The sequence below is a fragment of the Flavobacterium sp. 2755 genome, from assembly GCF_031455715.1.
Classification (GTDB): Bacteria; Bacteroidota; Bacteroidia; order Flavobacteriales; family Flavobacteriaceae; genus Flavobacterium.
The window spans coordinates 173,015-230,685 of record NZ_JAVDTG010000006.1 but is presented as its reverse complement, the minus strand read 5'-3'; the positions used below and the strand labels follow the sequence as shown (position 1 = coordinate 230,685).

At 32.5% G+C, this 57,671-nt stretch carries 54 protein-coding genes, 2 tRNA genes and 1 pseudogene (2 of these 57 running past the window's edge); 26 read left to right on the top strand and 31 right to left on the bottom strand.

The genetic code is table 11. The features are described 5' to 3' along the window. The 10 genes from J2Y38_RS15865 to J2Y38_RS15820 all read left to right on the top strand — a co-directional run. Positions 1-176: the final stretch of a hypothetical protein gene (locus J2Y38_RS15865; protein ID WP_309844346.1), read on the top strand. It extends 856 nt beyond the left edge of the window; the window shows 176 of its 1,032 coding nt (coding positions 857-1,032); the start codon falls outside the window, past its left edge; the stop codon is at positions 174-176. Between the two features lie 103 nt (positions 177-279). Beyond that, positions 280-999, top strand: coding sequence for a 16S rRNA (cytidine(1402)-2'-O)-methyltransferase (rsmI, locus tag J2Y38_RS15860; protein ID WP_309844343.1), 720 nt, complete (start codon positions 280-282; stop codon positions 997-999). A gap of 168 nt (positions 1,000-1,167) precedes the next feature. After that, positions 1,168-1,512, top strand: a complete 345-nt coding sequence (locus J2Y38_RS15855; RefSeq protein WP_256636226.1) for a HopJ type III effector protein — start codon at positions 1,168-1,170, stop codon at positions 1,510-1,512. Between the two features lie 19 nt (positions 1,513-1,531). Continuing rightward, positions 1,532-2,026 (top strand): hypothetical protein, encoded by a 495-nt coding sequence (locus tag J2Y38_RS15850; protein ID WP_309844340.1) that lies wholly within the window; start codon positions 1,532-1,534, stop codon positions 2,024-2,026. A gap of 16 nt (positions 2,027-2,042) precedes the next feature. Next, positions 2,043-3,743, top strand: coding sequence for a single-stranded-DNA-specific exonuclease RecJ (recJ, locus tag J2Y38_RS15845; protein ID WP_309844337.1), 1,701 nt, complete (start codon positions 2,043-2,045; stop codon positions 3,741-3,743). Next, entirely contained in the window at positions 3,733-5,013 is a 1,281-nt protein-coding gene (locus J2Y38_RS15840) for an MFS transporter (RefSeq protein WP_309844334.1), read from the top strand. The genes recJ and J2Y38_RS15840 overlap by 11 nt, the downstream gene beginning before the upstream one ends. After that, entirely contained in the window at positions 5,013-5,927 is a 915-nt protein-coding gene (locus J2Y38_RS15835) for an alpha/beta hydrolase (RefSeq protein WP_309844333.1), read from the top strand. Before J2Y38_RS15840 ends, J2Y38_RS15835 begins: the two co-directional genes overlap by 1 nt. A gap of 46 nt (positions 5,928-5,973) precedes the next feature. Beyond that, positions 5,974-6,834, top strand: coding sequence for a carboxypeptidase-like regulatory domain-containing protein (locus J2Y38_RS15830; protein WP_309844331.1), 861 nt, complete (start codon positions 5,974-5,976; stop codon positions 6,832-6,834). 79 nt (positions 6,835-6,913) lie between these two features. After that, the gene (locus J2Y38_RS15825; protein WP_053473280.1) at positions 6,914-7,270 is read left to right on the top strand and encodes a hypothetical protein; all 357 of its coding nucleotides are present in this window, start codon (positions 6,914-6,916) and stop codon (positions 7,268-7,270) included. An 82-nt stretch (positions 7,271-7,352) separates the two neighbouring features. Continuing rightward, a complete protein-coding gene (locus tag J2Y38_RS15820) occupies positions 7,353-8,564 on the top strand; it encodes a cytochrome c3 family protein (protein ID WP_309844326.1) in 1,212 nt (403 codons plus the stop codon). On the opposite strand, the gene J2Y38_RS15815 is transcribed toward J2Y38_RS15820, so the two are convergent. From J2Y38_RS15815 to J2Y38_RS15800, 4 genes are all read right to left on the bottom strand, one after another. Continuing rightward, positions 8,565-9,308, bottom strand: a complete 744-nt coding sequence (locus J2Y38_RS15815) for a UDP-2,3-diacylglucosamine diphosphatase (protein WP_309844324.1) — start codon at positions 9,306-9,308, stop codon at positions 8,565-8,567. A gap of 71 nt (positions 9,309-9,379) precedes the next feature. Next, the gene (locus J2Y38_RS15810; protein ID WP_053473283.1) at positions 9,380-9,832 is read right to left on the bottom strand and encodes a 6-carboxytetrahydropterin synthase; all 453 of its coding nucleotides are present in this window, start codon (positions 9,830-9,832) and stop codon (positions 9,380-9,382) included. A 32-nt stretch (positions 9,833-9,864) separates the two neighbouring features. Further along, the gene (locus tag J2Y38_RS15805; protein ID WP_309844321.1) at positions 9,865-10,041 is read right to left on the bottom strand and encodes a hypothetical protein; all 177 of its coding nucleotides are present in this window, start codon (positions 10,039-10,041) and stop codon (positions 9,865-9,867) included. An 89-nt stretch (positions 10,042-10,130) separates the two neighbouring features. Continuing rightward, positions 10,131-10,895, bottom strand: coding sequence for an enoyl-CoA hydratase/isomerase family protein (locus tag J2Y38_RS15800; RefSeq protein ID WP_309844318.1), 765 nt, complete (start codon positions 10,893-10,895; stop codon positions 10,131-10,133). A 104-nt stretch (positions 10,896-10,999) separates the two neighbouring features. On the opposite strand from J2Y38_RS15800, the gene J2Y38_RS15795 reads away from it, so the two are divergent. Further along, positions 11,000-11,073: transfer RNA gene (locus tag J2Y38_RS15795), tRNA-Ala, on the top strand. Between the two features lie 206 nt (positions 11,074-11,279). Here J2Y38_RS15795 and J2Y38_RS15790 read toward each other — a convergent pair. Then, positions 11,280-11,456 (bottom strand): hypothetical protein, encoded by a 177-nt coding sequence (locus tag J2Y38_RS15790; RefSeq protein ID WP_309844317.1) that lies wholly within the window; start codon positions 11,454-11,456, stop codon positions 11,280-11,282. A gap of 226 nt (positions 11,457-11,682) precedes the next feature. Here J2Y38_RS15790 and J2Y38_RS15785 point away from each other — a divergent pair, with 226 nt between their 5' ends. From J2Y38_RS15785 to J2Y38_RS15770, 4 genes are read left to right on the top strand one after another with little or no spacing between them, the layout of a single operon-like run. Continuing rightward, a complete protein-coding gene (locus tag J2Y38_RS15785) occupies positions 11,683-12,711 on the top strand; it encodes an oxidoreductase (protein ID WP_309844313.1) in 1,029 nt (342 codons plus the stop codon). 28 nt (positions 12,712-12,739) lie between these two features. Further along, positions 12,740-13,324, top strand: a complete 585-nt coding sequence (locus J2Y38_RS15780) for an SMI1/KNR4 family protein (RefSeq protein WP_309844311.1) — start codon at positions 12,740-12,742, stop codon at positions 13,322-13,324. Positions 13,325-13,375: 51 nt separating this feature from the next. Then, entirely contained in the window at positions 13,376-13,945 is a 570-nt protein-coding gene (locus tag J2Y38_RS15775; RefSeq protein WP_309844310.1) for a hypothetical protein, read from the top strand. 56 nt (positions 13,946-14,001) lie between these two features. Then, on the top strand, positions 14,002-14,772 hold the full coding sequence (locus tag J2Y38_RS15770) for a DUF2185 domain-containing protein (protein ID WP_309844308.1): 771 nt from the start codon (positions 14,002-14,004) through the stop codon (positions 14,770-14,772). Positions 14,773-15,306: 534 nt separating this feature from the next. Here J2Y38_RS15770 and J2Y38_RS15765 read toward each other — a convergent pair. From J2Y38_RS15765 to J2Y38_RS15745, 5 genes are read right to left on the bottom strand one after another with little or no spacing between them, the layout of a single operon-like run. After that, the gene (locus J2Y38_RS15765; protein ID WP_309844306.1) at positions 15,307-15,693 is read right to left on the bottom strand and encodes a superinfection immunity protein; all 387 of its coding nucleotides are present in this window, start codon (positions 15,691-15,693) and stop codon (positions 15,307-15,309) included. Between the two features lie 18 nt (positions 15,694-15,711). After that, entirely contained in the window at positions 15,712-16,668 is a 957-nt protein-coding gene (locus tag J2Y38_RS15760) for a lipid A deacylase LpxR family protein (protein ID WP_309844304.1), read from the bottom strand. Next, positions 16,658-17,443 carry a monofunctional biosynthetic peptidoglycan transglycosylase gene (gene mtgA / locus J2Y38_RS15755; protein ID WP_309844303.1) on the bottom strand — a complete coding sequence of 262 codons (786 nt, stop codon included), beginning with the start codon at positions 17,441-17,443 and terminating at the stop codon, positions 16,658-16,660. Before mtgA ends, J2Y38_RS15760 begins: the two co-directional genes overlap by 11 nt. A 58-nt stretch (positions 17,444-17,501) precedes the next feature. Beyond that, positions 17,502-22,382: a T9SS-dependent choice-of-anchor J family protein gene (locus tag J2Y38_RS15750; protein WP_309844302.1), complete on the bottom strand. Its 4,881-nt coding sequence runs from the start codon at positions 22,380-22,382 to the stop codon at positions 17,502-17,504. A gap of 41 nt (positions 22,383-22,423) precedes the next feature. Next, entirely contained in the window at positions 22,424-23,536 is a 1,113-nt protein-coding gene (locus J2Y38_RS15745; protein ID WP_309844300.1) for an FAD-dependent oxidoreductase, read from the bottom strand. Between the two features lie 290 nt (positions 23,537-23,826). On the opposite strand from J2Y38_RS15745, the gene J2Y38_RS15740 reads away from it, so the two are divergent. Together J2Y38_RS15740 and J2Y38_RS15735 are read left to right on the top strand one after the other, a co-directional pair. Next, complete coding sequence (locus J2Y38_RS15740) at positions 23,827-25,728, top strand: S9 family peptidase (protein WP_309844297.1); 1,902 nt, start codon at positions 23,827-23,829, stop codon at positions 25,726-25,728. A 179-nt stretch (positions 25,729-25,907) separates the two neighbouring features. Then, positions 25,908-28,349: an ATP-binding protein gene (locus J2Y38_RS15735; RefSeq protein ID WP_309844294.1), complete on the top strand. Its 2,442-nt coding sequence runs from the start codon at positions 25,908-25,910 to the stop codon at positions 28,347-28,349. On the opposite strand, the gene J2Y38_RS15730 is transcribed toward J2Y38_RS15735, so the two are convergent. The 12 genes from J2Y38_RS15730 to pdxA form a co-directional block, all read right to left on the bottom strand. Next, complete coding sequence (locus tag J2Y38_RS15730) at positions 28,346-29,698, bottom strand: sigma-54 dependent transcriptional regulator (protein ID WP_309844291.1); 1,353 nt, start codon at positions 29,696-29,698, stop codon at positions 28,346-28,348. The genes J2Y38_RS15735 and J2Y38_RS15730 overlap by 4 nt on opposite strands. Before the next feature lie 129 nt (positions 29,699-29,827). Next, the gene (locus J2Y38_RS15725) at positions 29,828-30,124 is read right to left on the bottom strand and encodes a hypothetical protein (protein WP_053473298.1); all 297 of its coding nucleotides are present in this window, start codon (positions 30,122-30,124) and stop codon (positions 29,828-29,830) included. 16 nt (positions 30,125-30,140) lie between these two features. After that, a complete protein-coding gene (locus J2Y38_RS15720) occupies positions 30,141-30,437 on the bottom strand; it encodes a hypothetical protein (RefSeq protein WP_309844288.1) in 297 nt (98 codons plus the stop codon). Between the two features lie 22 nt (positions 30,438-30,459). Further along, positions 30,460-30,750: a hypothetical protein gene (locus J2Y38_RS15715; protein ID WP_056208572.1), complete on the bottom strand. Its 291-nt coding sequence runs from the start codon at positions 30,748-30,750 to the stop codon at positions 30,460-30,462. Positions 30,751-30,776: 26 nt separating this feature from the next. Further along, complete coding sequence (locus tag J2Y38_RS15710; protein WP_309844285.1) at positions 30,777-31,073, bottom strand: hypothetical protein; 297 nt, start codon at positions 31,071-31,073, stop codon at positions 30,777-30,779. A 69-nt stretch (positions 31,074-31,142) separates the two neighbouring features. Continuing rightward, positions 31,143-31,439, bottom strand: a complete 297-nt coding sequence (locus tag J2Y38_RS15705; RefSeq protein WP_180856913.1) for a hypothetical protein — start codon at positions 31,437-31,439, stop codon at positions 31,143-31,145. A 434-nt stretch (positions 31,440-31,873) separates the two neighbouring features. Beyond that, positions 31,874-33,223, bottom strand: a complete 1,350-nt coding sequence (gene accC / locus J2Y38_RS15700; protein ID WP_073485519.1) for an acetyl-CoA carboxylase biotin carboxylase subunit — start codon at positions 33,221-33,223, stop codon at positions 31,874-31,876. 109 nt (positions 33,224-33,332) lie between these two features. Next, positions 33,333-33,821, bottom strand: a complete 489-nt coding sequence (gene accB / locus J2Y38_RS15695; RefSeq protein ID WP_309844281.1) for an acetyl-CoA carboxylase biotin carboxyl carrier protein — start codon at positions 33,819-33,821, stop codon at positions 33,333-33,335. Positions 33,822-33,844: 23 nt separating this feature from the next. After that, a complete protein-coding gene (locus J2Y38_RS15690) occupies positions 33,845-34,843 on the bottom strand; it encodes a beta-ketoacyl-ACP synthase III (protein WP_053473305.1) in 999 nt (332 codons plus the stop codon). A gap of 172 nt (positions 34,844-35,015) precedes the next feature. Beyond that, positions 35,016-35,210, bottom strand: coding sequence for a 50S ribosomal protein L32 (gene rpmF, locus J2Y38_RS15685; protein WP_008465217.1), 195 nt, complete (start codon positions 35,208-35,210; stop codon positions 35,016-35,018). A gap of 9 nt (positions 35,211-35,219) precedes the next feature. Then, complete coding sequence (locus J2Y38_RS15680; protein WP_309844256.1) at positions 35,220-35,762, bottom strand: DUF177 domain-containing protein; 543 nt, start codon at positions 35,760-35,762, stop codon at positions 35,220-35,222. Between the two features lie 105 nt (positions 35,763-35,867). After that, positions 35,868-36,917 carry a 4-hydroxythreonine-4-phosphate dehydrogenase PdxA gene (gene pdxA / locus J2Y38_RS15675; protein WP_309844255.1) on the bottom strand — a complete coding sequence of 350 codons (1,050 nt, stop codon included), beginning with the start codon at positions 36,915-36,917 and terminating at the stop codon, positions 35,868-35,870. A gap of 57 nt (positions 36,918-36,974) precedes the next feature. Here pdxA and J2Y38_RS15670 point away from each other — a divergent pair, with 57 nt between their 5' ends. Then, positions 36,975-37,565 (top strand): riboflavin synthase, encoded by a 591-nt coding sequence (locus J2Y38_RS15670; protein WP_309844251.1) that lies wholly within the window; start codon positions 36,975-36,977, stop codon positions 37,563-37,565. A 33-nt stretch (positions 37,566-37,598) separates the two neighbouring features. Here the strand turns inward: J2Y38_RS15670 and J2Y38_RS15665 are convergent, their stop codons facing one another. Further along, on the bottom strand, positions 37,599-37,799 hold the full coding sequence (locus J2Y38_RS15665; RefSeq protein ID WP_309844249.1) for a hypothetical protein: 201 nt from the start codon (positions 37,797-37,799) through the stop codon (positions 37,599-37,601). Positions 37,800-38,407: 608 nt separating this feature from the next. Between J2Y38_RS15665 and dcm the strand changes: the two genes are divergently transcribed. Next, complete coding sequence (dcm, locus tag J2Y38_RS15660; protein WP_309844247.1) at positions 38,408-39,397, top strand: DNA (cytosine-5-)-methyltransferase; 990 nt, start codon at positions 38,408-38,410, stop codon at positions 39,395-39,397. Positions 39,398-39,401: 4 nt separating this feature from the next. On the opposite strand, the gene J2Y38_RS15655 is transcribed toward dcm, so the two are convergent. After that, positions 39,402-39,842, bottom strand: a complete 441-nt coding sequence (locus J2Y38_RS15655; RefSeq protein ID WP_309844246.1) for a very short patch repair endonuclease — start codon at positions 39,840-39,842, stop codon at positions 39,402-39,404. Positions 39,843-40,749: 907 nt separating this feature from the next. Here J2Y38_RS15655 and J2Y38_RS15650 point away from each other — a divergent pair. Genes J2Y38_RS15650 through J2Y38_RS15630 form a run of 5 tightly spaced genes read left to right on the top strand, consistent with a single transcriptional unit; the run spans position 40,750 to position 44,470 of the window. After that, positions 40,750-41,979 carry a TRAFs-binding domain-containing protein gene (locus J2Y38_RS15650; RefSeq protein WP_309844244.1) on the top strand — a complete coding sequence of 410 codons (1,230 nt, stop codon included), beginning with the start codon at positions 40,750-40,752 and terminating at the stop codon, positions 41,977-41,979. Continuing rightward, entirely contained in the window at positions 41,980-42,384 is a 405-nt protein-coding gene (locus J2Y38_RS15645) for a TIR domain-containing protein (RefSeq protein ID WP_309844242.1), read from the top strand. A gap of 7 nt (positions 42,385-42,391) precedes the next feature. Continuing rightward, positions 42,392-42,976 carry a TIR domain-containing protein gene (locus J2Y38_RS15640; RefSeq protein WP_309844241.1) on the top strand — a complete coding sequence of 195 codons (585 nt, stop codon included), beginning with the start codon at positions 42,392-42,394 and terminating at the stop codon, positions 42,974-42,976. Further along, positions 42,976-43,860, top strand: a complete 885-nt coding sequence (locus J2Y38_RS15635) for a DUF4231 domain-containing protein (RefSeq protein ID WP_309844238.1) — start codon at positions 42,976-42,978, stop codon at positions 43,858-43,860. Before J2Y38_RS15640 ends, J2Y38_RS15635 begins: the two co-directional genes overlap by 1 nt. A 4-nt stretch (positions 43,861-43,864) precedes the next feature. Next, a complete protein-coding gene (locus tag J2Y38_RS15630; RefSeq protein ID WP_309844235.1) occupies positions 43,865-44,470 on the top strand; it encodes a toll/interleukin-1 receptor domain-containing protein in 606 nt (201 codons plus the stop codon). Positions 44,471-44,599: 129 nt separating this feature from the next. Here J2Y38_RS15630 and J2Y38_RS15625 read toward each other — a convergent pair whose 3' ends face one another. The 6 genes and pseudogenes from J2Y38_RS15625 to J2Y38_RS15600 form a co-directional block, all read right to left on the bottom strand. Then, positions 44,600-48,091 carry a TIR domain-containing protein gene (locus J2Y38_RS15625; protein WP_309844233.1) on the bottom strand — a complete coding sequence of 1,164 codons (3,492 nt, stop codon included), beginning with the start codon at positions 48,089-48,091 and terminating at the stop codon, positions 44,600-44,602. A gap of 79 nt (positions 48,092-48,170) precedes the next feature. Beyond that, a pseudogene (locus J2Y38_RS15620) lies at positions 48,171-48,872 on the bottom strand (DUF3871 family protein). A gap of 165 nt (positions 48,873-49,037) precedes the next feature. Further along, positions 49,038-49,111, bottom strand: a tRNA-Ile gene (locus tag J2Y38_RS15615). A gap of 146 nt (positions 49,112-49,257) precedes the next feature. Beyond that, on the bottom strand, positions 49,258-49,662 hold the full coding sequence (gene mce, locus J2Y38_RS15610) for a methylmalonyl-CoA epimerase (protein WP_291147119.1): 405 nt from the start codon (positions 49,660-49,662) through the stop codon (positions 49,258-49,260). Between the two features lie 9 nt (positions 49,663-49,671). Further along, positions 49,672-52,029 (bottom strand): hypothetical protein, encoded by a 2,358-nt coding sequence (locus tag J2Y38_RS15605; RefSeq protein ID WP_309844230.1) that lies wholly within the window; start codon positions 52,027-52,029, stop codon positions 49,672-49,674. After that, the gene (locus J2Y38_RS15600) at positions 51,989-52,993 is read right to left on the bottom strand and encodes a hypothetical protein (RefSeq protein ID WP_309844227.1); all 1,005 of its coding nucleotides are present in this window, start codon (positions 52,991-52,993) and stop codon (positions 51,989-51,991) included. The genes J2Y38_RS15605 and J2Y38_RS15600 overlap by 41 nt, the downstream gene beginning before the upstream one ends. Positions 52,994-53,164: 171 nt before the next feature. Between J2Y38_RS15600 and J2Y38_RS15595 the strand changes: the two genes are divergently transcribed. Next, entirely contained in the window at positions 53,165-54,853 is a 1,689-nt protein-coding gene (locus J2Y38_RS15595; protein WP_309844225.1) for an Ig-like domain-containing protein, read from the top strand. Here J2Y38_RS15595 and J2Y38_RS15590 read toward each other — a convergent pair. Then, positions 54,850-55,617, bottom strand: coding sequence for a nitrilase family protein (locus J2Y38_RS15590; protein WP_309844222.1), 768 nt, complete (start codon positions 55,615-55,617; stop codon positions 54,850-54,852). The two genes, J2Y38_RS15595 and J2Y38_RS15590, sit on opposite strands and share 4 nt — an antisense overlap. 238 nt (positions 55,618-55,855) lie before the next feature. On the opposite strand from J2Y38_RS15590, the gene J2Y38_RS15585 reads away from it, so the two are divergent. Continuing rightward, on the top strand, positions 55,856-57,671 hold the 5' portion of the coding sequence (locus J2Y38_RS15585) for a SusC/RagA family TonB-linked outer membrane protein (protein WP_309844220.1). Its footprint extends 1,340 nt past the window's final position; the window shows 1,816 of its 3,156 coding nt (coding positions 1-1,816); the start codon lies at positions 55,856-55,858; the stop codon falls past the right edge of the window.

Genomic DNA, 57,671 nt, shown 5'->3' with positions numbered 1-57,671 from the left:
TCGGAAACAGTACAGAAGATTACAGTCGCGTTTTAAACCAATTATTAACTTTTGATTCTTATGTAGAAGCAAAGGATTTTATCGAAAACATGGTAAAACCGGATTATAATAATTGGGAAGGAAAAGACGATTATGCAGAACGTTTCCTTGGAATTATTGAAAAAAAATTCGCTTAGAAATAAAACACAGATTACACGAATTAACACGAATTTTTTCTTTTTGAAATTTTATTAGCATTTATAATCTGCGCCAATTCGTGTTTAAATTATTAAACTTAATATGTCAAAATTATATATCGTTCCAACGCCAATTGGCAATCTTGAAGACATGACTTTTAGAGCCATTCGGGTTTTGAAAGAAGTCGATTTGATTTTGGCTGAGGACACCCGAACAAGCGGAAAACTGCTAAAGCATTTTGAAATTGGCACGCACATGCACAGCCATCATATGCACAACGAGCACAAAACAACCGAAAATTTAATTGCACGTTTAAAAGCCGGCGAAACCATCGCTTTAATTTCAGACGCAGGAACTCCGGCAATTTCAGATCCGGGATTTTTGTTAACCCGCGCTTGTGTCGAAAATAAAATTGAAGTTGAATGTTTACCTGGGGCAACGGCTTTTGTTCCGGCTCTTGTAAACAGCGGACTCCCAAATGATAAATTTATTTTTGAAGGTTTCCTGCCTGATAAAAAAGGACGTCAGACTCGATTTTTGGCTTTAGCCGAAGAAACCCGAACGATGATTTTATATGTTTCTCCGCATAAATTAGTCAAAACTTTAAGTGAATTTATTCAATATTTTGGAGAAGACCGACAAGTTTGTGTTTCGAGAGAATTATCAAAATTACACGAAGAAAATGTACGCGGAACTGCCAAAGAAGTTCTGGCACATTTTGAAAAAACAGCACCGCGAGGCGAAATTGTCGTGGTCGTTGCCGGAAAAACAATAACAAAAGAACCGAAGAAAAGTAAATTTTCTAAAGACGAAGAAGAATAAAAAACAATATTAGCCACAGATTTCACAGATTAACACAGATTATATTTATGCTTGCCACGAATTACACCAATTATCACGAATTAAATTAGTGGAAATTCGTGCAATTTGTGGCAAAAAAAATCTTTTTAATCCTTTTTATCTGTGGCAAAAAAATCAAACATAATCATCATGAGCATACAAGCCTTTTTAGAAAAAGTAAAACAAACTCCAACTCAAATAACATTTCCTGAAACTATTGCAGTAATCGAAGAAAATTACAACTTTACGCCAACTGCTTTTCAAAACGGAACACAGCATAATGCTGCCGGAGAAAATTCAGGTTCTTGTAAATTATTTTCTTTTGCAAAACTGCAAAACTTAAGCAAAGAAGAAACTTTAGCGTGTTTTGGAGCTTTCTATTTTGAAGAAGTTTTAGGAGATCCAAACGGAACAAATCACCAAAATATTAGAAATTTCATCAACTTAGGCTGGGACGGAATTAAGTTTGAAGGAAATGCCTTGGAACTGAAATAAACACTAATACCTTTTTAAAATGAAGGAAAGATTAAAAGAAATCCCAATTATAATATTTCTGCTTATAATTGGCATTCCTTTGTGTATATTATTCTTTCCTGTAATTCTGATTTATTTGATATTTGAATTTTTTCAAAAAAAAGGATTCAAAAAAAGATATAGCAATTATTTAATATCGATCGAAGGAAAAAAATTCTTTTGTTACAACAATCGAAAAAACAATCATCATTATATCGAAAAAAATATTCTTCCAAATCTCACTAATGACATTGAACCAGTTTTTCTTGAAGGTAAACGAATTAGAAATGAAGATAACGGAGAATATCTTTCACATATGTTACTAAACGTTTCTAAACGAAAAGGATTTCCATATATAATTAAAATTAGCAATGGAAAAGCGTTAGACATATCAATAAACAATGAATTTCACAATTTCAAAAGTCAAAATAAAAATCCTGAAGATTTAATAGTTTTAATAAACGCCAGTTTTGAGAACCTAAAATCTGAAGTCTAAAATCTACAATTAAAAAATGCGTTGGACCATAAAACCAAAACCTTCTGAAGATAAAATCAAACATTTGGCGCAAGCCCTAAATGTAGAAGATTTTGTAGCAACACTTTTGATTCAGCGTGGCATTGATACATTTGAAGATGCCAAGAATTTCTTTCGTCCGTCATTAGAACATCTTCACGATCCATACTTGATGAAAGATATGGACAAAGCTGTTGCCCGAATAGAAAAGGCAATTGAAAATCAGGAAAACATATTAGTTTTTGGCGATTATGATGTTGACGGAACAACAGCAGTTTCTTTAGTTTCCTCTTATTTAAAATCGCACTATTCTCATATTGCCACTTACATTCCGGATCGCTATGACGAAGGTTATGGTATTTCGTATAAAGGAATTGACTATGCAGACGATAACGGAATTTCATTGATTATCGCGCTCGACTGCGGAATAAAATCAATCGATCATATTGCTTACGCGAAAGCAAAAAACATAGATTTCATTATTTGCGATCACCACAGACCTGGAGAATTTCTTCCGGATGCGGTTGCGATTTTAGATCCAAAAAGAGAAGATTGTTCCTATCCGTATGATGAATTATGCGGCTGCGGAGTTGGTTTTAAATTGATTCAGGCTTTAGGTCAAAATCGAAATGAAACTATCGAAGATTTGGTTCCCTATCTGGATTTGGTGGCTACGGCAATTGCTGCAGACATTGTTCCGATAACAGGAGAAAATCGTGTTTTGGCATATTTCGGTTTAAAAGTAATTAATAGCGAACCAAGACCGGGAATTAAAGCTCTGGTTCATCAGGTAAAAAAGAAAGTTTTAGATATTACCGATGTTGTTTTTATTATTTCTCCCCGAATTAATGCTGCCGGAAGAATCAAACATGGAAATCATGCAGTTGAATTATTAACCGAATTTGATTTTGAGCAAGCACAACAATTCGCCTCAGAAATTGAACAATACAACGCAGACCGAAAGGATTTAGATAAAAAAATCACGAAAGAAGCGTTTCAGCAAATTCTGGAAAATAAAGAAGAAGAACGTTTTTCTACTGTTGTTTTTCAGGAAGACTGGCACAAAGGCGTGATTGGGATTGTGGCTTCGAGATTAATTGAAACCTATTATCGTCCGACTTTGGTTTTTACTAAAAGCGGAGATAAATATGCCGCCTCTGCCCGATCTGTAAAAGGGTTTGATGTTTATAATGCACTCGATGCGTGTTCCCAACATTTGGAACAATTTGGAGGTCATATGTATGCCGCCGGAATGACTTTAAAAGCCGAAAATTATCAGCTTTTTAAAGAAGCTTTTGAGAAATGTGTACAGGAAACTATTTTACCTGAAATGCGAACTCCGGAAATAGAAATTGATGCTGAAATAAATTTCTCCGATATTACACCAAAACTGATTCGGATTTTAAAACAATTTGAGCCATTTGGTCCGCAGAATATGACGCCGGTTTTTATGACTTCAGATATAAAAGATACAGGTTACGCTAAAACACTGGGCGCTGAAGAAGAACATTTAAGACTTTTCGTTAAACAATCTAATTCCGACGGAATTGCTGCCATTGGCTTCGGACTCGGAAAGAAACTCAATATAGCACAAAATCAAAATCTGTTTCAATTGGCTTATACAATTGCCGAAAACGAATGGAACGGAACTATTTCAACACAGCTTATGCTGAAAGACATTAGAACAAATGACAACTAAATCAAACAAGCCAGATCCGTATCAGGCACTTCGTTACAGAGAATTCAACGTATTTTTATTACTTCGTTTCTGCATGGTTTTTGCCTGGGCAATGCAGTTTATCGTGATAGAATGGGAAGTTTACAGTTTAACTAAAAATCCGCTTTCGCTGGGAATTATTGGTTTAATGGAGGTTATTCCAGCTGTTTCGATGGCATTATTTGCGGGACATATTGTAGATCAAAAAGAAAAGAAAGGATTGCTGGTAAAATGTATTCTCGGATTTTCGGTAATTAGTTTTGGATTGTTTTTACTGACTTGGCCAAAAGTTGTGGGCGATTGGTCTCCAACTGTTATTTTATATTCCATTTATACTTTAGTCTTTTTAGGCGGATTAGTTAGAGCTTTTCTTGGCCCAACTATTTTCTCTCTTTTATCATTAATTATTCCTAAAAAAGCATATCCAAATGCTGCAACGTGGAGTAGTTCGGTTTGGCAAATCGGGGCCGTGATGGGGCCAGCATTGGCTGGATTCTCAATCAACTGGATTGGTGTTCACTGGTCAATGTGTCTGGTTTTCGGATTTTCTCTTCTTTCATTAGTTGCTTTATCACAAATCAGTACAAAACCAATCATAAATCCGAAGATTGGAGAATCGATAAAAGACAGTCTTACAGAAGGTTTAACTTTTGTTTTTAAAAATCAAATTGTTTTAGGTGCTTTATCGCTTGATATGATTGCTGTACTTTTTGGAGGCGCAGTAGCATTATTACCCGTTTTTGCGCAGGATATTTTAAAAGTAGGTCCTGAAGGATTTGGAATATTAAGAGCCGCGCCTGCAGTTGGATCTTTTATTACAATGCTCGTTTCTGCTTATGTGCCTTTATACAAAAATGCAGGAAAGAAACTTTTAGTCGCCATATTTGTTTTCGGATTATCGATCATCTTATTTGGTCTTTCTACGTCGCTCTGGCTTTCGGTTTTTGCTTTATTTTTAAGCGGACTTGCTGACGGAATTTCTGTAGTTATTCGCCAAACCATTTTACAGCTTAAAACTCCCGATCATATGCGCGGACGTGTTGGTGCTGTAAATTCAATTTTTGTTGGATCTTCTAATGAATTAGGTGCTTTTGAAAGTGGTGCAACTGCAAAATTGATGGGAACTGTTACTTCGGTAGTTTTTGGCGGAAGTATTACACTTTTGACTGTTTTAGGTTTTGGTTTTATATCACCTACCTTTAGAAATCTAGATCTTAAAAAAGATATGGATGATCATCATAATCAGGAGTAATGAAACAATTACTATTGACCATCTTTTTGATTAAATCCATTTTAATGAATGGACAAAATCTTTATATCAAAACATATGGAAACGAAAAGAATAAACCGCTAATTTTTATTCATGGAGGCCCAAGCGGCAACGCAACTTTATTTGAAGGAACAACAGCTCAAAATCTGGCTGATAAAGGTTTTTATGTTATTGCATACGACCGAAGAGGCGAAGGAAGATCTGCAGATCCTGATGCGAGGTTTACTTATGAAGAAGCTTTTCAGGATTTAAATTCAATCTATAAAAAATACCATTTAAAAAAAGCGGTTTTACTTAGCCACAGTTTTGGCGGTTTAGTTGCGACGCTTTATACAAATAAATATCCTCAGAATGTCAGCGCTTTGGTTTTGGCTGGAGCATTATTTTCTCAGCAGGAAACTTACGATCATATTTTAAATTCTATAAAGAAAATTCATGACGGCGATTCTAAAACACTAAATAAAATAGCTTACATAGAAAAACTAGATAAAAATTCTGCCGGATATAGAAAGCATTGTTTTGATCTCGCAAGTGATGAAAACTATTTTAAAATGCCAAAACCCACCAAGGCATCAAAAAAATTATATGCCGATTATGAAGCCGGAGAATTTTTTAAAACCAACATTCGGAACAAAAATGCGCCTTTGCTTTTTTACCAAAATGAAAAACAAAACAACATCGACAGCAGGCCTTTTTTAAAGAAAATTAAAGCCAAAGGAGTTCCAATTTACGCTATTTACGGAAAAGATGATGGCATTTTCTCTTCGGCGCAAATTACTTCAATTAAAGGGATTGTTGGCAAAAATCATTTTGCTTTCTTAGATAATTGCTCTCATTATTTATTTGTAGATCAACAAAATGAATTTCTTTCAAATGTTAAAAATTGGATAAAGTAGAGTTCAGTTTTAAGCTTATTTCATTTCTTTATTTAAAAATAACCGAATGAAATATACCACTACTCTATTTTTTCTCTTTTTATCTTTAGTAATTTATGCACAGGAAAATATAGTTTCAGGCGAAATAAAAGACTCTCAAAACAATTCGAGTTTAGAATATGTAAACATCGGAATTGCTGACAAAAATGTCGGTACAGTTTCGGACAGAAAAGGAAATTTTGTTTTAAAACTTAATGAGAAAGTAAGTCCAAATGATACTATTGTTTTCTCTCACATTGGTTTTGAAACCAAAAAAATACTGGTCCATCAATTATCAAGTTATAAAATTGTAACAATGGCTCCTTCTGAGAATACTCTAAAAGAAGTTGTTATAAAGTTTAAGGAACCTAAACCCAAACAATTTGGTCGAAGTTCAAAAGGGCTTGGACTTATGCATTTTAATTTTTTTTATGCGCTTGACAAAACGGTTGATGATCGTTTAAGTCGTGAAAGAGGGATGAAATTTAAAATAAAGAAAGACTGTAAAATCGAAGATCTTAATTTCAACATTACTTCAAATGAATTTAAATCGGTTAAATTCAGACTTAATTTCTATAAAGTTGAGAATGGTCTGCCTTCAAAAATCTTAATTGAAAAAGATATCATTTTTGAAGTAAAAGACAACAAACTTGGATTATTTACGGTCGATTTAAAACCTTATGATGTTTACCTGGATAAAGAAATGGGGGATATTGCGGTTACTATTCAATGGGTTGAAAGTATTAAATCTGATGAAAAAAGTAAATTCTTTTCTATCTCAACAGCTGCATCAGCCACAGAAACTAGTTTTTACAGAGAAAGAAACATGAGCAGCTGGTCTAAAAGCGGTCAGAGTTTGACTTTTTACCTCAACACAATGTGTCAATAATTTTTTATCATTTTTATGATTTTTTTATTTAGAATTAATATAAATAATATTTATATTTGTTGAAATAAAAGGATTTACGATGAGAGAAATAGAGAAGATATATCATAACAATTTTGGAATAGCCTTTTACTGGAAACAAAATAATCAAACCATTCTGGACAAAGTACAATTGGTTTTTAAAGAAACGGGCTTTTATTTTAGTTTATCAGAATTGAATCAGTTTTGTGATTTAATCGAAGACAGTATGATGGAAAATACTTGCTGCGAAGCTTGCGAAATGAAATATTCCTGCCATAAATTTTTATTAAAAACACCTTGCAATTCAATAGATCTTGCTGTTTCTATGACAGAATTAAAATCAATTAAAGATTTGGTTGAAGGTTCTTTATTTAAAATTGAATTAGATGAATATGTTTACGGAGCAGGTTTAAACTAGAAACATTCTAAATATTTTAACATCATTTTTTCATTATTCAAATATATTTTGATTGTATTCAAAATAAAGTATATTTACAACAATGAAAAAAATTGGCATTCTTTTTACCCTTGTTGTTTTATCAGTTTTCTTTACGAACTGCAGCAACAAATCTGATGAATATATTGATCCGCGCGGAACTGACTATGCCGGTTCTGAAAGCTGTATTCAATGTCATCAGGTTCAATACAACATGGCATTGCAGAGTTCTCACTTTAAAGCTACTGCTCCCGCAATTTCAGAAAATGTTTTAGGCGATTTTGACAAAGGCGATCATACTTTTATTTATGACAAAAACACCAAATTAGTCATGGAAAAACGCAACGATAGTCTTTATCAGGTTTTGTATAAAAACGGAAAAGAAGTCGAAGCGCATCGATTTGAAATTGTTTTCGGCGCTAAACATGCACAAACATCTGTATACTGGCGCAATAATAACACTTACGAATTACCTGTTACCTATTACAATTCTATACATAACTGGGCTACAAGTCCAGGATTTCCTGCTGATAAACCTTATTTTGATCGAATGGTGGTTAAGGATTGTTATGCGTGCCATGCATCAAATGCCAGCAGCAGAAGTGTGAATCAAAATTCTGAGGAGAAAAATTTTCTATCGATGGATGTTGAAGATATTATCGATAAAAAAACCATTGTTTACGGAATTGATTGTGAACGCTGCCATGGTCCTGCAAAGAAACATGTTGACTTTCATTTAAAAAACCCAAATGTAAAAGTGGCTAACAGCATTACAAGTTTTAAAACTTTAAACAGACAGCAAAAACTGGATGCCTGTGCACTTTGTCACGCCGGAAATGACGGAATGAAATTGAAATCGCGTTTTGAATTTAAACCGGGAGATAATTTATCTGAGTTTTTTCGTGAAACCAGAAGTATTAATGATACAGCCAATTTTGATGTTCACGGAAATCAGTTTCGTTTAATGGCGCAAAGCAAGTGTTTTATAAACAGCGAAAAAATGGATTGTATTACATGTCATAATCCGCATGAGAATGCTTCGAAAAACATGGCATCGTATTCTAAAATTTGTATGACTTGTCATCAGGGTTTAAAACACAACGAACAAACACTGAAAACAATGCCTGAGAAATTATTGGCAGATAATTGTGTAGAATGTCATATGCCGAAAAAATCGTCGAATGCGATTAGCTTTCAGCTTTCAAACAGCAAACAACTTTCGAATTATATCTTGAGAACACACAAAATTGGAATTTATCCAGCCAATAAAAAGTAATTACGATTCAAATTTTTGAAGTTCGAAAGTTTCGCCGTCAAAAACTCCGTAGGTAAAATAACCAATCCAGTCTCCTAAATTTACATAGTTTGAATCTTCTCCTACCGGAATAATCATAGGTAAATGGCGATGTCCGAAAATGAAATAATTGTAATGTTTGGTTTCTAGTTTACGCTTGGCGTACAAAACCAGCCATTCATTTTCTTCACCTAAAAACTTTACGTCTTCGTCACCAGAGATTAGTTTGTTTTTTACTGATAAATATTGCGCTAAACTTACGCCAACATCCGGATGAAGCCAGCGAAACAACCATTTTGAAAATGGATTTGTAAATACCTTTTTCATTCGTTTATACCCTTTGTCGCCAGGACCTTTTCCGTCTCCGTGACCAATCAAAAAGGTTTTTCCGTTAAACGTAAATTCTTTATTGTCGTGGTAAACCGGGATATTTAATTCGGTTTGAAAATAATCATTCATCCATAAATCATGATTCCCAACGAAAAAATAAATCGGAATTCCGCTGTCGCGAATTTCAGCCAGTTTTCCTAAAACACGAACAAAACCTTTTGGAACAACAGTTTTGTATTCGAACCAAAAATCAAATAAATCACCTAATAAAAAAATAGCTTCGGCATCTTCTTTAACTTTATCCAGCCAAGCCACAAATTTTTGCTCACGCGGCAGGCTCAACTCGGGAGTTGGCGCACCAAAATGTTGATCTGAAGCAAAATATATTTTTTTCATTTAGATTATTAGATATTTAGAATCTTAGACTTCTTAGATTATAATTTAGAAACTTTTGACTTTTGACTTTTTTACAAATTATCACTTGCGTACCATTCTGCAAATGAAGATTCTGTTTCCTGAAGTTTAAGTGAGAAAAGAGAAATTCCAGACGGAAGTCTTGCGATGATTCTTTCTGCAAAATCTACCACCATGTTTTCACTTGTTGGCTGATAATCAACCAAAATTACATGATGTCCGCGGTTTTTTAATTCATTTGCTAATTCGACATGCGGTGTTGTCTGGTTAAAAACAGTTGCATGATCAAACTGATCGACGATTTCTTCTTTTACAATTTTCTTTAGATCAGAAAAGTCAATCACCATTCCGAATTTCACATTAGACCTGTCAGTAATTGGCGAGCCAATAACGGTTACCGACAATTTATAACTGTGCCCGTGAACGTTCTTGCATTTTCCGTCGTAACCGTACAATGCATGTCCGGTTTCGAAACTAAATTGTTTTGTAATTCTGATATTACTCATCGATTTTTAATTTAAGGTTGCAAATTTACAAATTAATAACCGTTTTTGTCTCTTTTTTTGGCTCTGATATACATCCAGTAAGCAATTCCTACCAAAAACAGGAATGGAATAAATGATCCAATCAAAACTCCAATTTGATAACCGCTGTCTGGAGCGTTTTTAATTTTCTCTGCAACATCAACTTTCTGCAATAATGAAATTAGTTTCATTTAAGCTTATATTTATTGTTATTTTTTATTTAGCCACAGATTAAAAGGATTAATCGGATTATTAAAATCATTTTAATTTGTAGCAAAAATTATTTTTTAAATTGTCTCAAAGCATTTCTGCTAAAATCAGACAAAACTAATTTTCCTGTTATTGAAGCTCTTTCAATTAACAGAGATTCCCAATGTTCTGTGCCTTCCCAAATAATCTTTTTCATTTCCTGAAGTGCGTCCGGATTATAGGAACTTAATTTTTGGGCAAAATTCTGAACATCATTATCAAGATTGGCAGCATCACATAAAACAGAATATAGTCCTTTCTGAAAAGCCCAGTCAGCTGTTTTCCATTGCTCGGGAGCCAATGTCATTTCGGTCATAGCTGTTTTGCCAATTTTTCGGGAAACTGCCGGTTCGATCACAAAAGGTCCAATTCCGATAGCAAGTTCCGACAATTTCACATCACTTAGTAACGTTGCAAAAGTATAATCGCAAGCCGCAATAATACCTACACCTCCGCCAACTGCTTTTCCCTGAACGCGGCCAATAATCAATTTATTGCAATTACGCATTGCATTTAGCAAATGGGCAAAACCAGAGAAAAATTCTGTTCCTTGTTCTTCATTTTCGACTTGTAAAAGTTCATCAAATGAAGCTCCGGAACAAAAAGCTTTTGTGCCCTGACTTTTTAAAATGATAACCGAAACATTCTCGTTTCGGCTCAACTCATTAATTACTGTTGTTAATTGATCTAGTAATGCACGCGGAAAAGAATTACTTGCAGGATGCCCAAATTCTACTGTGGCAATTGTATCTTGAAAAGAAGTCTCTAAAGAGCCTTTTGTGTTTTCTGAACTCATAAAAATATTTTTAAATGTAAAGTTACGGTTTTGAAAAATATTTTGTCTGATAGGTTCCGAAATTTGTTTTTTGATAAATATTTGACTTTATTTGTTAACGCTTTGGGGGATTAGCTCATTTGGCTAGAGCGCTTGCCTGGCAGGCAAGAGGTGATCGGTTCGAATCCGATATTCTCCACGAAAAACAAAACCCTTGTAAATTCAGTTTTTACAAGGGTTTATTTTTTTATCCAACTCCAACATTTCAGCGCAATCTTGTCATTTCGACGAAAGGAGAAATCGCACTAGTATTTCCACACAGTTAATCGCTAATCTTTGTAGAGTTTCGAGTGCGATTTCTCCTTTCGTCGAAATGACAAACTGCATCCAATATCTTAAAATAATTTACTTTTCATTCGCCGAATCTTCAGCATCAACTCTGTCTTTTTCTGCTTTTTTGAAATCATTATTCAGCAAATCGGTAAGTTTCTTTTTTTCCTTTTGATTTTTTCTAATTGTCAGCACAACCAAAATAATAATCAAAACGGCTACAACTCCTATTACAACCCAATTAATTTCCATAATCTTAAATTTTAATTAAAAGTAAAGATTTAATCTACACGCCATATTATCAAAATGTTAAGCATTATTTTTTGAACTTCATTTTAAACCCGTAAGCTAGAAAAAGGTATCTTTTCTATTGAGGTCAGAAAAGAAAGCTTTTTGTTTTGTGAAAACTTTTTTTACATTTATAATCGGTAATCACAATCAATTATAAACTTAAAAAGCACATTTAAATACCACGTTTATGAATATTAAATTACAAACATTACTCGCCGCGACAGCTTTACTATTTTTTTCTTGTAACGATAAAAAAACCATAGAAGACAAAGAAATACCCGCAATTGACAAAACTGCAACGGTAGAAAATGACACAATCCAAGAGGATTCTGCTCCCAGAAAAGAAAGTATCAATTTATTTACAATTATGCCTAAAGACAGCAGTGATATTGCTTTTGTTTCTCTTTCGGACATATACCCAATTGGCGACGAAAAAGATACGCTTGCTTTGCCTAATCTTGAAAAAATTGGAAAAGACAATGCTGAATATTTTACGTTTGATAAAATCTACAGAAAAAGATTTTTATCTAAAACCAATATCTCGGAAAACGATTCTGTTTTCGTATTAGATTATGCCAAAAACAAACTAGCTTCTTTTGCCGTAAAAAATCTAAAAACGGCTGCGTTGCTAAACGGTTATTCTTCTGGCGAAGATTGGCCTTATCACAACTATGATTACATGATTGGCTTCGAAATCAATAAAAAATACTTGAACGGTTTTAGCGAATATTATAGAGATGCTCTAGTGTATGTTGGTAAAGAAAATCCGTTTTCAAAAGAACGTTTAAAGCCAATTGCATGGAAAAAAATTGCAAAAAAAGACTATCCGGCTAAAACATTGAAAAATGAAGACCGCACTTTATTAAAAAACACAGTATCAGGCAATACCTATTTATTTAAAACAAACAGTTATAATTATTTTCTACAAGACTATCTCGATAATCATAAAATAATTTATGCCAGACGTCTTTTAGTTGCCGATTCTAAAACCAAAGATATTATTATCGAAAAACTCTACAGCCAAAGCGAAGGCACCTCTCCTGCTCCGCTTAATTATGAAGATGGACCCGATGCAAACCAATGGACAGGAAAACTTTTTAAAGACAAACCACAAGTAGTTTTTGGCTTTTTGTATGAATCATTTGGATGTCCGGGAATTTCAATTATCGACAAATCAAACGAAGAAATTTATCTGCAGTGCGATAATCGTCATTAATAAATAGTACTAATTTTTAGAAATAAATATGGAACAAATAAAAACACGCATTGCTGCTTGTGAACTTGAATATGATGAAATAAAAGAATCGTCTCCAGCTTCAGACGAAGAAATAAAAAGCTTAAGTGCTCATTTTTCGCAGCCTTTACCAAAAGAATTAATTGCGTTTTATAAAACAGTTGGCGGAATCGAATCTGATGAAATATTCAGCATTTTTTCTCCAGAAAATCTTTTGGAACAAATTCAAAAAAGATCAAATCTTGCAAATAATTCTACAGGAATTATCGATATGATTATTGCATTTTGGGGAAATGACCGACCAGAATTTCAGGAATATGAATTTCTTACCGAAGAACAGACTCAAAAAATAAACGAAACTTTTCCTTGTATTGGCTGGATAATGTCAGAAGAAGATATTAATGAAAGCGGCGAATATATTATTTTCGACAAAAACGGAAACTTCACTAATATTTATTGCCATCAGGATAGTATTGACGATACCGCGAATCAATTACTTGAATTGCTGGAATCTGGTATTTCGGAAAGAACTTTAGAAGATGTTCTGGAAGAACTTTTTGAACGTGCCGAAGGAAATTTAAGCCGATGGGATTAAACCATTAATTAATTTTTCTAATCAAAATAGTAATAAACGAAAATCTAGATCATGTCTGAATTAAGCTCATTATATTGTAAAGTAAAAATCACAAAACCACAGCTTGAAAAGTTTTTAAACAGCCCGCTCGAAGATCCGGAATTAAATAAAAACTGGATCGATTGGTGGAACAGCCGCAAAATGTACTCAAAAATGGAATTAACTCCAGAATTACTGCGTACTTATAACGATGATACCAATGAAGAAGTTATTGACGGCTGGATTGATTATCCCGAAGCAATGGCTTTTTCAGATTATGATGAAGCTGCCGAAGAATGGCATTGGGGAATGATGTTTTTCAGCCAGAATTTTACAGAAATGATCCCCATGTTTGCTTTTATCATAAGCTTGGAAAAATACGTGATTGAAAGTACAGAAAACCAAGCAATTGTTTTTCCTTTCTTTTGGGGAGATGATGCTGTTCATGTTTATATTTATTTTGAAGATGGAAAAGCGATATTGAGTCCAAAAGCGCAGACTTTGAAAGATGTAAATCCGAAGTTTATAGAACAGACGAAAGATTTTCTCAACAAAAAATGGGATCAGATGGCGAAAGAAATGGATTTAGATAATTTGGATTAATGCATTTATGTATTTCGTTAAATTAAGTTATTATTATATACTTCAAACATAATCAAATGAAATTTTTCAAAAAGAAATCAATTCAAAATGAGAATAATTTTGATGACTTTCCTCCAATCGGAGGGCTTATGGTTTCTAAAATGGTTCTAGACAAAAATATGAAACCTCGATTTTTGTATCGTGAAAAAAGAACACGTCCCGAAGACAGCGGCTGGAGAGTTTTTACAGGATTTGAATCAGAAGAATACACTGACAATCCTGACAACAGCGGCATATATAATCCTTCTACCATTTTAAAAATTGACCCTTCGCTTAAAGATATCTTATTAAAAGGAATTGGTTCTGTTTATGAAAGATTAAGTGATGATTCTGGATGGTATAAAGTCACTGATTTTGATTTGGAAGATGATTATATGACTACTCACAAATTAACAGAAGAATGGACAATTGAAATCAACAACCTCTTTGAAAGAACAATTGAAGAAGATGGAACTTTATATTATACAACAGGAGACAAATCTATTAGGTTAATTATATGGAATTTACAAAAAAAGAAAGACGAACTTTATGAGGAATGCAAACATGATATTACTAATCGAGATGAAACTTTTTCTAAAACATTAGATCAATTTGAATTTTCCGATAGTCAAGTTTCAAGAATAGGATATCTGATACAAGAAAATGACGAAGAAAAAATATATAATGTACTTTTTGGTTTTACTATAATTGATAAAGAAGTACTTCAAACCGCTTTTTATTTTGATGAGGAAGAAGATTTCGATTGGGCAATCAATACATGGAAAAATATAAAATTACAAACATTGTAACATTTGAAACTGTAAATATAATCCCTACGGGATATTTTTTGGGACGCGTTTACATTATATCTACCGATATGTAACTCCTAACGGAGTATTTCGCAACAATTAAATCGGCAGAAAATATTGGTAGAATTTTGTGTATGATATCTATCATTAAAATCTAATTTTAAAAACTCCGTTAGGAGTTACATATCGGTAGAAAAAAATATTACACGCATACATTTTGTCCCGTAGGGACTTTATAAATTTTGATAACACAAATTTGTAATTCTCATGTACAAATTAAATGCAATAGAATATTACTTATTTTTTTGCCTATCAATAAAGAAAAAAAGTGATGCTCCAAATAAACTGACTGAAAGAATCAGTATTCTTATTGCAACAAGTTTTACATCTACATAACCTCTAAAATATCTAATTTCAAAGGCATTAGTGCTAACAAACTGTACCATGCAATAAATAAAAAAAAGGGCAAAAATTAAGGACAATATTTTATATATGAATCGGTTGTTCATTATTTTATATTAATTTGAGAGATATTTAAACATCTGCTTTGTCATTGTTAAATTCCTCAATTATTTTCGCTTCCTTTATTTTCTTTTTTTCTTCTTTCCTTTTCCTTTTTTCTTCAACAACAATTTTTGCATGCTGACGATTTATATTAAAAGCCCAAATAAAACAAATGAACCACCCCAATATTGTCCAGGCGACAAGTATATTTAAGATTAATAGATATTTACTATTTCTCTTTTTCCAGCAAATTATTGTTGGTATAAAATAAACAAACAGAACAACCATTCCGGCCATTAATTTTCCAACTGTTATATCGTTGTTTTCGAACGGAAGGCTGCTTTCACCAATTTGCATACCATGAACAAATATGGTAGAAATTAAAGCTGTAACAATAAAAATATTCTTTCTTTTCATTTATTTTAACTGCAAATATTACCTCAACAAAAACCCCATTCGAATCGACCCAAAAAAGTACCCCGTATTCGTATCATTAACATCGCCTTCTAATTCCCTTCCGCGATAAATAAAAGAATACGACATATTGAAGTTATTGTGTCGGTATTTTAAACCAAACTCGGCATTAAAACGAAGCGGAACCAAATCGAAAGTTATCGGACTTGTATCATTAAACATACTTCCTTCGATTGTGGCATCATAAAACTGATAATTAACGCTCGGCATGGCGTAGAAATAAAACTCTCTAATATTTGGCTGCGCATTTGCACTTACCGAAGCATCGTGAAGATTGGAATCGTAAATTGGAGTCAGTCTCTTAAAACCAATTCGGGTTAAAAATCCCGTTGAAACTCCTGTAAAAATAGTTCCCAAATTTGCTTCAGACTGAAAATGAAGATCTATAAAATCGTTATGTTTCGATGGAAATAATTTCTTCGAATACATAACGTGCGCCTGAACCGCCAAAGCATTATGAAGCTGATTGTCCCACCCGTAAACTGTTTTATAGCCAATAAGTTTATGAAAACCTTCCTGCGTTTCTTCTCCAAAAGCATTCGGCCCCATATATCCCAATTGAAAATCCGTTTTTAAAACCGATTCACTTTGGTAGAAAAAGCTTTTTCCGGCTTCTGCAAAAAGATATCCCGTAAAAGGACGATCGTTTACATCAACCGCTTCTTTATTAATAAATCTCGGATTGTAGATATATTGCCCAATCCTGAATTCGGTTATTTTTTTATTGATTTTCTCGTTTTCATTCTTAGATAAAAACCGATAAAAAATCTCCAAACCATTGGTATAATACATGTCGTTTTTAGACGAAGTATATAAATCATTGTCGGTTATAAAACCTATTTCTTTAGTTTTTCCTTGTCCAAAAGTTAACGTTGAAGTCAAAATCAGAAAAGCAAAAAATGCTTTTTTATTTCCCATCCCCGCTATAATTGATTTTCCCTACGTAACGCATCTCGCGCACAATTCTTTCTTTTCTTCTGTTAATATAACTTGACGAACCTGTAGCTTTAAATTTTCTCGGATTTGGTAAAATTGCCGCAATTCCCGCAGCCTGCATTGGTGTTAAACTCGAAGCATCTCGACGATACCAATGTTCTGTCGCCGCATACGCGCCGTAAACTCCATCGCCCATTTCGATACTATTTAGGTAAACTTCCATAATACGTTCTTTACCCCAAATAATCTCAATTAAAACAGTAAAATAAGCTTCAAGACCTTTACGGAAATAACTTTTTCCCTGCCATAAAAAGACATTTTTTGCCGTTTGTTGCGAAATTGTACTTCCACCTCGAATTCTGCGTCCGCGTTCGTTGCTTTTATAGGCTTTTTGCAATGCTTTAAAATCAAAACCATTATGCGTTAAAAAAGTTCCGTCTTCACTTGCGATTACTGCTTTTTGTAAATTCATCGAGATTTTATCAATTGGTTCCCAATCGTGATCAAAATAAACTTCTTTTCCGTCCATTTTATTTTCGATGGCACGAATAAGCATTAAAGGCGTAAAAGGCACGGGAACGTATTTAAAAAAGATAACCGATCCTATCGAAATTCCGAAAAACCACAACATAGTTTTGATCAAAAACCATTTTACTTTTTCTCCAAAAGAACGGTTTGATTTCTTCCCAGACGTTTTTGGTTTTGGTTTACTTCCGGTTGTTGTTTTTTTTGGTGCTGGTTTCTTCGCTGCTGCCATTATATTAAATCTGCTAATTCGGTTTTACGAAATTTATTTTTTACGCCTTTCAGTAAAATTATTTTTTCATTACTTTGAAAGATTCTTTTTTATCATCTTTTGTCAAAACAATCAGATAAAGACCTGTTACATAGTGTTTAAAATCAATAACGACTTTTGAATCTGAATATTTTTTACTGCTTAATAATTGTCCATTTAAATTATAGATTTCAACATTCGAAATTATCGAATTGCCTTCGATATTTAAAACACTTTCAACTGGGTTTGGGTAATATTTGAAATTTTGGTATTCATTTTCTTTAACGGCCAGAGTGGCAGTCTGGTTAAAAATAAGATTATCTACAAAAGCATTATCTCCAGAATCTGACTTACCAATATGCTGTAACGAGATTCGAATATCTGAACCTACATAAGGTGTAAGGTCAAACAAATATGTTTCGTATGTATCACTGCTGCTTGTTGACGGCTGAATTACGTCTCCAAAAACATTTCCATTTATCACTACCCTAAACATAGATTCTTTGTTTGAATTAACGAAAGTCTGTCTTAAATCAAAACGCATAAACAAACTGCTCGTATTCTTTGCATCTAATTTCATGTTTATTTTTGAAATACTGCTTGGATTAGATTCCCAAACAACATCATCTGGTGCACTTATTTTTTTAGTAGTACTTGGAGGATTTTTCCATTCGCCTCGACCATTTCCTCTTAATATTACAACTTTATTGTCTGAATTAAGAGGGTCGATTTCTACTTTCGAACTGTTATCCGAAGATCCTTCTAAAATTACAGCATCAGAAACTGTATCAAAATTATACTTCGTAACTTCTACATTTCCATTAACAGTGTTTGTATATCCTTCTTTTAATTCAAGATTATCAGTAATAAAATCTGTACCGCTAAACTCAGAAGAACTTAATAAAAAACTATAATCTCCAGAAATAATAGGTGTAAAATAATAGATGTAATCATTATAATTGTACTCGGTCATTCTTTTCCCTATAGCTCCTAATGTAGTATCCATATTGTAGATATTTTGTCCTCTTCCTGCAGTCACGCCTATCCCTTGTGTATGGAATTCATAACTGCTTCTTGCTTTTAGACTAAACTTATAAGTTGTACCGGCAACTAAACTAAACATTGGAGAAAACACTTGAAGCTGACTACTTTTTAAATACAAATAATTCGTATCATCAAATCCTGATCTCATATATTCCGGACTAAAGTAATAAGTGCTGGCAACGGATTTATTTTCAAGTATAACATTACCTTTAAGCAGTTTGAAACCATCCGGAACTATATTTGCTCCGTATGAACTTAGATTATCAAATTTTTCGAGCCAAGGCACTGTTTTAATTTCTGAGGTTGTTTCCATTTTTCTTGGCCCAACCACAATTGAATTTCCATCAGAACATGTTGTTGTAAAATAAAAATCGTAAGCGTTTACTGTTTGTAAATTTGAAACCTTTATACCATTTGAATTTGCATTTAAAATCGTTCCTGTTCCAGGAATAAACCCTCTAGAACCGTACTCAACCTTAACATTTTGAGGCACTTTATTTTTAGAAGTCCAATTTATTTGTACTGAATTACTGCTGTTGTCTGAAAACACAATATTTATCGGTTCGTAACAAGAAAATGCTTCGCCGTAATGTATATCATCTATTAAAACAGTATTAGAAACCGATGATTGTGCTGGATCATCTAAATGTTTAAACATTATATGTTTATTTTCACCTTTATATTCAGAAAAATCTATATCGAATTCTTTTCCATATTTAGGCAGATCCTTTAATTCCTGAATAGTTATCGTTTTATAAGGTTCAAACGTAGATAAATCAAGAGGATTTTTTATAGTTCCGATAACTAAATCGCCTGAATTCGAATTAGGTTGGTAATTAAGCCAAAATTTTATCTTTTTATTACTATCAAAATCTTCTAAATAAGGGGATATTAAATAGGCATCTGCTTCTTTATTTTGTAAATAAAAAACATAAGGTGTACTGTTAATATTATATACACTATATTCACTAAGCTGCGAGTAAATTGGTTCACTTCGTGTCCAGCAAAAGTTTGGAATTTCAAAAAAGTTTGGCTTATAACTGTCAAAATTCTCATCAAAAGGAGCTGATTTTGTACAGCCTATTTTAAAAGCATATTTATCACTCCATTTTCCTGCCATGTTTTCTTCACAATAGGCTCTAACTCTGTATTCATATATACCTGCATTTAAACCTTCTACATTAAATGGATTTGTTTTCACGCTGATTACAGTTCCAGTTCCTTCTGCAAAACCTTTTAATCCGTATTCTATATCCCAGCTGTATGATTGTTTCTTAACATTATTATCTTTCCAGTCTAATGCTGCGCTCATTTCTCCAGATTGTCTTGCTCCTAAATTACTTGGTCTTGGACAATCATTTTCCGAGTACGCAAAATCGTCTATGAAGAAACCAGTCAATCTCTGATTAGTTATACTTTGTTTAAAACCTATAAACTTGTCGGTTCCAAAATAATTAGAAAAATCGACCTCATAATTTAACCATTTGCTTTTATCTGCATTTGAAATTTTAATTGTTTGATAAGCTTTAAAAGTAGTATAGTCTTCAGGATCAGAAAGAGTTCCGATAATAAGTTCTACAGGACTATCATTAATCTGCGTTGATGTAAACATCCAAAAATTAATTTTTTTATAATTATCAAAGTCTTTTAATCTTGGAGACACAAGAACAACGCGGTCTGTTTTTTCTCCGGGACCCGGAGGATAAACTACATCTAATTGATTTGTAAGCAGAATCGAATTTGAACCACTATGAACCGTTCCAGGACCTCCGGAAGTAGCTGTATTTACTTTTATAAAACTGCTTTTTTGGTAGTATCTTAAATTAAAATAAGGTGTAATTCGAGTCCAGCATCCATTTTTGTCAAAAATTGTGTTTTCAAAGTCATCATTGAAACCTGCCGTTATACCTAAACATTTTGTTCTGAAATAACCTTTATCTGACCAGTCACTATAACCTGCACCACATTTCGCACGAACATAAAAATCATATTCCGTCGCATCTAAAAGTGACTGCGTTAATGTAATAGTAGAAGAAGAAGCATTTACCAAAATCCCATTTCCGTGAACAAATCCTTTTGGTCCATATTCTACCTGCCATTCAGAAGCCGGTTTATAACTTTCCCATTTAACCGTTGCAAAGTCATAATCAAAATCAACAGTAACAGGATTAATCGGTTCTACACAAGAAGGCGCTTTTTCATAGATAAAATCATCGATACTAAAATTAGAATTAGTCTCATTATTGTATCTGATAGCGATATAATGATGATTGTTGCTTTTTAAATAATTATCTAAATAAATGGTATGTTCTTTCCAAAGAGATAATTTATTTGGATTACTAAGCTCATTCATTTCTGATGGCAGAATGTTTTTTAACGGAATAAAAGTTGTCTGGTCTTTTGGGTCAGACATTGTACCAATAGTCAACGATGAATTATTGTAAGTATCTTCACCACTATAGGCTAAAAGACTAAATTTAATTCTCTTATCTGCATCTAAATCTGCAATATAAGGAGTAATAAGATAGGCCTTATCAACATTTAATTTTGATACAAATTTAGCAAACGCTATTGCTGTTTGTCCCGTTTTAGGGGCTGGCTGTGAGTTCCACCCGGTATTCTCTAAATTAGTTTGAACCAAACAATTATTGGCAATAATACTCCAGCAAGGATCGACATATTTTGCTACTTCAAAAGAAGTACTGTAACTTCCTGAAATAACGGTACACGGTGTTTTAAAACTAATTGTTTGGGTCCAATTCGAAAACAAATCATCAATACAATTAGCACGCACTTTTACCTCATAGTCTGTATTTCCAACTAAATTATTTAAAACAAATGGACTACTTTGAATATTAAAAGTTTCTGTAGTATGTTTTACAACATTAGTCAAACTAACCTCAAAATTATTCTGATTTTGGGAATCAAAACTTATCTTAATCGAATTTTCCTTAATATCTGTTACAGCAAAATTAGACTGATCATAACAGTTCGCAGCCGTTTCATAACTAAAATCATCTAAACGAACACTTGGACTGTTCGCTCCGTAATACTTGCTTTTAAATAAAAATACGATGTATTCATCATTACTTTTATAATTGTTAAAGTAAATAGTATGCTGCTGCCAACCGCTACCTGTTTTAACCTCGGCCGGGGCAAGCAGGTGAAAAGTACTTAAATCATTTGGATTTGTCATTGTTCCAATCAGCAGTTCACCACTCGGTCCATAATTATTAGTCCAGAATTTTATTTTTCTGTTAGTTGCTATATCATTGAACTTAGGAGATACAAATGCTACATGCGAACCTTCTTGATAATTATAATTTGACATAAAAACTGCTGATCCCGCCTCATTTGAAGCACTGTGATTATCATAGTTGGATATAGAAATCCCTGCGTCACTTGAGCTGTTTTTATAAATCAATCCCCTCCATTCTAAATTTGTTACTGATTTATCATTAAAATTTGTTGAATAACCAACTGAAAAAACTTTATCACTTGTGGCAAATATTGTTTTAATTTGTGACCAGTCTGTCCAGGCAAACCCAGAAAGATCATCTAAAAGATATTGTTGCCTTACCCTGAAATCATATCCAATTAGAGGATTTGTTAAAGTAAAACGATAAAAGTTAATACCTGTTCCTGAAACAGTTATAACTTTACCTTGGCCGGGCTTAAACCCTTGTGGACCATATTCAAATAGCCATTGATTTGTTTTGTAAACATTATAATCATGATATTCAACCAAAACCTCACCGGTCAGCGAAACCGTAACATCAAAATTTGCATCGGCAAAATTTGATTCTGTTTTATGGTTAGCATGAGTAAAAAGAAAATTAAAAAAAGAAAACAGAACAATAAAAGTAGTTTTTTGCATGTTTGGCTCTTGTATTGGTTAGTTGTTTTTGGTGGTATTATTTATATTAAATCTGCTAATTCTGTTCCTACTAAACTGCCTATTGCGACTCCCATTCCGCCTAAACGTACTCCACAAAACACGTTTTCAGACAATTGAGAAACAACAGGATTCTTACTATTTCCAATTCCCATAATACCGCTCCAACGGTGCGCAATCTGGAAATCCTGATTTGGTAAAATTACATTTTTCAGCAACTCTTCCAATTTATTTTGAACAATTTCTGTCTGACCAAATTCGGTTGTTGTTTCTGTTTCAAAATCTAGGTTTCGGCCTCCGCCAAATAAAATCCGGTCGCCAATATTTCTGAAATAATAATAACCTCGGTCTAAATGAAAAGTACCTTTTATATCCAGATTTTTAATAGGTTCTGTAATTAAAACTTGAGCACGCGCGGGTTTCACCGCTCCGTTTGTCAAAGTATTTGCAAAACCATTTGTGGCAAAAAGTAATTTATTAGTTTTAAAACTAAAATCGTTCAGCACCACTTCAACATGGTTTCCAGCATCAGCATAAGAAGTTACGGTTTGCTGATTCAGGATTAAAATATCTGCCGAAACCGCTTGCTTCAATAATTCCTGCATCATATTTCCGGTATCAATTTGCGCTTCAAACGGATTAAAAATTAAATAATCCTGAATATTTCCAAATCCAAAACGGTCGGTTTCTTTAGAAAAAACATCGGCTTTAAAAAGCGGTTTTAAAATTTCATTTATAAAATGCAGTTTCGAAATACATTCACTAAACCCAAATTCATCTTCTTTCAAAAACAATTCATATCCGCCGTGAGGTTTAAAATCAATTGCCTGATCTCCTAATCTTTTTCGGAGTAACTGCAAACCTTTCCAGCGTTTTTCGATAAGTGCGACAACATCTTCTTCTGAATGTGTTTTTAAATCATCTAAAATTTCAGAAAGACTTCCGAAACAGGCAAAACCGGCATTTTTTGTACTCGCGCCCTGTGGCAGCATTCCTCTTTCGAGAACCAAAATTTTCGCAGCAGGAAATCTTTCGCGTAAGCGTAAAGCACTATGCAGGCCAACGATACCGCTGCCCACAATTGTATAATCAATATCTGTGAACCAGTTTTTTAGTTCCCAATAACTAAATTCCATTTTTAGACTTTTTTATAAAAATAATGATTTTTTTGAACCATATAAGTAATATAAGTTCATTTAAATTTAGTTTTAAAACATTTAATTTTTAAACCAACCATTAAGAGATTAAGTTATATTAAGCGTTGCTTTCTTAATTTAATTTAACTTAATCTCTTAATGTAAAAAAAAGAAAAAACATTGATAATGTTTAAATGAAATTACATTACTTATATGGTTTAACCCTTTTTAACATTTTGTTGCAAAATTATATTCGTATTTTTAGCGCACAAAAAAATAGAATTTTTATTATGAAAAAAGTATTATTAACAACCTTAATAATGATGAGTTTAAACGCTATCGGGCAGAATGTTATGTCTCCGGAATTGTTATGGAAATTAGGCAGAGTTACTCCGCTTGGAATTTCTAAAGATGCAAAAAATGTAGTTTTTAAGGTTTCAACGCCTTCTGTAGAAGAAAACAAATCGCATTCTAAATTTTATACTATTCCTGTAAACGGAGGAAATGCAGTTGAAATTAAAGATACTAAAGACGTTTTAGCAGATAAAAATGTTTCGCCAGACGGAAAATATTTAGTTTATAATGAAGAAGTAAAAATCGACAATGTTTTAGGCAAAGATTTTTATCCGAAGTTAGATAAATCTGATGCTCAAATTTATGATGGTTTAGATTATCGTCATTGGGATACTTGGAACGAAGGAAAATTTAATCATGTTTTTTATAAAGAAAACAAAGACGGCGCAAAAGGAATCGACATCTTAAAAGGTGAAACTTTTGATTCTCCGCAGAAACCTTTTGGCGGTGACGAAGATTATATCTGGTCGCCAGACAGCAAAAGTATTTTTTATGTGTGCAAGAAAAAAGCAGGAACGGCTTATGCAGTTTCTACAAACACGAATATTTATGAGTACAATTTAGAGACTCAAAAAACAACGAATAAAACCGAAGATAATTTAGGTTACGATACGGCTCCACAATTTTCTCCAACAGGAAATTTATCTTGGCTGCAAATGAAACGTGACGGTTACGAGTCGGACAAAAACGATATTATTGTTGAGTTTAAAGGAATCAAAACGAACTTAACAGCAAATTGGGACGGAACTGTAGATAATTTTATCTGGAGTAAAGACGGAAAAACGGTATTTTTTGTTGCGCCTATTGACGGAACAAAACAACTTTTCTCTGTTAATTTTCCGGGTTTAACTAAAATCGCGATTCAAGTTCGTCAGTTAACAAATGGTGATTTTGACGTAAATGATTTAGTTGGTTTTTCTGGAGATGATATCATCGTTACGAGAACAGATATGAATCATGCTGGTGAGATTTTTTCTTTTAATTTGAAGAAAAACACTTGGAAACAATTATCTAACGTAAATACTGAAACGTATAAAACTTTAGCATTAAGCAAAACAGAAAAACGTTACGTTACGACAACCGACGGTAAAAAAATGTTAGTTTGGGTTATTTTACCTCCAAACTTTGATGCTTCTAAAAAATACCCAACTTTATTGTTCTGTCAAGGCGGACCACAAAGTGCGTTGACACAATCGTATTCTTTCCGTTGGAATTTCTCTTTAATGGCGGCAAAAGGTTATGTAGTTGTGGCACCAAACCGTCGCGGTATGCCGGGACATGGTGTTGAGTGGAACGAACAAATTAGTAAAGACTGGGGCGGACAAGTTATGGACGATTACCTTTCTGCAATTGATGATGTTGCAAAAGAAAGTTATGTTGACAAAAGCCGTTTAGGATGTGTTGGAGCAAGCTACGGTGGATATTCTGTATTTTATTTAGCCGGAATTCACAAAAACCGTTTTAAAACTTTTATCGCTCACGATGGTGTTTTCAATACTGTTTCAATGTTAGGGACAACTGAGGAAGTTTTCTTTAACAACTGGGATTTTGGCGGTGCTTATTGGGAAAAAGATAATGCTGTGGCTCAAAAAGCTTACACTACTTTTAATCCGGCAACTTTGGTTCAGAACTGGAACAAACCAATTTTGATTTTCCAGGGAGGAAAAGATTTCCGTGTGCCAATTGGACAAGGACAAGAAGCTTTCCAAGCGGCGCAGTTGAGAGGAATCAAAAGCCGTTTTGTGTATTTCCCAGATGAAAATCACTGGGTTTTAAAACCTCAAAATGCTCAGGTTTGGCAAGGCGAATTTTTTAAATGGCTGAACGAAACGCTATAATCATAAAATTAAAATAAACTTAACCGCAGTATTATTTATATAATCTGCGGTTATTTTATTTTTAAAACCTTTGAATTATGTAAATATTTGATTTGCATTTACTTTTCTTAAATGGAAATTTTAAATAAATTGCAGGGAATTGTAATTTTAGTAAACTTCGTAAACGCCAAATAAACACTATGGAAAGCAAAAAAAGTTATACAGCACTTAAGGTTTTATTCAGTTATGTTGCATTGCTTGCTTTGGTGGTTACTGTGGGATGGTTTCTATATTCTGAAAATGTGGTTTACAACAAACTCGAAGACAAAATTGCCCAAGAAAAAACCAAAATTCTCCGCGTAAGTAAATTGTTTTCGAATGTTTATAAAACAGAAAGTTTAGCGAGAAAAACAATTCAAACCAATTCTGAAACTGATTTTAAAAGTTATCTTATTGAAACCGATTCTTTAAAAGCCAGAATTGATACTTTAAAACAAATCGTTACTACAGAATATCAGAAAGTTTTATTAGATAGTGTAAATTATTTACTGTCTGAAAAAACAGAAAATATCCGACAATTAAAAACGATAAAAAACAAAGCTGAAGATGAAGTTTCGGTCAATAACGCTATTGACGAAATTACCAAAATGGAGTTTAATCTTCGAAAACTGGAACTTCAGGATTTTACCAAAAATCCAAATGACTTAGGAAGTTATCAGCGTAACGTACTTCAGAAATATGTGGATTATTTAAATCAGAATATTCCAGATGACAGTACAAATACGTTGAGTAAAAAAGCTTCGGATTCAATTTTGGCCAATTCTAAAAAACTGCTTAGCAACGTAAAAGAAAAAGCCGAAAAGAAAAAAGAAACGCTGAATTTTGAGGAAAATAAATTACTGAAAAACGAAATTGCCATTTCGGAACAGCTTCGAAAAGTACTTCGAATTATCGAAAGGGAAATTATCATCAATTCGATAAAAAACAATTCTTTAAAAGAAAAATCACTTAAAAAAGTCAACGAGATTGTAACGGCTTCGGCTATTGCGGGTTTAATTTTGACTTTGTTTTTTTCTGTTTTAATTGTGAGTGATTATTCGAAATCTCAGTTGTATAAAAAACAGCTTGAAATTGCGAATTTCAAAACCAAGAATTTATTAAAAAGCCGTGAACAGTTAATCTCGACCGTAAGTCACGATTTAAAAACACCTCTGAGTACGATTGTGGGTTATTCAGAGCTTTTGGGCAATTCTGATGTTAATACGAAACAATCGTATTTCATTAAAAACATCAAAAATTCATCTGAATATATTACACAGCTGGTTCAGGATTTATTGGATTTCTCCAGAATTGAAGCCGGAAAAATTACAATTGAAAAAGTTCCTTTTTATCTTCCTGAACTTATAGAAGATACAGCGAGAAATATTCAAACGGTTTACAAAGAAAAAAACATTGATTTGATTATTAATGTAGACGATAAATTGCACACGAGAGTTGTTGGCGATCCATTTCGACTGAAACAAATTTTGACCAATATTATTGGAAACGCTTATAAATTTACTGAAGAAGGTCATATCAAAATCAGTTCGTATGTGAGCGAAAATGAAAACTTTTTTATCATTACGATCGAAGATACGGGAATTGGAATTGAAAAAGGAAATCAAAAATTAGTTTTTGAAGAATTTGCTCAGGCGAATGAAAATATCGAAAAAAAATATGGCGGAACTGGTTTAGGCCTTTCCATCTGTCAAAAGATAATTTCGTTTATGGGCGGAAGAATTTCTTTGGAAAGCAGCTTCGGAAAAGGAAGTACATTTGAAATAAAAATTCCTTTAATTTTCGATCAAAGCGAAATTACAGTTGAAGAAATAAAAAGAAACATTGCAAGAAATACGACAAAACAGACTTTCGTAGTAATTGACGATGATATTAATCTGCTGAATTTAACCAGCGGCGTTTTAAGACAGGAAGGACATCAGGTTTTATCTTTTAGCAATGCTGTAAAAGCATTAGAAGCGATCCGGAATACTAATTTTGATTTTGTGATTACTGATATTCAAATGCCGGAAATGGACGGATTTATGTTTTTGAAAAGTCTTCGAAATTCTGAAAAAGATATTTATAAAAATCAGCCTGTAATTGCTTTAACCGGAAGAACAGATTTAGATGCCGCCGTTTATGATGAAGCCGGTTTTACAACGGTTGTAAATAAACCCTATTCGCCAAAAATATTACTGGAAACAATTCAGCATATTCTGGACCATGATACATTGCCAAAAGCTGCAATAAATGAAGTTGAAGAAACGGTTTCTTCCCAATTGTATACTTTAGATACTTTGAAAGAGTTTTTAGGGAATGATCAAAATGCTTTAAATGATGTATTGAAAGCTTTTATAATAAGCAGCAACGAAAATTTAGAACTGCTCGAAAATGCTATTACTGAAAAAAATGTTCCTGAAATAAATTCGATAGCACATCGTATTGCGCCCATGTTTAGACAAATAGAGGCGCGCGATATTGGCACTCTATTAAAAACACTGGAACAAAATAATCTTGAAATTGCAGATTCGAGAGATATTTTTGAAGCGCTTAAAGCAAAAACAAATAAACTTTTTGTTCTTTTAGAACAAGAAATCGTTTAATCGATATTGTAGTGCTTTAATTTATTGTAAAGCGTTTTTCTGGTAATTTTAAGCAGTTTAGCCGCTTCCGATTTATTATTCTGTGTTCTGTTCAAAGCTTGAATAATGGCTTCTTTTTCATTATCTGATAAAGAAAAACTACCGCTAAAGCCTGCTTGTTTCTGAGATTGGAAAAATTCAATTGGCAAAACATCGCTTTCGATAAAATCCCCCTGCGTTAAAAGTGTGGCACGTTTTACACAGTTTTGTAGTTCACGTAAATTTCCCGGCCAGTTGTAATTTTGGAAAATAGAAACTACTTCCGGAGAAAATCCAATAATGTCTTTATTCAACTGCTGATTGGCTTTTTCAAGGAAATAATCGGCAAAAACCATTAAATCTTCGTCGCGATCTTTTAAAGATGGAGACTGTATAGAGAATTCGTTGATTCTATGGTATAAATCTTCTCTAAAATCGCCGTTTTTTACTGCCTCACGTAAATCTTCGTTTGTGGCTGTAATAATGCGGATATCAACGTTTATTTCTTTATTGCTTCCAACAGGCTTAATTTTTCTTTCCTGAAGTGCACGCAATAACTGAATTTGGTTTTCGTATGAAAGGTTTCCTATTTCGTCCAAAAAAAGAGTTCCGCCGTTTGCTGCTTCAAAATATCCCATTTTGTCGCTGATTGCTCCGGTGAAAGATCCTTTTAAATGTCCGAAAAATTCGCTTGCCGCCAGTTCTTTTGGAATGGCTCCGCAGTCGACTGCAATAAAGTTATTGTTTTTTCTATTACTTTGCTGATGAATACTTTTTGCAATAATTTCTTTTCCCGTTCCGCTTTCGCCGATAATTAAAACCGACATATCTGTTGGACTTACCAATTGAATATGATCTAAAAGTTTTTTTGAAGCGACAGAAATTCCGCGTACAAATTCATTTTCAGCAGAAACTGGTTTCTTTACCGATTTTTTTTGTTTAACGGGAGCTTCGTTTTCTTCTTCAATTTCTGAAGTTTTCAATGCATTTGTAATGACCAATAAAACCTCATCTGGATTAAAAGGTTTCGAAATATAATCGGCCGCACCGTTTTTAATTGCTTTTACAGCTGTATTAACATCAGAATATCCCGTCATTAAGATCACCGGAATTTCAGGATGTGAATTTTTAATCTCTGACATAAGTAGAATTCCGTCAGAATCAGGCAAACGAAGATCTGTCAAAATCAAATCGAAAGATTCGTTTTTGATTGCCGATCTGGCTTCTGACGCAGAAAATGCGATACTTACTTCGTATTGGTTTTTTACTAGAAATTTCTCTAATAATTTGCAAAACGAAATATCATCTTCTATTACTAATATCTTTGACATGTGACTGGAGGGACTTTTTTGCTAAAATAATACTATTAAAGTTATAATTTCTTAAAATTATGCGAAAAAAAAAGAGATTGCACAATGCAATCTCTTTTTCACCAAAAACATAAATCTAATTTCACCTAATTATATCTTCAACCAGTTGCCATTGACATCTGAATACACAGTAGCCTTTTGGTCACCAACCGATATTTCTAATTTGTATTCTTTTTTATCATTAACATACGCTTTTTCCAGTTTTGCATTTGGATAAGCGGTTTGCAGAGCAGTCTTTACAGCTGCCGGAACAACATCTGTGCTAATTTCAGTGTATTCTGTTTGAACAGAAACCGTCGTTTTTACTTTATTTGGAGTTATCTCTGCTATTGCAGGAATTGATAAACATCCTAAAAGAATAGCTGCTGAGATGGCTAACTTTTTCATATTGCTCTGTGTTTAATTATTTTTTAATGATATTTCCCGAAGCATCAGTAAAAAAAGTATATTTCTTACCTTCTTTTGAAATTTCAAGTTTGTACTCGTCTTTAGCATTTTTCCATGCTTTTTCCAGTTTAGAACCTACAAACGATTTTTCAATTGTAGATTTTACAGCTGCCGGTACGGCATCTGCAGCAACTTCAGTATATTCATCCTGAATGTTTACTGATTTAACTACTGAATTTGATTGTGATGGAGCTGCTGCCTGAAGAGACAAACCTCCTAAAATAATCGCTGCTGATAAGATTAACTTTTTCATAATGCTTTAAGATTTAGAGTTATTATTTTTTAAGAATAGTTCCTGCGGCATCAGTATAAACGATTGATTTTTCGCCTCTTACTGTAACCTCAATTTTATATTCTTTTTTCGAATTCACATAAGCTTTGTCCAATTTTACACCTGGATAAGCTTCATCAAGAGATTTTTTAATCGCAGCTGGTACAGCGTCGACTTCTTTATAATCATCCTGGTAGTTTATTGTGTTTACTGTTGTGGTGGTTAAAACAGTATTTTCTGCTTGCATTGACAGTCCTCCTAACAGGATCGCTGCCGATAATATTAGCTTTTTCATAATAATAGTTTTTTAGGGTTAGCTTTTTATTTTTTTACCCACGATCCATCGGCGTTAGCATAAAGAGAACCTACTTTGTCTCCCACTGTTACTTCTAATTTGTATTGAGAAGCACTGTTTTTGTATGCTTTATTTAGTACTGCGTCTGGATAAGCTTTTTTAAGTGCATCTGTTACCGCTGCCGGTACTTCTGTCACATTAATTTCAGTATAATCATCTTGAAATGATACTGCTTCTACGATAGTATTTGTAATTGGCGAAGTTGAAGCAAATGATGTTAAACCTCCCAAAACGATTGCGGCTGATAAAAATAAATTTTTCATGATAATTATTTTTTAATATTCGTAATTTAATTTTCGTATTCTTAATTTGGATTTTCACGGTGCACAGGATTATTTTTTAATCCAGGTTCCGTCAGCATTAGCAAAAAGATTTCCTACTTTGTCGCCTACTGTTACATCCAATTTATATTCTGACTTTTCATTTTTGTAAGCTTTAGTAATTACTGCGTCAGGATAAGCTTTTTTCAAAGCTTCAGTAATTGGAGCTGGTAATTCTTCTAATTTAATTTCAACATAGTCGTCTGCAACTGAAACAACTTTTACAATAGAATTCGTTATTGGAGAAGTTGAAGCAAATGATGTTAAACCTCCTAAAACGATCGCGGCTGATAAGAATAAATTTTTCATAATGTGTATATTTTAAATAGTTAATAGTTTGTTTTACACTTTAGATAAAGAAACTATTATGCCGAAAACCAAACATTCCACTCAAAACCCTATTAAAGCCTGTAAATAAAGGAATTACTTAAAATGTGCCAGAAATTGAAATGGTGTAAAAGTGTGTAATCTGTAGAAGAAGTGTGTAAAAAGTACACACTTATTGTGTATACTAAGTGTTTCTTCTATTAAAAGTGCAGTCGTTTAAATTCAAATTTTGTCAGGCTGAGAGAAGTCGAAGCCATTATGTATGATGCGAGCCTTCGACTTCGCTCAGGATGACATTAGTTTTCAAAATAGAATTATTTTTTAAAAAACAAAACCCGACAACTTTTAGAAAGTTGTCGGGTTTTAAATTTGATCATAACTAAAGCTGTCGAAAAATCGACAGCTTTAGTTATTTATTATTCCTCAATAGGTTTCATTTTGAAAGTATCCATAAATGCAGTTGTATAATCTCCTGCGATATATTTTGGATCATCCATTAATTGTCTGTGGAAAGGGATTGTAGTTTTCACACCTTCAATTACAAATTCGTCAAGAGCTCTACGCATTTTGCTGATCGCTTCTTCACGAGACTGCGCAGTTGTAATTAACTTAGCAATCATTGAATCATAATTTGGCGGAATGCTATATCCTGAGTAAACGTGAGTATCTAAACGAACTCCATGTCCTCCTGGCATATGAAGCGTAGTAATTTTTCCTGGTGAAGGACGAAAATCGTTATAAGGATCTTCAGCATTAATACGACATTCGATAGCGTGTAATTCTGGTAAGTAATTTTTTCCTGAAATTGGAATTCCGGCAGCAACCATAATTTGCTCACGAATTAAATCGTAATCAATTACTTGTTCCGTAATTGGGTGCTCAACCTGAATACGAGTATTCATTTCCATGAAATAGAAGTTTCTGTGTTTGTCTACAAGAAATTCTACAGTTCCAGCTCCTTCGTATTTAATGAATTCAGCAGCTTTTACAGCAGCTTCTCCCATTCTTGTACGTAAGTCATCTGTCATGAAAGGCGAAGGTGTTTCTTCAGTAAGTTTTTGGTGACGACGTTGAACAGAGCAGTCTCTTTCAGAAAGGTGACACGCTTTTCCGTAAGAATCTCCAACAACCTGAATTTCGATATGACGTGGTTCTTCAATAAGTTTCTCCATGTACATTCCGTCATTTCCAAAAGCGGCAGCAGCTTCCTGACGTGCACTTTCCCAAGCTTTTAAAAGCTCTTCTTCTTTCCAGATTGCACGCATTCCTTTTCCACCACCACCAGCAGTAGCTTTCATCATAACTGGGTAACCAATTTCAGCTGCTGTTTTTTGTGCATGCTCATAAGAATCAAGTAATCCGTCTGAACCTGGCACACAAGGAACTCCTGCAGCTTTCATTGTAGCTTTTGCAGAAGCTTTATCTCCCATTCTGTCGATCATTTCAGGAGCGGCACCAATAAATTTGATTCCGTGCTCTTGACAAATTTTCGAGAATTTAGCATTCTCAGAAAGAAATCCATATCCTGGATGTATTGCGTCTGCGTTAGTAATTTCTGCAGCAGCAATAATATTTGACATTTTTAAATACGATAAGTTACTTGGAGGAGGTCCAATACAAACCGCTTCGTCAGCAAATTTAACATGTAGACTTTCTGCATCGGCTGTAGAGTAAACTGCTACAGTTTTGATTCCCATTTCTTTACATGTACGAATTACACGAAGTGCAATTTCTCCTCTATTCGCAATTAATATTTTTTTAAACATCTTATTTTAATTAGATAATTAGACAATTTGATAATTAGATAATTTTAGATGGTTAACAAAATTTTCTTTCGAATCCTTCTAAAATCTAAAATCTAAAATCTAAATTTATTTATGATGGATCTACTAAGAATAAAGGTTGATCAAATTCAACTGGAGACATATCGTCAACAAGAATTTTTACAATTTTACCTGAAACTTCTGATTCGATTTCGTTGAATAATTTCATTGCTTCAATTACACAAAGAACATCACCTTTTGCGATAGTGCTTCCTACTTCTGTGAAAACTGGCTTATCTGGAGATGGTTTTCTATAGAATGTTCCAATGATTGGAGATTTTATAGTAACATATTTAGAATCTGCAACAGCAGGCGCTTGTGTTTCAGCAGCAGTATTTACAACTATTGGAGCTGTAACTTGCGGTACAGCTTGCGGCAATGCAGCCTGAGCTGGTAATTGCTGTACATAAGTAGTCTCAGTAACATTTCCTTCTAAAGTTGTTCTTATAGTGATTTTTACATCATCCATTTCTAACTTTACTTCCGCAACTCCCGAATTTGCTACAAATTTGATTAGGTTTTGAATTTCTTTTAAATCCATAATGATTCGTTTTTAGTTTTAATTTATTTTTTATCGTAAGCCCATTTTAAGTAAATAGATCCCCAAGTGAATCCACCACCAAATGCAGCAAAAATAACATTATCTCCTTTTTTAAGCTTATCTTCAAAGTCAGCTAATACTAATGGTAAAGTTCCAGAAGTAGTATTTCCATATCTTTCGATATTAACTAATACTTTAGATTCTTCTAATTCTAGTCTTCCGGCTGTAGCATCAATAATACGCTTATTCGCCTGATGCGGCACTAACCAATCAACATCCTGATTTGTTAAATTGTTTCTTTGCAGAATCAATTCGCTTGCATCAGCCATATTAGTAACAGCAAATTTGAAAACTGTTTTTCCATCTTGCATAATATTGTGCTGTCTGTTTTTTACAGTTTCTTCGCTTGGCGGAATCAAAGAACCTCCAGCAGGAATTTTAAGAAAATCGCGTCCTACACCATCACTTCTTAAATATTCATCCTGCAAACCTAAACCTTCATAATTTGGTTCAAATAATACTGCTCCAGCTCCATCACCAAAAATAATACAAGTTGCTCTGTCTGTATAATCTACAATTGACGACATTTTATCGGCACCAATTAATAATACTTTTTTGTATCTCCCAGATTGTACATAAGCCGCAGCAGTCGACATTCCGTATAAGAAACTTGAACAAGCTGCCTGCAAATCGTATGCGAATGCGTTTGTAGCTCCAATGTGTGTTGCAACATAAACTCCTGTAGAAGCCACCATCATATCTGGTGTTGCTGTTGCCATAATAACCATGTCAATTTCTAAAGGATCGATATTAGCTTTTGCTATTAAATCCTTTGCTGCTTGAATGGCAAGGTACGACGTTCCTTTGTCAGCATCTTTAAGAATTCTTCTTTCTTTAATTCCTGTACGAGTGGTAATCCATTCGTCATTGGTATCTACCATTGTTTCCAAAACTTTGTTAGAAAGTACAAAGTCTGGAACGTAGCCTCCAACAGCGGTAATTGCGGCTGTGATTGTATTCATTATATTCTATTATTTCCTTTCAAATATTATTATTTGAAAAATTTTTAAAAGACTTGAAAATTACAAAAAAAAACGAAGCGAATTTGCCTGTATTTTCTTAAAAAACGAAAATTATAACCAACAAAAAAAACTCTCACTATGTGAGAGTTCCAGTATAATTTACAAAAACGTATTAAGCAACCGCTTCAGATTTATCGATAACAACTTGCCCTCTGTAGTACATTTTACCTTCATGCCAGTAAGCTCTGTGGTATAAATGTGCCTCACCTGTAATAGGACATGTAGCGATTTGAGCTACAGTAGCTTTATAATGTGTTCTTCTCTTATCTCTTCTTGTTTTCGAGGTTTTTCTCTTAGGATGTGCCATTTTACTATATTATTTATCCGTTAATAGTTTCTTTAATTTTTCCCAACGCGGGTCAATATCTTCTTCTTTATTACTCTCTTCCTTCTGTTCTTTTACACTTAATTCATTCAATTTTGTTAAAGCTTCGGTTTGTAATGTACCGTCTTTAACACCAGGATGAATTCTTTTTTGAGGCACCGAAAGTGCAATCATTTCATAAATGTATTGTGACACATCTAATTCATGTTCTCCATGCGGTAAAATCAACAATTCTTCATTATCATTATTGAACTCATCTCCAAAACGAACAATTAACTTCATTTTCCCCTTAATAGGTAAATCAAAATCTTCGCCGGTTAAATCACAAGGCACATTTACTGTCCCTTTGTGTTTGAATTCTAACTCTAACATTGTGCTTTTCTTATCGAAAACCAAACTCACTTTAATATCTGAACTTTGAAACTCTTCATAGTCAAAGTCCTTAAAGAACGTGTTATTTATTTGATACTCAAAATGGTGTTTTCCTAGCTTTAACCCTATAAAAGGAATTAAAAATTCTTTTGATTTGCTCATTTCAACATCAATTTGTTTAATTCAAATACAAAACTACATATCTGAATTGGGGTGCAAAGATATAAAATTATTATAAATCTAATAATCTTATTCACCTTTTTTTGTTTATAACTGTTTTTCTTTTATTTTAAGAGGTTTTTCGCTAATCTCCTCATACTGATTACGCGAGCGAAAAATATCAAGCGCAAGGTAAACTGCTTCTTTAAACGAATTAAAATCGGCCATGTCTTTTCCTGCAATATCATATGCTGTGCCGTGATCTGGCGAGGTTCTAACCTTATTTAATCCGGCAGTATAATTAACTCCTTTTCCAAACGAAAGCGTTTTAAACGGAATCAATCCCTGATCGTGATACGTTGCTACAATAGCATCATATTTCTCATATTGACCGCTTCCAAAAAATCCATCGGCAGAAAATGGACCAAAAACCATCGTACCGCCGTCAAATATTTTCTTCAAAACCGGTTTTAAGATTAAATCTTCTTCTTTTCCAATAACTCCACCGTCGCCGCTATGAGGATTTAACCCTAAAACTGCAATCTTTGGTTTTACTATACTAAAATCCTGAATAAGGGATTTTCTGATGGTTTCGATTTTTCTGGTAATTAATTCTTCTGTTAAATGAGATGAAACTTCATTTAACGGCACGTGATCTGTTAACAAGCCAACTCTTAAATTATCCTGAACCATCATCATCAACGCATTTCCTTCTAATTCCTGATCCAGATAATCGGTGTGTCCGGGAAATTTAAAATCTTCTGACTGAATATTATATTTATTAATTGGCGCTGTAACTAAAACATCAACAGAACCTTCTTTTAAAGCTTTAGTCGCTGCTACAAAAGATTTTATTGCGTACTCGCCAATTTTTTCATTGTTTGTACCTAAATTAATATCTACTCCTTCTCTCCAAAGATTCAATACATTTACTTTCCCCGGAATTACCTGATCTAATTTATCAACACCATGAAACTGTACGGTTGAAGTAAAACTTTTTTTAACAAAAGAAAGGATTTTAGCATTTGCAAAAATAACAGGTGTACACAATTCTAACATTCGGGAATCTTCGAATGTTTTTAGTATAACTTCGCTTCCAATACCGTTTAAATCTCCAACTGAAATTCCAACAATTATATTTTCTGCTTTTTTATTCATGAGCTCAGCTTATTTATTACTAATTTTGATGTGCAAATTTAGTAAAATAAAACTACAATGTTTACAGGAATTATTGAAACCCTTGGAAGAATCCACGAAATACAAAAAGACAAAAACAATCTGCATGTTACTGTTGAGTCATCGATCACTAACGAATTAAAAATTGACCAAAGCGTTTCGCATAACGGAATATGCCTTACGGTTGTTGCTATAAAAGATTCACACTATACTGTTACTGCTGTTGAAGAAACGATTTTAAAAACCAATATTGGCGACTGGAAAGCTAATGATATTGTAAATTTAGAAAGAGGAATGAAACTTGGCGACCGCCTTGACGGACATATTGTGCAGGGCCACGTAGACCAAACCGGAACATGTACCAAAATTGAAGAAGCAAACGGAAGCTGGAATTATACTTTTGAATACGATCAAACCTTAAATAATATTACTATTGAAAAAGGATCGATTACTGTAAACGGAGTGAGCTTAACGGTTGTCAATTCTAAAACAAATGAATTTAGCGTTTCGATAATCCCTTATACTTTTGAAAATACCAATTTTAAAGATTTTAAAGTAGGCACTAAAATAAATTTAGAGTTTGATGTTGTTGGAAAATACATTTCAAGACTTTACGCTATAAACAAATAATCAAGAAAAGTTACTGCATAAAAAAAGCTTCAATTAAATTGAAGCTTTTTTTATTTTGTTTCGATATATAATTGTCATTCCTAAAACGAATCCTGCTGCAATTAGATACGGTATATGATCATTAATTGGCAGTCCCGGAGGCGGTATTTCATCATCAGTTGTAGATGCTGTTCCTGATGTTTTAGCTGCTTGGGGCGGCGGTGGCGGCGTGTTGTCAGCTAAAGTGACCGACACACTCGATACAATTAAAAAAAGTGCTAATAATATATTCCTTATCTTCATAGGTTAAACGTGCTGAAATTCAATAAATAATACTAGGGGCAAATATTTTTATAGAGATACATCACAAAAATGTTATCTACACGGAAATTCTTTGGCAAAAGTATACGATTTTTACAAAAAAACAACTTTAAAATCAATAAAGTGATGTAAAAATAATATACGTAATACTGAGGGACTTAGATCTAAAAATAGCAAAATTCAGATAAAAAACATCTAAAATTCTATTTATTTTCTTCATTTTCCTCCCTCACAAAACATATATTAAACTCTGTATTTCAGATATTTATTGTACAGAAACTCAAATATTAAATCCAAATGAGGTTTTAAGCCGGAGTTTTAAATTTCTTAAAAAACGCAGCAAGATATTTTTTTTAAAAAAACTGACTAAATTTCAATAAGTCAGAAAGAACTGTAGTTTAAACCGCTGAAAAAAAATTAAATTCTTTCTTTTTCAAATTCTAAGAACAATCAAATATTTCTGAATTAATATATTTGCATTCAATAAATCCATAACAAAAGATCTTAAGACTTTTTTTTGAGTCAAAAACAGCCATTAATAAATGAAAAATAAATATACAGTTGGAAGTTTGTATGCAGGCGTAGGCGGTATATGTTTAGGTTTTGAAAAAGCTGGTTTTAATTTGAAATGGGCCAATGAGTTTGACAAAAAGGCCTGCGTTACTTATAGAAACAATTTCAAACATAATCTTATTGAAGGCGATGTGATGGATCTTGACGTAAAAACGCTCGAACAAGTAGATATTTTAACTGCCGGTTTTCCTTGTCAGCCTTTTTCACTTGCTGGTCACCGAAAAGGTTTTGATGACAGAAGAGGAAATCATTTTTTTAAGATTCTGGATTTCATTGACGAAATAAGACCCAAAGTGGTTTTTCTTGAAAATGTAAAAAATCTAAAAGGTCACGATAAAGGAAATACATTAAAAGTTATAAAAAGCGAAATTAAAAAGCGAAATTATACTTTTGACAGTTCTATTTTAAACACAAAAGATTTTGGAAATACGCCACATAACAGAGAGCGACTTTTCATGATTGCTTTTGATAAAGACTTCCTAAATAATAAAAGTTTCAAGTTTAAATTCCCCGAAAAGGAACAATTAACGAAGTCTATTAAAGATTTAATTATTACAGAAAAAGTTTCTGATAAATTTTATTATGGCGAAGAGAAGTATATGTACAATAAATTGAAGGAAGCGGTTGTAAACAAGAATCACATCTATCAATTTAGAAGACAATATGTTAGAGAAAACAAATCCGGCTTATGTCCTACTCTAACAGCCAATATGGGAACGGGCGGACACAACGTTCCGATCATTACAACCGATTTTGGTTTTAGAAAACTGACTCCAAGAGAATGTTTTAGACTTCAGGGCTTTCCTGACGATTATAAACTGCCCGCAATTTCAAATTCAAGCTTATATAAGCAAGCAGGAAATTCGGTTAGCATGCCGGTTATTCAAAGACTGGCTGAAGAAATTTTTAAGGTTATCGAAAAAGTCGAAGCAAAAGAAAAGAAGAAAGAAAAAGTATAAAATCTCAACTCTTTTTTTCTTCTGTTTTTATTTTTGAGAATTCAATTTCTTCTTGAATTTTTGCTACACAAGTATCTAATTCTTTTTGAACTTCTTTACTCCAAAACCGAATTACTTTCCATTTTTTTGAAATCAAAAAAGCGTTGACCTCAACATCCCGTTTCATATTCCGTTCGATTTTCGGAATCCAATAATCACGATTTGATTTAATACGCAATTGCTGCGTTTCCCAATCTTTGCCGTGAAAAAATTCGCTGTCTATAAAAATGGCGATTTTATACTTTGCAAAAGTCAAATCAGGTTTACCGAATATTTTTTTATTATTCTTTCGATAGCGATAACCCGATTCCCACAAAGCTTTGGCAAGTCGGACTTCTTGCGTAGTTGCCGTACTTTTTATGGCCTGCATATTTTTTCTCCGTTGTTCGGGAGTTAAATTATCCATTTGAAAATTAAATTTGTTTCTGACAGATAAAGTTAGGTATTTAAGAAATATGGAAGTTTAATTATTCGACCTTTAGAAATTTCATTTTTTACAGCTAAAAACAAAAAAGCCTCTACATTTCTGTAAAGGCTTTTTATTTCTAAAGAAGTGGTTCCACCTGGGCTCCAGTCTTTAAGTCTCATGATAGCAATATCAATACTTCACAAAGTTTATAAATTTATGTATGCCTATTTGTATATCTTTTTATTAGTAAAACACCCTTCTTGTTTCAATTTACCCATGGTACTGACACTTAAAGATTAGTACATCTAAACAATCAGAAATCTTATAATTATTACTAATATATACTAGCTCAAAATAAGTTCAGTTCCATGTTTAATTCTGTAAGGAATTTTATTTGAAAATACTCTGGAATTACTTAGTTATTCCATGTGATACATTTTTGGAAACTTTAATTTACTTGTTATCATCTTGTAACCATAGCCTTACTCTAATGATAGCCCAAAAAATAAAAAATCCAAAAAAGAATAAAAACAAAAACTGTTCACATAAGACATAATAAGATTCTTTATACATATCCCATACTCATTAATACTTTTTAAAATATAGAATAGCACAAAACTCATTACTTGTATTACACAACCAAATACGATATACTTTCTAATTATATTTTTAGGCAATTCTTTGGTTCTTGTAGTAAAATTCATGTCATCAGTTTCGTTATTTAGTAATAGTTCTTATAAACTTAATTGAAGACAGAAGTAATATTAGTTCTTAATATTTCAGAACATATAACTGCCATAAAATCACTTTTTTTCTTAAAAAAGCGACAAAATGACATTTTTTACCAAATGGTTAATTTTTTGATAAAATAAATCTTAATAAACTAACCAATAAAAACCAATTTATGAAAAAAATATGCTTTGTAATTATGGGGTTTGGGAAAAAAACCGACCCTACATTAGGAAAGACGTTTGATTTAGACAAAACTTACCATAATATAATCAAGCCAGCAGTTTTGGCTTCAGGATACGAATGTGTCAGAGGAGATGAAGTACAAGAATCTGGTTTGATAGATAGAAGCATGTATGGTCTATTAATTTACTCTGATTTAGTTATTGCTGACATTACAACTTTTAACCCTAATGCCATTTACGAGCTAGGCATTAGACATGCTGCTAAACCATTTTCAACAATAGTTATGAAAGAAAAAGATGGAACTATTCCATTTGACATAAATCATAATAAAACATTCACATATTCACATATGGGGGAGGATATTTCAGCTACCGAGGCTAATCGTTGCCAAGAAGCTCTAACCAATCTTATTTTGAGTGTAGAAAAATCACAAGAAGTTGACAGCCCTTTATTTCAGCATATACAATCTGTTAAGCCTTATATATTACCAGAAGAAGAGTATATCCATTTAATTCAGGAACTTGCTGAAAAAGAAAAAGTGCTTTTTGCATTAGTTCAACAAGCCAAATTTCATATGTCAAAAAATAATTTCGAAGAAGCTATAAAATGCTGGAAGAAAGCAAGCGAAAAAGTAGAAAATGACTCGTATTTTATTCAGCAGTTAGCTTTATGTACTTATAAAAATAAGAATGTATCCGAAAAATTAGCCTTAAATGATGCTCTTACAATAATCAACAAATTAGAACCAGACGGAAGAACGACAAATGACCCAGAAACTTTAGGTATTACAGGCGCTATCTATAAAAGATTCTGGCTTTTGGATAAAAGCGAAATGGAATATTTAGATCGAGCCATAAAATATTACAATAAAGGTTTTACAATAAATTCTGACTACTACACTGGTGAAAATTATGCCTTATGTCTAGATTTAAAAAGCGAACATGTACAGGATGAGCACGAAAAAATCTATTGTAAAGTCGAGGCAAGAAAAACAAGAGAAAAAATTATAGAAATTATCGATAAACTAAAAGAAGATGAAGATTTCCTCATAAGAAGTGATTTAAATTGGATATATGCTTCTTTGGCGAATTGCCATTTATCTCTAAACAATGAGGAAGAATTTGAAAAATACGAGAAATTATTTTTAGAAAAAGCTAAAGCAGATTGGGAAATAGAAACTTATAATAAATCAAAACAACAAATTTTAAATCTAAAATAAATGTCTAAAAATTACAAAATTTTCGTAAGTCATGCATGGGCACATTCTCAAGACTTACTTTCGCTACAAAGCCTTCTAAATTCTAGAGGTTACCTTAATGTAGAATTTACTGAGGCAACTAAAGACATTCCTATAAATTCTCAAAATGCAAATTATATAAAAACAGTTCTAAAAACCAAAATTCAATCTTCTGATATAATTTTGGCTCTAGCTGGAGTTTACGCCACCCACAGCGAATGGATGACTTGGGAATTAGACACGGCGCTTGGCTGTCAAATTCCAATTATAGGTGTTATTCCTTGGGGGCAAGAAAAAATATCTTCCGTCGTTTACTCCCGTTCTAAAACAGATGTTAGATGGAATACTGAAAGTATTGTAGAGGCAATTAGAAAATATGCAAAATAAATATATTATGGCACACAAATGCTTTATTTCCTTTAAAACAGAGGACATGCCTTTTAAAAAGTATATTCACGATAATCTAAAAGTGGATATGATTGATAAATCGTTACACGAACCTATCAAATCAGAAAATGAAGATTACATAATGAGAAAAATCCGAGAAGATTACCTTTCAGACTCAACAGTAACAATTTTTTTGATTGGAGAAAAATCTGCTGAAAACCTTCCTTTAGAAAATCAAAATTATTTAAAAAGAGAGTTACAATCTTCATTATATCATAGTGAGGACAACACTAAAAATGGAATTTTAGGAGTAGTGTTACCTAGCATGTACAATAGAATTTATTCTGGAAAAGGAATATGTCGAACATGTGGCAAATCCCACAACTACATAAACATTAATAACAACACAGTTATATCTGAATTTGCTTATAATTATTACATCCCTAATAATAAATGCTCTTGGACTGAAGAAGATAGATATTGTGTACTAGTTAAGTGGGACGATTTTTGTAAAAACCCTAATTACTATATTGATAAAGCTTTCAATAAAAGACAAGAAGATATTTCAAATAAAACTAAAGTAAGACCATAATGAAAAACAATGACTATCCTAATTACTTTATAGCGGGAGATGCTGTATCAACGCAAGCACAATCTAAGTACATCAATTTTGTAAAATATGATTTACTATTGATGATTTTTTCAGCACTGATTTCCATATACAACTATCAAACAGAAGAATCAAAGACATTTATATATGTTATTTCCGGTATCATGTTACTCTTCGCTATGCTAATATCTATAATACTCAAAGCTAAAAAATACGAAGATACTTGGTATAGAGGAAGAGCACTAGCAGAATCTTGTAAAACATTAACCTGGAGATTTATAATGTGTTCCGAATTTTTTGAGAACAACATTCCTGCTGAAGAATCTGACAAAAGATTTATCAAAAGAATAAAGGAAATAAATAATGAATTTGCTGATTTAAATGAAGTAATAAGTGCAAAAAAAATAAATGCACCTATCATTACGGAAGAGATGAGAAAAATACGTGGCCTTTCTTTAAATGAAAGGAAAGAATATTACCTAGAAAATCGTATTGAAAATCAGATACAATGGTATTCTTCAAAAGCTGACAACAACAAGTCAAAATATGAAAATTGGTTTAGCTTGGTAATTATTTGTCAATTTTTAGCTTTAATATCCATTGGTTATTTAATTAAATATCCGATGTCAGATTTTAACTTAGTTGGACTGTTCTCTACAGTTTCAGCAAGTGGATTTAGTTGGCTTCAGTTAAAAAAATATCAAGAAAACAAGGAAGCTTACACTACTGCAACCTCTGAATTGAACTTAATTAAAGCTGAGGCAAATAAGAACTTTTCAGACGAAGAATTCTCTAAATATGTTCTTGATTCAGAAAATGCAATGTCTAGAGAGCATACCATGTGGTTAGCTCAAAAAAGAATGTAGTATTATGGAGAAAGGTTTTAACAAAAGTAGCTTACTTGAAAGTATTAGGTGGAAAATAAAATCATTAAATGATAGTACAATTAGAGAAAGACCTTGCGTATTTCTAAGTCATAAAAGAGAGGATAAAGAGGCATGCAAAACCATCGCCTCTTATTTTAGAGATGCAGGAATAGATTATTATTTAGATGAAGAAGATAAATCCTTACAATACGCATCATCAATAAATGATCCTGTAAAAATTACTGAAAGCATAAAAAAAGGAATCAGAGAAAGCACTCATATGATGGTTGTTGTTTCTGAGAAAACTTACAAATCGCTATGGGTTCCCTTTGAAGTTGGTCATGGTCATGCGTCAATTTTGGATCAAGAAAAATTTATGCATAACGAAGATTTGATTAAATTGTCTATTTTGATTTTAAAAGATATTGCTGAAAAAACTCTCCCAGATTACCTAAAAACTGGCTATATAATTAAAGGAACAAAAAGCTTGAATAATTATATCTCAAAAATCACAAACAGAACAGAGCAAATACTTTTAAATGAAAAAAGAGTTTTTTCAAACTCTCAAAAAGCACATCCGCTAGACAATGTTTTAAACTGGAAGCTTTAAGAAAACACTCCGTTGAATTCGGAGTGTTTCAATTTAGTTTATTGAATATAAAAGTAAAACACAAACAAACCTATAAAGCTTCTCTTTTTTTTAAACATACCTGTCTCACAACTTTTAAAGGCTTCATATTTACATCTTAATTTTCTTCTTTATATCTTTGTATACCTCCATCCACGCTTGTGATTCATTCTTCCATTGTTCAATTGGCAGTAAACTATTATTAGGCCCTTGTGGTGTGAAGTAATAATCTCCCATTTTTATCTCGTTCATTAAGCCCTCATCTCCAGTAACATTTAATTTCAAATCAAATATTGAACAACTACTTAAAACCACAGGTATAATTTCTCCCCTACCTGCTATTTTTTTTTGCATTGCCCTTTGTAGTTCATAATCATAAATAAAATCAGAGGCGATAAAATCTTGACTAATCAAAAGAATGACAATATCAGCGTCTTCAAGATTTTGTAAAATTTCATCTTTTACTTTTACTCCACTCTGAAGCTTTAAATCAGTCCAGCTTTCGATTTCTTTATTTCTAACAAACCCTATTAAATATTTTGTTAGTTGTTCCATTTCTTTATAGTTCGCATGACTATAAGACACAAAAACTTTCTTCATCTTTTTTAATCTCCTATTTGTGAATATTTTATAAACATACACTGCTTTTTCTTTCGGAGAATCTAATTGCACTACATTACTAACCATGTCATAAGTGCTTATTTTTGTTTCTTTTAGCTCATCGAACGTTGTTAAGTTGTATGCATTAACAAATACTTTACCATCCAATGAAATAAAAAGATCAGAAGGGACCTTTGAATCTATAACTTCATAAAATGCCTTACTAATTTCATATTTTATTTTCCAATCAGAATCATAACCTTCCTTTTCTATCAGAACTAGTTGTTCTTCGTACTCTAAATATTGCTGAAAACTTATTAATTTAAAATCCCAATAAAAGCATAATATACATGAATAAATATACTTGATCATTCTTTCTTTTGAATCAATATCAACTTTTGAAAAATGTCCAAAAACCTTAATTTCTAAATTTTCATTGTCTAAATAAATCAATAATTTACACTTATTTTCAAATGTGAATACAATTTGGTTCCTCCAAAATTTCTTCACATCAGGAAGACTACCAAAAAAACAAATTAATTGATTAATCAATCCTAAAGGAATAAAATCAGCAAATTTTAAAGTAAATAAATGTTGATTATGAATTCCAAAAGTAGTAAGATCATAATCAACGTCATTTTCTTTATTTACTAAGGGAAGATAATTTGGAATTATATATTCATCAATAATTTCTTTTTTGTCATTCATACCATATTTATGCAAAAAAATTACCTTTTGCAATTGCAATAAAGACAAAATATTAGGATCAATTTTTTTATCTTCAAAATATTTTTTATTTAAAATTCCTTTCGCTTTTTGAATTTCTCCTAAAATTAAAACCTTTTCTTTTATGTGATTAACAATTTTTAAAGGATTAAGCCATACAAAATCAGAAATATCATCTTTGTAATAAAGAACCAAACCTTTTCTATGCAGTTGATCTAATTCTGTCTTCAAAAATTGAATTTTTGAGTCAAGATCTAGTTTTGAATCTTCAATTTCAACTATTAAATCAGAAATAGCGACCGCCTGTTCTCTTCGTTGTTTTGATGTAATAAATTTTATAAAATCTATGTACCATTTTTTTTGGTCAAAAGAAACTCTTTTTTCGTGAATTAATTCTATCAAATTGAATTTCAAATGATCTAAATTAATTAATTGATTCTTATTTAATGTTGTTGGACTTTTAGAATTCCATTTAAGTGATATAAAAAATTGTTGTCTCGGAACTTTTTCAATTTCATTAAAAACAAAATATGTCGGTTTTTTTGACTCTTTAACATCCGAGTGAGTTTCTATCAAAAATAAATCATCATTAAACCCTTTATTATATTCATTATATTTTTTTTGTCCAATCCAATAATTAACGTTAAAATTTTGAATTGGACTTCCATTAATATCTAATTCATACCTATTACAATTTGACTTTTCGTGCCAAAACAAGCAATGAATTGATTGATTACTTAAAAAAATCCTATACAATCCATGATAAAAATCTTGCCCTCCAAAATCATAAAAAATAGCACTTGGAAGAATAGAATTAGCATTTTCTTTAAAAGGTTTAATTTGTAAAATATCTGTTGTTTCTGATTTCTCTATCAATGCATCATTTAAAAAATAGTTCAAAAACTGTGATTTACCGCTTCCATGATTTCCAAGCAGTAAGATTTTTACAGGAAAATACCCCTGAAGAGTTTCTCCAACACTATTATGTATAATAAATCTGTTTCTAACAAAATCTAAGTGATTTTCCCTATGAGAAAGGACAAGATTGTTTCTTCTTGAAAATCCAGTCTCGTCTACTTTTAAATGTTGTAATTGATTAGAGTCATTCGAAAACAAAATATAGATATCTTCGACTGGATTATTAGAAAGAATGAGTGTTTTTAATGGCAATGCTATTAAAGGATATACATCATAAACGTTATTATCACTTAAATCTAAAGTTTTTAATTTGCTCAAAGCTGATAAAACATTAATATCTTCTATTAAGCATTTACTTAAATAAAGTGAATTCAAACTTTGTAAATATTCAAAAGCCTCAAGCTCTCCAATGACGGTATTTGCAAGATAAAGTTCTTTAAGTCTGTTTTCTGGACTTATATCAATAAACTTCAAAGGATTATTTGACAAATCCAGTATACCTAAATTTTTAAAATTTTCTAGAGAAAAATAAGTAATCAAATTATAAGCTGCTCGAATAACCTTTAATTTGAATAATGATTTTAAAGGAGTCAGATCATGGATTTCATTGCCAACTAATAATATATATTCCAAAAATGACAAGTGTTTGAGTTCATCAATATCGCTGATAATATTATCTCTAACGTCAAGTATTTTGAGGTTTTTTAAATTCTGAATTCCTGATAAATTTTCCAATTTATTTGAACTTAAAGTCAAATATTTTAGATCATATAAATTATCTAAATTTGGAAAATTTTGAATACTGTTTTTCGCAAGTTTTAATTCTTGCAAGCTACTTAGTTCATTTATGGGTCTTGTATCATAAATTAAATTATCTGACAAATCTAGAACCTTCAAGTTTGGTAAATAAATTAAAGCTTCAACATCTTTAATTTTGTTAATGTTTAAATAGAGTGTGCTAATTTTCTTCAACTCTCTAATTACATTTATGGATGAAATATTATTACCTGTCAGATTTAAAAATTGCAGATCTTTCAAGGAAAATAAATTTTCAATTTCAAAAATATGATTGAATGACAAGTTTAAATACTCCAATTTCGGAAAGAATCTAATAAAACTTATTTCATCCAATTGTGTGTTAGATAAATTTAAATGTGTGATATTTTGTAAATCCCTAGAAAATGGAAAATCTTTAACTGGATTTTTTTGAAGATTTAAACCTACAACTTCGTTATTTGAGTTTAAAACATAAGTATTGCTTTTAACTTGAAGCATTGATCGATTAATATTTTCTTCTCTTTTTAATTTTATCTTTAAAAATTTTTCAATTTCTATTATTATTGAAGGCTTATGATTCATATCCAAAATTTAAATCAAATATATATTAATTTGCTTACAAAGAGAAGCAAAAAAATGCCTGCTTAAAACAGGCATTCCATCAACTCAAAAACCAACGATAATTAGCACTACCAATTAATGCATTGGAAATACCATTTGAAAAATCAAAAGCATTTACATTTCTATCTAAAAATGTATCAATATAACTACTCTTATTAGCCTGCGTGAACAGGCTATACATATTCCATAGATTCAAATCTCCATCAGAGTTTCTTCCAAAGTGTTCATCTTCATAATAGTCCTTAGCCACAACATTCAGCTGTCCATCATTAAAATTTAATGCAGGGATATTTATTTTATGGCTTTTGGGCATATGCTGATAGAGTTTGCTTCTGCCTAATAGAGTTGCAAATTGATGCTCCGTAAGAGAGTACTCTGAAAGTTTTTTCATTTCCACTAAATGCTTTTCTGCGTTATAATTCTGAAGAACCTCCATAATCTTTGACTGTAGTTCCACATAACTGGTTACTCTCATTTCTTCTGCAAAACCATCTGTACTCACACACAAATTACAGCATACTTTTACCTGAAAACCTATAAAAAACTTAAACTTTTCGAAAGATTTATTGCTATATAAGTTATCAAGATTATAACTTCGATCCCCCTATTAATAAAGACATTTCATTACCATTAGTTGTTCTGTGATACTTGGAATTCTAATAATAAAAGCAATTCTTTCAAAATACTGAGTTCTTTCGTGATCTAGTAAATCTTTTGCTTGCTTTTGTATAGTTTCAGGAATTCTGCCTTTTTATTTCATCTTTTGGGGCATCTAAAAGAATGCCTTTTTTGGGCTTGTCTCTGTTGAAGTGATTTTGAAAAACAGGTATGAAGTTCCGCAACTCTTGAGTTTACTGCAAAAAAAACGTCCAGACAATCTTTTTGAAAGTCTGGACGAATAAGCTAGTGGTCCCACCTGGGCTCGAACCAGGGACCACCTGATTATGAGTCAGGTGCTCTAACCAGCTGAGCTATAGGACCGGTTTAGAGGATGCAATATTACTACTATTTTTCGTTCACTCCAAATATTTTAAGACATGATTTGCATTTAATTTCAATTCAAAGTCCCAGTATTCAAAACAAGATTGATTTTCAATACCTTATTTAAAAACAAAAAGTGATATTTTTTATTTAATTTCCTGACAAAGCTCCACCAAAACGCCATTTGTGTTCTTGGGATGCAGGAAAACTACCAGTTTATTGTCGGCTCCTTTCTTCGGAACTTCGTTTATCAGTACAAAACCTTCACTTTTTAAACGAGAAATTTCGGCATGAATATCTTCAACATCAAAAGCGATGTGATGAATTCCTTCTCCTTTCTTTTCTAAAAACTTTGCAATAGGACTTTCCGGGTTTGTCGCCACTAAAAGCTCAATCTTGTTATTTCCGGTTTGAAAAAACGAAGTCAAAACACCTTCGCTTTCTACCGCTTCCATTTTATAAGATGGAACTCCAAGCATTTTTTCGAATAATACATTAGCATCATCCATATTTTTTACTGCGATTCCGATATGTTCTATTTTATTAACCATGACTTTCTATTATTGATTAATGTAAGTATTAAAATAACCGCATTCAGCAATTACATCTTTATAGTATTGAGTATCTGAATAATCCTTTTTTAAAGTTTTAAAACCGTTCCAGGCAATAAAATTAATTTTATCATCTTCAATACTCCACCAGTTTGTAACATTGTTGTATTTATTATTATAATATTCATTTCGTTCGCATTTCGAAATCAAATACACACATTTTGCTTTTTGCTCTTTTGTTGTTGCAGCCAGCAATGCTTTTTGATAATACCCTTTAGAAACATCACAATTGGTAATCATTTTTTTCATCGAGTCTCTAAACGAATACGGACTTGAACCGTAACCTACAATACTTATTTCGTAGAAAGTTCTTCCGTTTCCAAAATGTGAAATATTGTAAAATGCATTCCCCAGCAATAAACTATTCGTGTAAACATCTTCTTTTTGAGCCAGTTTATCCTGCATTTCTTTTACCGTATTTAGAAAATCAATAAACGTATATTTTCTTTTTTGGTACGCCACATGATCGCAATCGTGACAGTCTTTAATACTTCCGTTAAACGGATTTCCTAAAAACTTATAATATTGTACCGAGTCTGTTTCCTTCATAAAAGCAATCGCTTCGGGAATTTTATTTTTAAAAGTTGCCTGAACCGCTTGGAAATTGCTGATATCTTTCAATTTCAAACTATAAATTCCGGCACCAATTTTCTCGATTTCGGTTTTATTTGGCTTTGCTAAAAACGTTTTTATATCCAGCAGATTTTTTTCATTGTCATAAAAAGCATTTCCATCATTCCAATAACTATAGCGCGATTCACCAAAAATCTCCGACATTACCGGATCTGATTTTCCTTTATAAAGTGCCGACAAATAACTTCTGCTCCATGAAGAAGCATTTTGATAACGAAATTCTCCTTCTTTATATGTTTTTGGAAGTTCATAATACAGCCAGTTTAAATCGGCTAGAATTGTTTTCTCGTTTTTATCCGTCAGTTTATCAATTTTATTCAAATTATTTACAAAGCGTAATAAACGAAGCTGCATTCCCGCCAATTCTGTTTTCGGAAGTGTTTTTACCGCTTTATCAAAACTTTTATCCGCATTTGTATATTCACCTTTTAAAGTCTGTAAATAACCCAAAGATAAATCCCATAAATAAGGTCTTGCTGTATTATCTGCAGCCGAAATTTTGGCAATTAAATCAAAAGCACTTTTATCTATTTTAGATTGGTTTTCGGTTTTATTTTCGGCAACAGTTTGGTTTTTCACCGGCTGATTTTCTTCTGCCTTTTGCTGAAACGAATTATTCAGCGCTTGTTCTTGTTTGTTTACCAATCGCGTTGCCAGATAGTTTAAGTGTTCGCTTTTTGGATCTAATTCGTAAATCTTTTCAATAGCTTGTTTTTCATCTTTGTAAAATCCGTGAATCGCCCAAAGCGCCGCTTTCTCTTTATTATTTTTTGCCATTGCCAGCGATTTTGTCCAGTCAGCTTCATTTTTTGGATGAAAACTATACGCTGTTACAATTCTCAGTTCCGGGCATTTGTCAAAAACCTGAGCGTACAAATAATTAGAAACCGCATATTTTTTCTGCTGATAATTAATTCCGGCAACGTAGGAAAGTGCTCGATAATACAATACGTTTTTAGGAACAGAACTCTCGGTTTTATTAAAAAAATCAATTGCTTTTTGTTTGCTGTTGCTGTAAAAACGAGCTTTCATTGTCAAAAACCAATATCTGTTTTTCAAAAACGGATCGGCAGTTGTGTTGTAAACATTTTCGATTGACTGAATCATTTGCAAATCCTTAAAAGTTTTAGCCACAACGGGATCGTAACTCCAATAATCTTCGCCAATTGAAACCGTTTCTATTTTTTGTGCCAAATACAAAAATTTCACAAAGCTTTTCACTTTTGCGTCTTTCAAAGATATTTTTTTACCCCATTTTATTGAAGAAGGATTTTGCTTTTTGGTTTTATAAAAAACATGAAGGTCTGTAATTTCTTCTTTGTTTTTAATCGTATTTTTTTCATCAGAATAATATCTTGGTTTATCATCTCCAATTAAAAAATAATTTACAGTCGTAGTATCAACAACACCTTTTAGATAAGTTCCCCAATCTGATTTTATGTTTTCGTTGAAACGGGAATTGTGTTTCGTATCAAAACCAACTCCGTAAAAAATATCTCCGGCCAAAAACAATGGCGAATACGATTTATCTGCAAAAGTTTCGGGTGTGAAATTAGAATTGTATCCAAAAAAATCCCAATCGTCTCCGCCGCCGCAGGCATATAATATTCCGTAAACCGAAAGTATCGTGACACTAGAAACAAGAAACAACTTGCTCAAAAATATTCTTTTCATAACTTTTTAAATTGAATTCGTCTAAATCGTAAAATATAATTTCTTTTGGGGCTTTCGCCGAGCTTTTACTTAAATCCTCCCCCATTTCTTTTAAATCTTCGGTAAAAATTGATTCTATTTTAAGGAGATCATTTTCTTCATAATAAACACCATTTTTATAATTTGATTGTCTGGCTTTAAAAAAAATGGAATTGACCTGAACGAAGTTTTTATCCTTTTTGAGTTCGCTGAAATTCAGTTTCGAACGAAGCCCAACCACTTTTTGGTTTCTGATGTGAACTGCCCACGAATATATTGGCAATGCATAATCGAGATCAAGCGGATATTTCTTTAAACTCTTCAAATAATTGTCTGAGATTTTTTTGCTGTAAACAGAGTTTAACGAATCCGGAGCAATAGTTCCCATATTGTAAAACATTAAAACACCATGATCTACATTTGGGATTTTAGTTTTTTTGAAATATTTCACCTGATGAAGCCTGATTGTAGCCGAGAGTTTTTTCTGCGAAAGCGTTTTAATCTGTTCAATAAATTTAAGAAAATTGTCTTTACTGTTTAAGGTCCAGTCGCAGTCAATTTGGATTTCAGTATAATTGATTTTATTATTTGTATTGATTTCTTCAATTAAATGAATCGTCTTTTTAGCCAGATCTTCAATATCAAGATTAGTTTGCAGCATTACTTTATTCTGAATAAAAACCACGGGAACAATTTCAAAATTTTGGGTGTTTTCCTGAAAATGAATTGGACTTATCGGAATTGGAGATTGCGTTTCAGGATGAAGCCCGATATCAAAATAACGAACATACAATTTGTGAACGTCATTCTCTTTTAAAACTTCCTTTTCTGTTTGAGAGAACTTCAAATTGGTTTTCCAATAATAAAAAGCAATTACAGGTTTGTCATTTTTACTGCAAGCAGAAAACAAAACAACCATTACAACCAAAAAAATTCTTTTTATCAAAACCGGAGGAAATTATATTTGAACTCAAAAGTAAGAAATTATAGCCCATTGTTTATTTCTTATTCAAAAAAAGAAGTAAACCTAAAAGCTGTAAATCCTAATAAATGCCCAAAAAATTTCAATTAAAGCAAATATAATTGTTATTTTGTGCAATCAAATTTAAAAACCGCTATGTTTAAAAGCAAACTCAAATACATTTCATTTTTATTGGTATTATTAATGATGAGCTGCGCCAAAAGAGGCAGTATAACTGGCGGATTAAAAGATACTTTAGCTCCTGTTTTGGTTTCGAGTACTCCTAAAAATTTCAGTACTGATTTTAAAGGAAACGAAATTACATTGGTTTTTGATGAATATGTAAAGCTGAAAAACCTCAACAAACAGCTTGTTATTTCACCGCCAATGAAAAATGAGCCGTTGATTTATCCAACTGGTGTCAGTAAATTTTTAAACATAAAAATTAAAGATACTTTACAGCCAAACACTACCTATAGTTTTAATTTTGGACAAAGTATTACGGATAATAATGAAGGAAATGCAATAAACCAATTTAAATATGTTTTTTCAACAGGACCTTATATTGATTCGTTGAAACTTAGAGGAAGTATTAAAGATGCGTATGAAAAAAAGGTAGATAATTTTGTTTCTGTAATGTTGTATGAAGCAAATGATAAATACAAAGATTCTGTTATTTACAAAGATTTTCCGCGTTACGTTACCAATACTTTAGACAGTTTAAGAACTTTTGAATTTGAAAATTTAAAAGCAGGAAAATATCTTTTAGTTGCTTTAAAAGACAAATCAAGCAATAATAAATACAACCCAAAAGATGATAAAATTGGGTTTATTAAACATTTTATTACAGTACCAAATGATACAGTTTTTGATTTGGAATTATTTAAGGAAACGCTTCCGTTAAAAGCGGTAAAACCAATTCAGGCATCGGGAAACAGATTGCTTTTACCTTATGAAGGAAAGCAAAATTTCAAGATCAACAAACCAACCATTGTACTTAAAAACAATGACCAGATTCTTGAAACCATTGTAACACAATTTCCTAAAAAAGATTCGCTTCAGGTTTGGTATAAGCCTTTAAAAGCCGATTCTTTATCTTTAGAAGTTAGTCGTGATACGTATAAAAAGAGATTTACTTTTAAAGTAAAAGACCAGAAAAAGGACACGTTGAGTATTAGAGCGGTTCAAAACGGCATCATTAATTTTAGGGAAAGATTTACTTTAGAAACCGAAACGCCTTTGGTGAAGTTCGATAAATCAAAAATTAAATTGGTTAATAAAGATTCGACAGCTGTTGATTTTACTACAGAATATGATGAATTTAATCAGAAACTGTATGTCGATTTCAAGAAAGAACCTCAGGAAAAATACAATTTTACGTTTTTCCCGGGCGCGCTGACTGATTTTTATGAAAAAACAAACGATACTTTATCGTATAAACTATCCACAAAAGAAGTTGCCGATTACGGAAATCTGGTTTTGAATTTAAAAAATGTAAAACGTTTCCCGATCATTGTTGAAATAACAAACAAAAAAGGCGATGAAGTTTTGGCCAGCGAATATTCTGAAGGAAGTACTAAAATTGAATTCAACTTATTAGTGCCAACTCAGTTTACAGTTAGGATTATTTACGACGATAATAAAAACAAAATGTACGATGCCGGAAGTTTTCTTGACAAACGATACGCCGAAGAAGTTTTCTATTATCAGCAGGAAGTCGATGTCCGCAGCAATTGGGATGTCGATCAAAGTGTAGACCTAAACATTCCATATAGTCCGGAGATAGAGAAAAAAGAAGACGCTAAAAAGAAGAAAAAAGAGGAAAAGCAGCGAAAAGCTTTCTAGATTTTAACCTCAAAAACATCTTTGTCGCTTAAAAAATCGAGTTTTTTTCGGGTTTCCAGCATTTCATTTTTATCTAAATCAACCACAAAAACGCCTTCTGTTTCTTGTGGTTCTAAAATGTAATTTCCTAAAAAATCAACAACCTGCGAATGACCGGTATGTTCGTAGTTATTGGCATCAAGCCCAATTCTGTTTACACCCACAACATAACTTAAGTTTTCAATGGCGCGTGCTTTAAGCAAAGCGTCCCAGGCGTTGGTGCGTACTTTTGGCCAGTTGGCAACATATAAAAGTAAATCGTAATTTTCGACATTGCGCACGAAAACCGGAAAACGTAAGTCATAGCAAACCTGCAGGCAGATTTTCCAATCCAAATAATCAACAATTATTTTTTGAGTTCCGGCGGTATAGAATTTATCTTCGCCGGCTAATGAAAACAAATGACGTTTGTCATAATACTGCATTTCTCCCGACGGAAAAACAAAAAACATTCTATTATAATAATTGCCATTTTCGGTAATAACCAAACTTCCCGTAACGGCACTATTTTTTTCTTTCGCAACAGTTTTCATCCATGAAATTGTTTCGCCTTCCATTGTTTCTGCAACTGCCGACGGATTCATAGTAAATCCTGTCGAAAACATTTCAGGCAAAACAATCAAATTAACCTGCTGATTGATGTGTCTTATTTTCGATTCAAAGTTTTTTCTGTTTGCAGAAGCCTCTTCCCAAACCAATTCTGATTGAATAAGTGCGATTTTCATTTTTCAAAAATACGAATTTTCAGCCAAAATTTATTTTTTAGTAAAAAAGCATATTCTGCAAAAATTTCTCAAAAAACCCTTTAAAAATCAAATGTTTTTGGGATTATAAAAATACTTCGCGAAAAAATATTGCAAAAAAAATGCAGTTATTGCAAAAAAAATGCAAAAGTGAAAAATAAATATCTATATTTGATTTGCCAATAAAAAACCAAAAGAAAAACATGAAAACCAAACTATTATGAAAACAAAGCTTATTTCATTAGTGTTTATTGGAGGAATCATCTTCTCCACAAACGCCAAAGAGATTGCAATAAAAAAGCATCTTTTTGAACAACAAAGCAATCAAGTTGAAATTTCGGGCCAGATTTTAGGTCAGGATGATGGAATGCCAATTGCCGGAGCTACAATTTATGCCGAGAGCAATAATAAAATAGCAACAATATCTGATGAAAACGGAAAATTTAAATTAAAGGTTCCGGAAAACGAAGTTCATATTATTGTAAGTTATATGGGATATGAAACTTTATCATTTGCCTTACTTAAAACTTCAGATTTAACTATTCGATTAAAACCTGCCGAAAATGTTCTGGAACAAGTTTTAGTTACCGCATTGGGGGTTAAAAAAAGCAGTAAATCTATTGCCTACGCTGTTACTGAATTAAAAGGAACTGAATTTACAAAAGCGAAAGAAACCAATATCGCAAATGCATTAGTTGGGAAAATTGCAGGTGTAAACGTAAGCAGCACCTCAACTGGAGCAAATGGATCAACGAGAGTTGTAATTCGTGGAAACGGATCTTTAAATGGAAACAACCAGCCGATATATGTGGTTAACGATTTACCAATTGATAATACACAGCTTAATTTACCGGGAATTGGAAATGGTGCGGGTTCAACAAGAATAAACGTGGACCGTGGTGACGGAACTTCTGTTATCAATGCCGATGATATTAAAACTATTACGGTTTTAAAAGGTGGAACAGCGGCCGCACTTTATGGTGCAAATGCTGCAAACGGTGTAATTTTGATTCAAACGAAAAGAGGTTCTGCTCAAAAAGGAATTGGAGTGGAGTATAATTCTTCATTTACATTTGAAACTCCTTCGATTATACCAGACTGGCAATATGAATATGGTTCTGGAGCAAACGGAAAAAAGCCAACCACGCAGGCAGAAGCTGTTGCAGCCGGACGCTGGTCTTGGGGAGCTAAAATTGACGGAAGCAACGTAGTTCAGTTTGACGGCGTTTCAAGACCTTATGTGGCTCAAAAAAATAACATTAAAAATTTCTACGAAACAGGAACAACATTTATTAACTCTCTTGCTTTATCCGGAGGAAATGAAAAAGCTACAGGCCGTCTTTCATTCTCAAATATGGATAACCAAAGTGTGGTTCCAAATTCTGATTTTAACCGTAAAAGCATCAACATTGCGAGTAATGTAAACTTAACGAACTGGTTGAAATTTGATGTTGTAGCACAATATAATTTAGAAAAATCAAACAACAGAGTAACGGTTTCTGATGCGGAAGCAAATCCAAACTGGGGGACTTACATGATTGGTAATACGGTTGACATTCGAAATCTTGCCCCAGGTTATGATGCAAACGGAATTGAAGAAGCATGGAATCCTGTTGCTGTTGCAACAAACCCTTATTTTGTTGTTAATAAAATTAAAAACAAAGACACTAAAAATCGTTTCATTGGGATGTTGAACGTAAAAGTAAATTTCACTCCTGAGTTATTCCTTCAAGGTAGAATTGGACAAGATTATACCGATTATGATTTCTTCGGATACATTCCAAAAACAACTTTAAACAATCCGGTTGGATATGCGCAAGGTTCAAAAATGAAATTATCCAATCTAAATTCTGAAGCAATTCTTAATTATACCAAAAAGAATATTTTTAATGATTTCTCTTTAAATGCTTTAGTTGGAGTTAACTCTCGTACTACGTTGAGAGACGAAACCAGGGTTGAAGGTTCAAATTTTGTATTAAATGATTTTTATGCTTTAAGCAATTTATCAACCTTGGCTTATAGTTATCCTTACGGAA

Bases quoted from the DNA above. Each gene is read 5' to 3' on its own strand.
- J2Y38_RS15745 (WP_309844300.1), bottom strand. From the start codon at position 23,536: ATGGAATTTAGTTATTGGGAACTAAAAAACTGGTTCACAGATATTGAT.
- J2Y38_RS15720 (WP_309844288.1), bottom strand. From the start codon at position 30,437: ATGAAAAAGTTAATCTTATCAGCAGCGATTATTTTAGGAGGTTTGTCT.
- J2Y38_RS15750 (WP_309844302.1), bottom strand. From the start codon at position 22,382: ATGCAAAAAACTACTTTTATTGTTCTGTTTTCTTTTTTTAATTTTCTT.
- J2Y38_RS15730 (WP_309844291.1), bottom strand. From the start codon at position 29,698: ATGTCAAAGATATTAGTAATAGAAGATGATATTTCGTTTTGCAAATTA.
- rpmF (WP_008465217.1), bottom strand. From the start codon at position 35,210: ATGGCACATCCTAAGAGAAAAACCTCGAAAACAAGAAGAGATAAGAGA.
- J2Y38_RS15640 (WP_309844241.1), top strand. From the start codon at position 42,392: ATGGCACACAAATGCTTTATTTCCTTTAAAACAGAGGACATGCCTTTT.
- J2Y38_RS15780 (WP_309844311.1), top strand. From the start codon at position 12,740: ATGGAACAAATAAAAACACGCATTGCTGCTTGTGAACTTGAATATGAT.
- J2Y38_RS15835 (WP_309844333.1), top strand. From the start codon at position 5,013: ATGAAACAATTACTATTGACCATCTTTTTGATTAAATCCATTTTAATG.
- J2Y38_RS15725 (WP_053473298.1), bottom strand. From the start codon at position 30,124: ATGAAAAAGTTAGCCATCTCAGCAGCTATTCTTTTAGGATGTTTATCA.
- pdxA (WP_309844255.1), bottom strand. From the start codon at position 36,917: ATGAATAAAAAAGCAGAAAATATAATTGTTGGAATTTCAGTTGGAGAT.
- J2Y38_RS15765 (WP_309844306.1), bottom strand. From the start codon at position 15,693: ATGAAAAGAAAGAATATTTTTATTGTTACAGCTTTAATTTCTACCATA.
- J2Y38_RS15815 (WP_309844324.1), bottom strand. From the start codon at position 9,308: ATGAAAAAAATATATTTTGCTTCAGATCAACATTTTGGTGCGCCAACT.
- J2Y38_RS15805 (WP_309844321.1), bottom strand. From the start codon at position 10,041: ATGAAACTAATTTCATTATTGCAGAAAGTTGATGTTGCAGAGAAAATT.
- J2Y38_RS15830 (WP_309844331.1), top strand. From the start codon at position 5,974: ATGAAATATACCACTACTCTATTTTTTCTCTTTTTATCTTTAGTAATT.
- mtgA (WP_309844303.1), bottom strand. From the start codon at position 17,443: ATGGCAGCAGCGAAGAAACCAGCACCAAAAAAAACAACAACCGGAAGT.
- J2Y38_RS15840 (WP_309844334.1), top strand. From the start codon at position 3,733: ATGACAACTAAATCAAACAAGCCAGATCCGTATCAGGCACTTCGTTAC.
- J2Y38_RS15705 (WP_180856913.1), bottom strand. From the start codon at position 31,439: ATGAAAAATTTATTCTTATCAGCCGCGATCGTTTTAGGAGGTTTAACA.
- J2Y38_RS15820 (WP_309844326.1), top strand. From the start codon at position 7,353: ATGAAAAAAATTGGCATTCTTTTTACCCTTGTTGTTTTATCAGTTTTC.
- mce (WP_291147119.1), bottom strand. From the start codon at position 49,662: ATGGTTAATAAAATAGAACATATCGGAATCGCAGTAAAAAATATGGAT.
- J2Y38_RS15710 (WP_309844285.1), bottom strand. From the start codon at position 31,073: ATGAAAAATTTATTTTTATCAGCCGCAATCGTTTTGGGAGGTTTAACA.
- J2Y38_RS15735 (WP_309844294.1), top strand. From the start codon at position 25,908: ATGGAAAGCAAAAAAAGTTATACAGCACTTAAGGTTTTATTCAGTTAT.
- J2Y38_RS15850 (WP_309844340.1), top strand. From the start codon at position 1,532: ATGAAGGAAAGATTAAAAGAAATCCCAATTATAATATTTCTGCTTATA.
- J2Y38_RS15785 (WP_309844313.1), top strand. From the start codon at position 11,683: ATGAATATTAAATTACAAACATTACTCGCCGCGACAGCTTTACTATTT.
- J2Y38_RS15855 (WP_256636226.1), top strand. From the start codon at position 1,168: ATGAGCATACAAGCCTTTTTAGAAAAAGTAAAACAAACTCCAACTCAA.
- J2Y38_RS15775 (WP_309844310.1), top strand. From the start codon at position 13,376: ATGTCTGAATTAAGCTCATTATATTGTAAAGTAAAAATCACAAAACCA.
- J2Y38_RS15590 (WP_309844222.1), bottom strand. From the start codon at position 55,617: ATGAAAATCGCACTTATTCAATCAGAATTGGTTTGGGAAGAGGCTTCT.
- J2Y38_RS15655 (WP_309844246.1), bottom strand. From the start codon at position 39,842: ATGGATAATTTAACTCCCGAACAACGGAGAAAAAATATGCAGGCCATA.
- J2Y38_RS15740 (WP_309844297.1), top strand. From the start codon at position 23,827: ATGAAAAAAGTATTATTAACAACCTTAATAATGATGAGTTTAAACGCT.
- dcm (WP_309844247.1), top strand. From the start codon at position 38,408: ATGAAAAATAAATATACAGTTGGAAGTTTGTATGCAGGCGTAGGCGGT.
- J2Y38_RS15630 (WP_309844235.1), top strand. From the start codon at position 43,865: ATGGAGAAAGGTTTTAACAAAAGTAGCTTACTTGAAAGTATTAGGTGG.
- J2Y38_RS15825 (WP_053473280.1), top strand. From the start codon at position 6,914: ATGAGAGAAATAGAGAAGATATATCATAACAATTTTGGAATAGCCTTT.
- J2Y38_RS15645 (WP_309844242.1), top strand. From the start codon at position 41,980: ATGTCTAAAAATTACAAAATTTTCGTAAGTCATGCATGGGCACATTCT.
- J2Y38_RS15670 (WP_309844251.1), top strand. From the start codon at position 36,975: ATGTTTACAGGAATTATTGAAACCCTTGGAAGAATCCACGAAATACAA.
- accC (WP_073485519.1), bottom strand. From the start codon at position 33,223: ATGTTTAAAAAAATATTAATTGCGAATAGAGGAGAAATTGCACTTCGT.
- J2Y38_RS15650 (WP_309844244.1), top strand. From the start codon at position 40,750: ATGAAAAAAATATGCTTTGTAATTATGGGGTTTGGGAAAAAAACCGAC.
- J2Y38_RS15760 (WP_309844304.1), bottom strand. From the start codon at position 16,668: ATGGGAAATAAAAAAGCATTTTTTGCTTTTCTGATTTTGACTTCAACG.
- J2Y38_RS15605 (WP_309844230.1), bottom strand. From the start codon at position 52,029: ATGAAAAGAATATTTTTGAGCAAGTTGTTTCTTGTTTCTAGTGTCACG.
- J2Y38_RS15680 (WP_309844256.1), bottom strand. From the start codon at position 35,762: ATGAGCAAATCAAAAGAATTTTTAATTCCTTTTATAGGGTTAAAGCTA.
- J2Y38_RS15715 (WP_056208572.1), bottom strand. From the start codon at position 30,750: ATGAAAAAGCTAATATTATCGGCAGCGATCCTGTTAGGAGGACTGTCA.
- accB (WP_309844281.1), bottom strand. From the start codon at position 33,821: ATGGATTTAAAAGAAATTCAAAACCTAATCAAATTTGTAGCAAATTCG.
- J2Y38_RS15800 (WP_309844318.1), bottom strand. From the start codon at position 10,895: ATGAGTTCAGAAAACACAAAAGGCTCTTTAGAGACTTCTTTTCAAGAT.
- J2Y38_RS15635 (WP_309844238.1), top strand. From the start codon at position 42,976: ATGAAAAACAATGACTATCCTAATTACTTTATAGCGGGAGATGCTGTA.
- J2Y38_RS15790 (WP_309844317.1), bottom strand. From the start codon at position 11,456: ATGGAAATTAATTGGGTTGTAATAGGAGTTGTAGCCGTTTTGATTATT.
- J2Y38_RS15625 (WP_309844233.1), bottom strand. From the start codon at position 48,091: ATGAATCATAAGCCTTCAATAATAATAGAAATTGAAAAATTTTTAAAG.
- rsmI (WP_309844343.1), top strand. From the start codon at position 280: ATGTCAAAATTATATATCGTTCCAACGCCAATTGGCAATCTTGAAGAC.
- recJ (WP_309844337.1), top strand. From the start codon at position 2,043: ATGCGTTGGACCATAAAACCAAAACCTTCTGAAGATAAAATCAAACAT.
- J2Y38_RS15595 (WP_309844225.1), top strand. From the start codon at position 53,165: ATGTTTAAAAGCAAACTCAAATACATTTCATTTTTATTGGTATTATTA.
- J2Y38_RS15810 (WP_053473283.1), bottom strand. From the start codon at position 9,832: ATGAGTAATATCAGAATTACAAAACAATTTAGTTTCGAAACCGGACAT.
- J2Y38_RS15770 (WP_309844308.1), top strand. From the start codon at position 14,002: ATGAAATTTTTCAAAAAGAAATCAATTCAAAATGAGAATAATTTTGAT.
- J2Y38_RS15690 (WP_053473305.1), bottom strand. From the start codon at position 34,843: ATGAATACAATCACAGCCGCAATTACCGCTGTTGGAGGCTACGTTCCA.